Below are 55,584 nucleotides of genomic sequence, written 5' to 3'. Positions count from 1 at the left end.
CCGCGTATCGTAGAGATCCCAATTGCGCGTGGTGATGCGGCCCTGTTCCTCCATTGCCTTGTACAGCCGCGTGCCGGGATAGGGCGTCTGGATGTGGAAGGTGGAGGTGGTGATGCCGTTGCGCACGGCCCAGTCCACCGTCCGGTCGAACACGTCCGTATCATCATCGTCCATGCCGAACACGAAGCTACCGTTGATCATGATGCCGAGGTCGGACAGCCGCCGCGCCACCGCCTCGTAATCGCGCGCCAGGTTCTGTTTCTTGTTGCTGGCACGCAGGTTCGCAGGGCTGAAGGTTTCGAAGCCGACGAACAGGCTGCGCAGCCCGGCCTCGGCCGCCTTCTCGATCAGGTCTCCGCGCAGGACCGAATCCACCGTCGCTGCCCCCTGCCATAAACGGCCCATGCCGCGCATCCCGTCGAACAGCCCTTCCGCAAAGCGGCGGTTGCCCAGGATATGGTCGTCGAGGAAATAGAGGTGCCGTCCGGGCAGGCGCTCGATTTCGGCCAGCGCCTCGTCCACCTGCTGGACGTAAAACCCCTTGCCGCCTTCGAAGAAGGCATCCTTGTAACAGAAGTCGCAATGCTGCGGGCAGCCGCGCGTCACTACGATGGAATTGGGGACAAGGTACCGATTGCGCTTGATCAGGTCGCGGCGGACCGGCGGGATGCCATGGATGGTCCGTCCGCTGGTGGAGGTGTAGACGGATAGCGGCTCGTCGCGCCGGAAATCCGCAAGGAACTGCGGAAAGGTCTGTTCACCCGGCCCAAGGAATATTGTGTCGGCATGCGGCGCCGCCTCGTGGGGCAGGGACGTGACGTGCAGGCCCCCGAGTGCAACGTGGCAGCCTTTTGCGCGGTAGTGATCGGCGAGCCTGTAAGCCCGGTATGCATTCGTAATGTAAACCTGGATGACCACCAGGTCCGGCTCGTCGTTGGTGTTGAAGGTCTCGACATGGTCGTCGACCAACTCAACTTCGTCATCGGGAGAGAGGTAGGATGCGAGCGTCGCCAGTCCCAGCGGCGGGAACAGCGAGTACTTGATCGGGCGCCAGAACGGGCTTTTAGCCTCGGTCAGCGCCGGCAGGATCATCTTCACTTTCATCGCAGTCTCCCCTGATGATGGCCATCATGACCACATCAGGTGAACCTGCGATGAAACGTGCTTTTTCGTCGATGAACTGTTAGGCTTCCGGATCCTCGTCCGCGTTGGAATCGCGGTCCATCGTGGTGTCGGGGGTGGTCACGTCCCCGCCGCCGCGGCGTTCGACCATTTCCTCCACCACGGCTTCCTCCGCCTCGTTCTCCGGTTCCTCGGTCTCGTCGATCAGCGCGGCGCCGACGATCTTCTCGCCCTTGGCCACGTTGAAGATGCCGATGCCGGAGGATGTGCGGCCGGATACCGAGATACCCTTGTGATCCTCGAACCCGCCTTCGATCTCGTGGCGGAAGTGGATGGGCAGGCGGATCAGCTTGGCCTGGTCCGTCACCAGCATCAGCTGCGAGCCATGCGTGACCGGCATGCTGGCAACGACCGGGCCGTTGCGTTCGGGGTTGCTGTCCGGGCTGCCGATATTGGTCAGGCCCTGGCCGCCGCGCCCGATGGTGCGGTATTCATACGCGCTGCTGATCTTGCCGTAGCCGTTCTGCGTCAGCGTGAGGATGAACTCCTCCTCCTCCCGCATCTTGGCGACCGTTTCGGCATCCAGCGTGTGCTCCGCCTCGTTGTTCTTCCAATGCGCCGCGCGCAGGTATGCCTCGCGCTTCTCCATGTCGGCATCGAGCGGGTCCAGCACGGCCATGGAGACGACCTTGGCCCCGTCCTTCAGCGTCATGCCGCGCACGCCAATGCCAGTGCGGCTCTTCGTTTCGCGGGCGTCTGTCGCGTGGAAGCGGATCGCCTTGCCGGCGTCACTCGCCAGGAAGATCTCCTGCGTCTCGTTCAGCAGCTCCACACCGATCAGGCGGTCATCGCTGCCTTCCACGAAGCCCATTGCGTATTTGCCGGCCGTGGGGACATTGGTGAACGCGTCCATAGAGTTGCGGCGCACCATGCCCTGTTCCGTCGCGAAGACGATATTTAGCGCTTCCCACTCGGTCTCGTCCTCCGGCAGGCTGAGCACGTTCGTCACGCGCTCATCCTCGCCCAGCGGCAGCATGTTGACCATCGGGCGGCCCTTCGTCTGCGGGCCGCCTTCGGGCAGCTTCCAGACCTTCAGGCGATAGACGCGGCCGGTGTTAGTGAAAAACATTACCGGGTTGTGCGTGCTGGTGACGAACATCTCGACCACCGCATCCTCGTCCTTCGTGGCCATGCCGCTGCGGCCCTTGCCGCCGCGGGCCTGCGCCCGGAAGGTGGAGAGGGGGGTGCGTTTGATGTAGCCGCCGTGGGTCACGGTCACGACCATGTCCTCGCGCTCGATCAGGTCCTCGTCCTCCAGCCCGTCCCAGGCGGGGGCGATCTCGGACAGGCGGGGGGTGGCGTAATTGTCGCGGATCTCGGTCAGCTCGCCGCGCATCACGCCGTACAGCTTCGCGCGGTCGGCCAGGATCGAGAGGTATTCCTCGATGGCCAGCGCGAGCTCCTTCAGCTCCTCGCCGATTTCGTCACGGCCGAGTGCCGTCAGGCGGTGCAGGCGCAGTTCCAGGATCGCCTTCACCTGCCGTTCGGACAGCTGGTAAGTGCCCTCTTCCTGGTCGGCGGTCGGCTCGATCGCCTCCACCAGCCGGATGTACTGCGCGATGTCGCCGATCGGCCATTCCTTGGCCAGCAGGCGCGCCCGGGCTTCCGCCGGGTTGGGCGCGCTGCGGATCATGGCGACGACTTCGTCCAGATTGGACACTGCGACCACCAGGCCCAGCAAGATATGCGCCCGGTCGCGCGCCTTGTTCAGCTCGAACTTGGTGCGGCGCGTAATCACTTCCTCGCGGAAGGCGATGAAGGTCTGCACGAAATCGCGCAGCGTCAGCACTTCCGGCCGGCCGCCGCGAATGGCGAGCATATTTGCCGGGAAGCTGGCCTGCGCGGGCGTGTAGCGCCAGATCTGGTTCAGCACGACTTCGGGGCTGGCGTCGCGCTTCAGGTCGACGACCACACGCACGCCTTCGCGACTGGATTCGTCGCGGATGTCGGAAATGCCCTCGATGCGTTTTTCCTTGGCGGCATCGGCGATCTTCTCGACCAGCCCGCTCTTGCCGACCTGGTAGGGGATGGAGGTGAGCACGATGGACTTACGGTCCCCGCGCTTCTCCTCGATCTCGTGCCGGGCGCGCATCAGCACGCCGCCGCGGCCTGTGGTGTAAGCGGCCTTCGCGCCGCTCTGGCCCAAAATCAGGGGCGCCGTCGGGAAATCGGGGCCGGGGATGTGCTCCATCAGCTCTTCGGAAGTGATGCCCGGATTGTCCATGAAGGCCAGGCAGCCGTCGATCACTTCGCCAAGGTTATGCGGCGGGATATTGGTGGCCATGCCCACCGCGATGCCGCCTGCGCCATTGACCAGCAGGTTGGGGAAGCGGGCGGGGAGGACGGTCGGCTCCTGCCGTGAGCCGTCATAGTTCTCCGCGAAATCGACCGTGTCCTTGTCCAGATCGTCCAGCAGCGTGGTCGCCACCTTGGCCAGTCGCGCTTCGGTATAGCGCATGCTGGCGGGCGGATCGGGGTCCATGCTGCCGAAATTGCCCTGGCCGTCCACCAGTGGCACGCGCATGGACCAGTCCTGCGTCATGCGGGCGAGTGCGTCGTAGATCGCGCTGTCGCCGTGCGGGTGGTAGTTACCCATCACGTCGCCCACGATCTTGGCGCTCTTGCGATAAGGGCGCCCAGCCACGAAGCCGCCTTCCTGGCTGGCGAAGAGGATGCGGCGATGGACCGGCTTCAGCCCGTCACGCACATCGGGCAGCGCGCGGCTGACGATCACGCTCATCGCGTAATCGAGGTAGCTGGTCTTCATCTCATCGACGATGTCGATGCGTTCGTATTCGTGCGGGGTTGCTGCGGGCTCGAGGGTTTCTGTGTCGTCGCTCATCAGGCGTTCCCGGCTGTTTGTTTCATGGGGATATGCATTGCAGCAGCAGACTACGCGCACGCGGCCTTGCGGACCAGCTTTGCTGCGCCAAAAGCACGGATTTCCGGCGATTTATCCACATTCGGGACCGCTGGAGGGCGTCCGTGCGTTCAATCACTATTCAGGGGGCAAAATGTAGGGTTATTGCAATTCGTCGGAGCCAGCGCCAAGGCGCGCCAACGGCTGAAAGATCGACGGGCTGGCCGGCCTTACAAATCGGCCCTACGATACAATTTACGGTTTCAGGAGAGTATGTTCATGCTTCGCAATCCCCTTCGTGCCCGCAAATCGGGTTTCGTGTCCGGCATCGCAATGGCGATGGCTCTTGCATCGGGCGCAGTGGTCGCAACTGCGGTTACACCCGTCGAGGCGCACGCGCAGGAATATTCCAAGAAGTTCAAGGAAGCCTACGGTGCAGCCGCCGAGATGACGACGGGCGAGACGCCGAACTGGGAAGGCGTGCGCACCGCGCTGCCCGCCCTGCTGGCGCTGATCACCAATGAAGACGAGCGCTTTGCCGTCGGCCAGCTTTCGCTGCAGGCCGGCAATGCGCTGTCCGACCGCGCGCTGCAGCGCCAGGGCCTCGAACTGTCGCTGGAAAGCGGCAAGGTCCCGGCCGAACGTCTTGGCCTGTTCAACTGGTTTGCCGGCAATTTGGCTTACCAGGACAATGAGTTCGCGATGGCTCGCACCTATTTCCAGGCGGCATCTGCTGCCGGTTATACGGAAAACGATCCCACCGGCCTGATCGCGGAAAGCTATTTCAAGGAAAACGACATTTCCGGCGGCCTTAACTTCCTGAAGGGCGCCGCCACCACGCGCATGGCCGAAGGCCTGCCGGTGGACGAGGCATGGCTGCTGCGCGGCCTGAAGCTTTCCTATGAGAACGAGCTGCCCGACCAGGCGCTCGATTTCGCGACCATGCTGATCAGCCAGAACCCGACGGAGCAGAACTGGCTCTACGGTGTGCAGGTCGTGAATGCGACGAACAGCTTCGAACCGCAGGCTCAGCTGGACCTGCTGCGCCTGCAGCGCAAGACCGGCGCGCTGAAGGAGCGTTACGAATACGTCGAGTATGTCGAATCCGCCGATCCCCGCAAGATGGGCGGCGAAGTGATGGCCGTGCTGGATGAAGGCGTCGCAGCCGGCATCATCAGCACCGGCGACACGGTCTATACCGACAATTACAACCTCGCGAAGACCCGCTCCGCCGCCGATGCGCGCGAAGTCGCCGGCCTGGTTGCGGAAGCACGTTCTTCCAGCACCGGCGTGACCGCGCAGGGCGTGGGCGACACGTTCTACAGCCTGGGCTCCTATGCCGAGGCCGAAGACATGTACAATGTCGCACTGGAGAAAGGCGTTCGTGACCGCCAGATGGTGGTGACCCGCCTCGGCATCGCGCAGGCCATGCAGGGCAAGCTTGACCTCGCGCGCTCGACCTTCGCCGAGATCGCCGGTCCGCGCGTTCCGATCGCGCGCCTGTGGATGGCCTGGATCGACTCCCAGAGCTGATCTGCGGTCAGACCTGAATACAAGAGCGGCGCGGCGACCCAGAGGTTGCCGCGCCGCTTTCTTTTGTGCTCCAATCAGGGGGAGGGCAGAGGCCCAGGCCTGAGCGTCAGACGTTGAATTTGAAGAGCATGACGTCGCCGTCCTGCACGTCGTAATCCTTGCCTTCCTGCCTCAGCTTGCCCGCTTCCTTCGCGCCGTTTTCCCCGCCCAGCGATATGTAATCGTCATAGGCGATGGTTTCGGCACGGATGAACCCGCGCTCGAAGTCGGTGTGGATCTCGCCGGCGGCCTGCGGAGCCTTCGCGCCCGCCGGGAAGGTCCATGCCCGCGATTCCTTGGGGCCGGCGGTGAAGAAGGTCTGCAGCCCAAGCAGCTTGTAACCGGCACGGATCACGCGGCTGAGCCCGGACTCTTCCAGGCCCAGCTCGGTGAGGTATTCCGCGCGGTCCTCCAGCGGCATTTCCACCAGCTCGCTCTCGATGGCGGCGGAAACGACCACGGCCTGCGCGCCTTCGGCTTCGGCTTTCTCGAACACCTTGGCCGACAGTGCATTGCCGTCGGCCGCGTCTTCCTCAGCAACATTGCAGACATAAAGGACAGGCTTTGCCGTCAACAGCTGCGCCTGCGCGAACACGCGTTCCTCATCATCGCCGTTCGGCTCGGTCAGGCGCGCGGGCTTGCCGTCGCGAAGCAGGTCCAGCGCCTGGCCCAGCACGCTGGCGAGGACCTTGGCGTCCTTGTCTCCGGCGATGGCCTTCTTCTGCGCAGCGGGTACGCGCTTCTCCAGGCTTTCCAGGTCCGCCAGCATCAGCTCGGTCTCGACCACTTCGGCATCGGCAATGGGATCGACGCGGTTGCTGACATGCTGGATGTCGTCATCCTCGAAGCAGCGCAGGACATGAACGATGGCGTCCACTTCGCGGATATTGCCGAGGAACTGGTTGCCCAGGCCTTCGCCCGCGCTCGCACCCTTCACCAGCCCGGCAATGTCCACGAAGCCCAGCTGCGTGGGGATGACCTTGGCCGACTTGGCGATGGCCGCAATCTTGTCCAGCCGCGCGTCCGGCACGGCGACCTGCCCCACATTGGGCTCGATCGTGCAGAACGGATAATTCGCCGCCTGCGCGGCCTGCGTTTCGGTGAGTGCGTTGAACAGGGTGGACTTGCCGACATTGGGCAGGCCGACGATCCCGCAGCGGAATCCCATGGGTGATGTCCTTCAGATAGGAATAGTGGTTGGCGCGCGCATTAGCGGCGCGGCCGGCGCTTTACCAGATGCGTGTCAGCCCTGCATCCGTAATGCGATGTCGCTCATGAAACGGGCGGCTTCGTCCTTCGCCAGCCAGTCCGCCTCCGCGCCGATTGCGCCGAGCATGTCGACCAGGTCGTCCATCTCCGCCTTCGCGTAATTGCCCAGGACATGGCCATGCACGCGGTCCTTGTGGCCCGGGTGGCCGATGCCGATCCGCACGCGGCGGTATTCGTCGCCGACATGCTGGTGGATGGAGCGCAGGCCATTGTGGCCGGCATGGCCTCCGCCCTGCTTCACCTTCACCTTGAACGGCGCGAGGTCAAGCTCGTCATGGAAGACGGTCAGCGCATCGGGGCCAAGCTTGTAGAAACGCAGCGCCTCGCCCACCGCGCGGCCGCTTTCATTCATGAAGGTGGCTGGCTTCAGCAGCAGCACCTTTTCGCCGCCGATGCGGCCTTCCTGCGCCCAGCCGGAAAACTTCTTCTGCACCGGGCCAAACCCGTGCGCGTCCGCGATCACGTCACACGCCATGAAGCCGACATTGTGCCGGTTCATCGCATATTGCGGACCCGGATTTCCAAGACCTGCCCAAATTTGCATAGTTTCCCTTAGCATGCTTCGCTTGCCCCTCAAGCGCCGGGCGCAGCGCGTCCGCGCTGCTTGGCTTCCGGCCTACCGGCCTACCGGCCGACGCGCGGTCGCGCTTGCGGTCGATTACCATCGACCGAGCTTGAGCTGGCCACCTCGCATGGCTCCACTCCGGTCCGCCCTGAGCGGACCGCAAGGCCGACCGGCTGCCCGCAGGTGCCCCGCAGGCCGCCACCGGCGGGCGGAGGGAGCAGCACCGAGGACGAACCCGCGGATGCGGGTTCATGAAGCAAACGACCGACAAAAAGGGCGCCGACTCCAATGGAGGCGGCGCCCTTTTCTGTTCGGTCGCAGAGCGTAATATTACTCGCTCTTGGCTTCCTGTTCTTCGGCGGCGTCCGCATCGGGACCCTGTTCGGTCGCGGCGGTTTCGCCAGCTTCCATGTCTTCGCCGGTCTGGTCGGCGGCTTCGCCTTCCGAACGCTTCAGCGCAGACGGGGCAACCAGCGTCGCGATGGTGTAATCGCGGTCGGTGATCGCGCTTTCGCTGCCTTCCGGCAGGGTCACGGCGCTGATGTGGATCGAATCGCCCACTTCCGTACCGGTGACGTCGATTTCGATCTCGCTCGGGATCTTGTCCGCTTCGCAGACCAGTTCCAGCTCGTGACGGACAACGTTCAGCACGCCGCCCTTCTTAAGGCCGGGGCTGGCTTCTTCATTCACGAAGACGACGGGGATGTTGACTTCGATCTTCGCGTCCTTGGACAGGCGCAGGAAGTCCACATGCATCGGGCGGTCGGAGACCGGGTGGAACGCCACGTCCTTCGGCAGCGTGCGGACTTTCTTGCCGCCCGCGTCGATGTTGACGATGGAGTTCATGAAGTGGCCCGTGCCAAGCAGCTTTACCAGCGCCTTGGCTTCGACGTGGATCGTCGTGGGTTCTTCTTTGCCGCCGTAGATTACAGCGGGGACGCGGCCTTCATTTCGCAGCGCGCGGGAGGCTCCCTTGCCAGCCCGTTCACGCAGCTCGGCCGACAGGTTCAGAGCGTCGCTCATGATGCATGCCTTTCGAATTGCATTGATGTCAGTGCTTCCCGCCACGCCTCCAGGGATGACCATGGACAGGAAGTGCGCGCCCTTACGCGGGAACGCCGCCCAAGGCAAGCACCCATGGTGCTGCCCGGGGCGGCGTCATGTGGCCCATACGGGAGGGTCGATTACTGCGTGACGCGCGTCACGGTGAAGCCGCGGTCTTCCAGCATTCCCTGCACGCTGTCTTCACCGGCGAGGTGGCCGGCACCAACCGCCACGAATACCGTGCCAGGCTGGTCCATCCGGTCGTCGATCCACACGGCCCAGTTGGCGTTACGGTCCGTCAGCAGGCGCTGATACAGCACCGGATCGTCCAGATTGTCGTTCAGCAGGACGGCCAGGCCATCGGGATCGCCAGCCAGCCATTCCGCAACCATCGCATCGATCGTGGTCACCACGCCGCCAAGGTTCTCGACCGTCTCGTCAAGGAAGGTCAGCTGCGTCTCCATCGGCAGGCCATCGAACATGTCGACCTGGAATTCCGCCGTCTCCAGCGCGCCGCGCTCCTTGTCGGGGCCGGCCTTCAGCAGCGCCATCTCCACGCCGGAGTTCGGGTCATAACCGGCCTTCATCATGGGCAACTGGCTCAGCACGATGGACGCCATCCACGGTTCGAAACGGTCGAACTGCGCCACGGGGATGCCCAGCTCTGTCAGCGCCGCCTCGTACTGCGCGCGGTCCTCATCAGTCATCAGGTCGCGCAGGCTCTGGCCTGGGGGCAGCATCCCGCGGGACATGAACAGCTGACCGATGGCGGCCTGGTTGCTCATGTCGATTTCGGTCACGACCTCGTCGCTGCCTTCGAAGGCGGCGGCGATGCGGCCGTCGTACCATTCCACGCCCTTGGGCAGGATATGGACCGTGCCGAACAGGTAGATCGTCGTATCCTCGTCCTGCAGCATCCACAGGGCCGGGGTCACATAATCGGCTGCGGCCTGCATCGGGGCTGCCGAAGCCGTAGCCGGCGCGGGCGTGTCTGCCTGCGAACAGGCGCCGGAGGACAGGGCGAGGGCGAGGGCGGAGCCTGCCGTGGCGAGGGTCTTGAGAAGCGTTTTCATGTGTCGTTCCTTGCTTTGTGTATCTGTGGGTTTCGAAATTGTCAGAAGAAGCGTTTGGCCAGCCAGCCCAGCATCCAGACCACCAGCGTGGTCCAGAAGATCGCGTAGCCATCGGGGGCGATGACCATGCCGCCGCGCCAGGCCAGCCACCATGCGCCGCTCAGCGTAAAATAGGTGTAGAGGGCTGCAATCCCGCCGAAGTCGTAAGCAGCGCGCTCATGCTCGTCGAGCAGCATGTGCCAGCGGATGGAAAGCACCGTGGCCAGCAGCATCCCGGCGATCAGGATGATGGCGACGGACTGGGGGATGGGCGAACCCGACGTGACGATGAGCTCCGGGGACGCACCGCTCTCTTCCTGCACCGCGACCAGCGCGATACCCAGCAGCACGCCGACGATAATCGATACATAGAGCATCAGGCGGTTCGATCGCATCCGCGGGCTGGCGGGCAGTGCAGCGACCGGGAAGGTGCGCTTCAGCACCCACGCGACACCGGCCAGCAGCACGAAGGCGATACCGAGCGCGATCATGTCCGTCAGGCTGATGGAGGAATCCTGCGTCATCCCCGCCACGAAGCCCGCCGTGAAGGCAATGACGACCAGGCCGAGCAAGCACGCCCCGATAAAGCCAATTACGTGGAGCACTTCGCGCTGCGGACTGTCGCCCGTCTGCTGCTGTGCGGGCGGAATGTCATTCTCAATCTTTGTCATCGTCAGGAAATCCGCGGAAATAGTGCATCGATCGAAGGGGCGTGGGCGGACAGGTCGGGCATGCCGGGCGCGTCCGAAATTCGGGCGCCTGCCTCGCCGACCAGATAGCCACCCTGATAGGCGAGCCATCCGGCTGCGATGGTCAGGAGCGTCCAGCCAAGGGCGCGCAAGAGCTTGCCGACAAGGTTGGAATGTGCGGCAGCGTGCTCAGTCTTGCTGGTCATTGAAAATCTCCTCGATAGGCATTTCGAAAAGGCGGGAAATGCGAAAGGCGAGTGGCAGGGACGGGTCGTGCTTGCCGGTCTCGATCGCGTTGACGGCCTGGCGCGAGACGTCGAGGTGCTGGGCCAGGATGGCCTGGCTCCAGTCACGTTCCGCACGCAGGACCTTGAGGCGGTTATTCATCGTCCTATCCGCCGATCAGGAACCCGAAGGCGAAGAAGGCTATGGCCACCCACATCAGATCATGGTCGGCATCGGTCTGCGGCTTGAAGATCCGCGTCGCGAGCGAGCGCAGCTTTGAGTCGAGATCGATTTTCCGGGTCTGGTTGGTCATGTTGTCGCGTCCTTATGTAAGGTATGCCTGACTATATGTCGTGATTCGCTGACCATGTCAACACAACCTGACAAAAAGGTGGGATTACCTTCCAATCCGGACGGGAATGCCGCGCGGCATTGACGCTCTCCCGCGCCTGCGCCAAGGCACGCTCGCAATGGAAAGACAGCCGGCAAACAGCTTCCAGGACATGATCCTCGCCCTCCACGATTTCTGGAGCGCGCATGGATGCCTGATCCTGCAACCCTATGACATGCGGATGGGGGCGGGCACGTTCCACACCGCCACCACCCTGCGCACGCTCGGCCCGGAGCCGTGGAATGCCGCCTTCGTGCAGCCGAGCCGCCGCCCGACGGACGGTCGCTATGGCGAGAACCCCAACCGGCTGCAGCACTACTACCAGTATCAGGTGGTGATGAAGCCAAGCCCGCCGGACCTGCAGGATTTGTACCTGCAAAGCCTCGGTGCCATCGGCATCGACCCGCTGAAGCACGATATCCGCTTCGTGGAGGACGATTGGGAATCGCCCACGCTGGGCGCTTGGGGCCTGGGCTGGGAAGTCTGGTGCGACGGTATGGAGGTGACCCAGTTCACCTATTTCCAGCAAATGGGCGGCTTCGACTGCAAGCCGGTCGCGGGCGAGCTGACCTACGGCCTCGAACGCCTCGCCATGTACATCCAGGGCGTCGACAATGTGTACGACCTCAACTTCGACGGCCGCGGCGTCTCCTATGGCGACGTCTTCCTCGAAAACGAGAAGCAGATGTCGAAGTGGAACTTCGAGGTCGCGAATACTGATGCGCTGTTCGACCTGTTCGACAAGGCGGAGGCCGAATGCCGCAACGCGCTCGACCATAATGTCCCCATTGCCGCGTACGAGCAGGCGGTGGAGGCGAGCCACATCTTCAACCTGCTGCAGGCACGCGGTGTGATCAGCGTGCAGGAACGTGCCAGCTACATGGGCCGCGTCCGCGACCTCGCACGCGGCAGCTGCGAGGCGCATATGGAAAAAGGGGCCGCAGGCTGGGCCGAGAAATATCCGGAGTGGTCGAAATGACGCCTTTTGCACCACATCCGCTCGTGCTGAGCCTGTCGAAGCACGCTCGCGCCAACATCCTTCGACAAGCTCAGGATGAGCGGGGGTCGGATAATGTCTGACTTCCTCCTCGAACTCCGCTCCGAAGAAATCCCGGCCCGTATGCAGGCCGGCGCGCGCGCAGAGCTGGAAAAGCTGTTCCGCCGCGAATTGGACGCCGCCGGGGTAAAGCCGGGCGAGCTGACCGTCTGGTCCACGCCCCGCCGCCTCGCCCTCATCGCCCGCGACCTGCCGGACGCCACCGATGCGGTGAGCGAAGAAGCCAAGGGCCCGCCGGTTGGCGCGCCCGACCAGGCCGTGGACGGCTTCTGCCGCAAGAACGGCGTCTCGCGCGACCAGCTGGAAGTGCGCGACGTGAAGGGCCGGGAGACCTATTTCGCCGTCATCGACACGCCCGGCCGCGCCATGGCCGATGTTCTGGCGGAAGCGATCCCCGCGATCATCCGCGATTTCAGCTGGCCCAAATCCATGCGCTGGGGCGCGGCCTCAATCAGCACCGAAAGCCTGCGCTGGGTGCGCCCGCTCTCCGGCATCGTCGCCCTGCTGGGCGACGACGTGGTCGAATGCGAAGTGCATGGCATCGAGAGCGGCCGGGAAACTGCGGGCCATCGCTTCCATGGCATCACGAAGTCCGATCCCAAGTCGCGCAATTTCGGGCTGCCGGTCGAGTTTTTCAAAGACAAGAACCCGACTGTTTTGAACAGCAACGGCATGATCGAAATCGGTAATCCCGACGACTATCAGCGCAAGCTCTTTGATGCTCATGTGATTGTCGACCAAAGGCTTCGCGAGGAAGAAATTAGGATTGGCGCAATGGCCGCCGCGAAGGGTGCAGGCCTCAAGCTCGTCGAGGACGAAGGTCTCGTCATCGAGAACGCCGGCCTGACCGAATGGCCGATCCCGCTGCTCGGCCGGTTCGAGGAGGATTTCCTCGAAGTCCCGCCCGAGACAATCCAGCTCACCGCCCGCGTGAACCAGAAGTATTTCGTGTGTGAGGACGCCTCAGGCCAGCTCGCCAACGCCTTCATCTGCACCGCCAATATCGAGGCTGAAGACGGCGGCGCTGCCATCGTCGACGGCAACCGCAAAGTCCTCGCGGCCCGCCTGTCCGATGCGCGCTTCTTCTGGGACGTCGACCGCAAGAAGACGCTGGCCGAACACGCCAAGGGTCTGGAGCGCATCACCTTCCACGAGAAACTGGGCACGGTTGCGGACAAGGTGGACCGTGTAGCGAAGCTGGCTGCATGGCTCGTATCCGATGCCCGCGCGCCCAACGGCGATCACAATCTCGCACGGCAAGCAGCGGAACTCTGCAAGGCCGATCTGGTGACGGAAATGGTTGGGGAATTCCCCGAACTTCAGGGCCTCATGGGTGGCTATTACGCGCGCGCCGAAGGCTTGCCGGCCGAAGTGGCCGATGCAATCCGCGACCACTACAAGCCGGTCGGGCAGAACGACGAAGTTCCAACTGCTCCGCTGACAGTGGCCGTGAGCCTCGCGGACAAGCTGGATAATCTGTTCAGCTTCTTCAACATTGGCATTCTTCCCACTGGCTCGAAAGATCCGTTCGCACTGCGCCGCGCGGCGCTGGGTTACTTGCGACTGGAACAGGCAAACGACTTGAAGCTCGACCTGACGCAAGCAGCGCAGGCGTGGGGTGGATTAAGCTTTGCACCCTTGGGCCAGAAGGTCGCTGAGTTCCTCGCCGAGCGGCTTGCCGTACAATTGCGCGGCGAAGACCTGCGTCACGACTACATTGCTGCCTCGCAGGATTGGAAGGGCGAGCCCGATGCGCGCATGGACCGTGTCGAGGCACGCGCCCGGGCGCTTTCGACCTTTCTCGCTTCGGACGACGGCACCAACCTCCTCGCCGGCTACAAGCGCGCGGCCAATATCCTGAAGAAGGAAGACTGGCAGGCCTCCGACGACCTGGAGCCGCATACGGGTGAGGAAGACCCGCTCGCGCTGGTTGACGATCCGGACATGCAGGGCATTGTCGGCGGGGCTTCGGCGCCGCCCTATACGCCCGAGCCATCCGAAAAGGCGCTGATCGATGCGCTGGACACGGCGCAGCCGCAGGCACGCGATGCCGTGGCGGCGGAGGATTTCGCAGGCGCAATGGCCGCGCTCGCATCGCTGCGCGCGCCGATCGATGCGTTCTTCGAAAATGTTACGGTCAATGCTGATGACGAAAAGAAGCGTTCATACCGCCTCGGTCTGCTTGCGCGTTTTCGTGGTGCAGTGCACAACGTCGCCGACTTCTCCCGCATCGAGGGGTGAGTAGCCGGGTCGCGGGGCAAACCTCCGGCATCCGGCGCCAAATCGTTTCCGAGGGACATGATGACACAGACGGTCTATAAATTCGGCGGCAATGCGGACCATTCGGATCCGCGGCAGAAGGACAAGACCGTCGCCGGCGGCAAGGGCGCGAATCTGGCGGAAATGGCCAGCATCGGCCTGCCGGTGCCCCCGGGCTTTACCATCACGACCGAGGAATGCGTGAGCTACCTGCGCGGCGGGGCGGATTTCTCCGACGTGCTGCGCAGCGCGGTCTCCGATGCCCTCGAGCATGTGGAAGAAACCGTGGGCAAGTCTTTCGGAAATAACGCCGATCCCCTGCTCGTGTCGGTCCGCTCCGGCGCGCGGGTGTCCATGCCCGGCATGATGGATACGGTGCTGAACCTGGGCCTCAATGACGATACGGTGCAGGGCCTTGCGGCAACCTCCGGCGATGAGCGTTTCGCCTGGGACAGCTACCGCCGCTTCATCCAGATGTATTCCGATGTGGTGCTGGGCCTGGACCACGGCCTGTTCGAGGAAGCGCTGGATATTGCCAAGGACGCGAATTTTTACGCCTCCGACACCGATCTCTCGGCCGAGGAGCTGCGCGACCTCGTCACCGAATACAAGGCAATCGTGGAGCAGGAGCGCGGCGCGCCTTTCCCGCAGGATGTGAACGAGCAGCTGTGGGGCGCCATCCGCGCCGTTTTCGACAGCTGGGACAGCGAGCGCGCCAAGGTCTATCGCCGCCTCAACGACATCCCGGCCGACTGGGGCACGGCGGTGAACGTGCAGGCCATGGTCTTCGGCAATATGGGGGACAGCAGCGCCACCGGCGTCGCCTTCACCCGCGATCCCAGCACTGGCGAGCGCGCCTATTACGGCGAATGGCTGGTCAACGCGCAGGGCGAGGACGTGGTCGCCGGCATTCGCACGCCGCAATACCTCACCCGCACCGCACGCGAGGCGGCGGGCGCGGACAAGCCGAGCATGGAAGAAGCCATGCCCGAGGCTTACGGAGAGCTCGCCCGCGTGTTCGACCTGCTGGAGCGGCATTACCGCGACATGCAGGACATCGAGTTCACCGTGCAGCAGGGCAAGCTGTGGATGCTGCAGACCCGTAGCGGCAAGCGCACGGCCAAGGCGGCGCTGAAGATGGCTGTCGACATGGTCGGCGAAGGCCTGATCGACGAGAAGACCGCCATCCTGCGCGTCGATCCCATGGCGCTGGACCAGCTGCTTCACCCCACGCTCGATCCCGATGCCCCGCGCGACGTGCTGGGCGTGGGCCTGCCCGCCAGCCCGGGCGCGGCCAGCGGCGCGATTGTTCTGGACGCCGATACGGCGGAAGCCCGCGCGGAGAAGGGCGATGCCGTCATCCTGGTGCGCGTCGAAACCAGCCCGGAAGACATTCACGGCATGCACGCCGCCAAGGGCATATTAACTGCGCGTGGCGGCATGACGTCACACGCCGCCGTGGTGGCACGCGGCATGGGCCGCCCCTGCGTCTCCGGCGCGGCGGGCGTCTCCATCGACATGGGCGCGCGCACCGTCCGCATCGGCGGGCGCGACCTGGCCGAGGGCGAGGTCATCACGCTCGACGGCTCCACCGGCGAAATCATGCTGGGCGAAGTCGCCCGGATAGAGCCGGAGCTGGCCGGAGATTTCGGCGTGCTGATGGAATGGGCAGACGGCCACCGCCGCATGGGCGTGCGCACGAATGCCGAGACCCCGCAGGATTGTCGCATGGCGCGCCAGTTCGGTGCGGAGGGCATTGGCCTCTGCCGCACGGAGCACATGTTCTTCGATGCCGGCCGCATCAGCGCCGTGCGCCAGATGATCCTGGCGGAGAAGGAAGAGGGCCGCCGCGAGGCGCTGGCCAAGCTGCTTCCCGAACAGCGCAAGGATTTCCGCGAGATTTTCGAGGTTATGGCCGGCCTGCCGTGCACCATCCGCCTGCTCGACCCGCCGCTCCATGAATTCCTGCCGCATGGCGATGCAGAGTTTGCCGAATTGGCCGAGACGACGGGGCTGGATATCGACCGGCTGAAGCGCCGCGCCAACGAATTGCACGAATTCAACCCGATGCTCGGCCATCGTGGCTGCCGCCTCGGCATCACCTATCCCGAAATCTACGAAATGCAGGCCCGCGCGATCTTCGAGGCAGCCTGCGAGGTCGCCGCCGAAAGCGGCGAGCCCGTGGTGCCCGAAGTGATGATCCCGCTGGTCGGCACCCGCAAGGAACTCGCCATCCTGCGCGAACTGGTCGAGCGTGTGGCGGAAGAGGTGTTTTCCGAGCGCGATGCCCGGGTGGATTACCTTGTCGGCACGATGATCGAACTTCCGCGCGCAGCCCTGATGGCCGGCGAAATTGCGCATGAAGCGACGTTCTTCTCCTTTGGAACCAATGACTTGACGCAGACGACTCTGGGCGTTTCGAGGGACGATGCCTCGCGCTTCCTGGGGCCCTATGTGGAGAAGGGCATCTTCGCCCGCGATCCCTTCGTCAGCATCGACGTCGATGGTGTGGGCCAGCTGGTCCGGATGGGTGTGGAGCGCGGGCGCGAGACGCGCGCCGACATAAAGCTGGGCATCTGCGGCGAGCATGGCGGCGACCCCGCCAGCATCCGCTTCTGCGAGGAAACCGGTCTCGATTACGTCAGCGCCAGCCCCTACCGCGTGCCAATCGCCAGGCTGGCCGCAGCGCAGGCGAGCCTTTCGGCGGAATAAGTCAGGCTTTCCAGCCGGTCAGCACCAGTATCTCGAAAGTCTCGGTGACCTTGCCGTCATCGTCGCGGCGCTTGTCGAACTCCGCCTCCGCCTTGGCCCAGCCTGAGCGCCTGAGCGGCGGGGCAGGGGCCGTCAGCGCGCGGGTCAGCCCTTGGTCGCGCAGGTCTTCAACAAGGCGGCTGAGCGAGGAATAGCGCACACGGACCGGGAAGGTGTCCACCACCTGCCGCGCGAAGCCGCCGCGCTCCAGCAGTCCGGTCGCAGCGCGATTGTCCACCAGCGGATGCATGCGCGGGGCGGGGCGCTCGCCATCGGCGATCATGGCCAGGTCCCGCAGCACCGGCAGGCTGCCCGCGCCGGGGAAAGCCGCCATGAACAGGCCGCCGGGTTTTAGCGCGCGGTGGGCATGCAGCAGTGCGCCGGGCAGGTCGTTGACGTGTCCCAGGCCCAGCAGGTGGACGATCAGGTCGAAGGCGTCCTGTGCGCCGGGCTGCTCCTCATCGAACTCGCCCAGTTCGCCAAGCATGCTCTGCTGCACGGCCAGCCCCTCGCGCAGGGTGCCGTCATGGTCCCCAACGACGAGCGCGGTCTCAGGCTCGAACTGCATGAAGTCGAGCCGCTCCAGCACGTCACGCGCCATCGCCTCGAGCAAATAATGCGCGGCATCCTCGCTGGCCAGGCGGCTGCGCGAGCGGGCCCATTTTGCGGCAGCCCGCTGGCGGTCGAAGATCTTCGGAGGCGTCTGGTCCATCGCCGCCCACTGCCGTGCTTGTCCTGCCTGCGCAAGCCATGCAGGGTGGCGCGATGAAATTGGGCGCGCGCATTGCAGAGGCTACGGCCCCGGTCGTGGACCTGGTCTATCCGCCGCGCTGCCCGCTGTGCGGTGACGGGATTGCTGACCAGCGCGGGCTCTGCGTGCCCTGCTGGGGCGGGCTGGTGATCCCTGCGGAACCTAGCTGCAAGGCGTGCCAGCGGCCCTTGCCTAGCGATCTCGAGGATGGCCTGACCTGCGCCGCCTGCCTGCAGTCGCCGCCGCGGCATGACGGGATCGCGGCGGGTACGATTTACAACGACGCCGCGCGGCAGATCGTCCTGTCCTACAAGCATGGCCGCCGCATCGCGCTCGCCCCGATGCTGGCGCGACTGATTGCGGCGCGCCTGCCGCAGCTTGATGGAGAGTGGCTGGCCGTTCCCGTGCCGCTGCATCGCTGGCGCCTGTGGAAGCGCGGCTTCAACCAGTCGGCCCTGATTGCGCGGGAGCTGGCGAAGATTGCCCCTGTCACACCGCTGCTCGATGGCTTGCAGCGCACGCGGCAGACCCCCTCGCTTGGCGGCCTAGGCCGAACCCAGCGCCGCAAGACGCTGGCCGGGGCCATACGGGTAACGCCGCGCCGCCGTGACGCGGTGAAGGGCGCGCAGGTGTTGCTTGTGGACGACGTCATGACGAGCGGCGCGACCAGCGATGCCTGCGTGAAGGCGCTGAAGAAAGCGGGCGCGGCGAAGGTGGTGATCGGGTGCTTCAGCCGGGTGCTGGACGAGGCGCTCTGACAATTCCGGAAGCCCGAAAGCAAAACGCCCGGGCACACGGCCCGGGCGTTAGCGTGACGATTTTATTGGGCCGGCGCGCGGCGCCATCTGCATCGTCCCCCTACAGCCGATGCAAGGGCCCAAACCCTCATGTTCCGTCCGGGTTTTCCCCGGTCCGAGACCCCCTGAACCCTGGCATCGCTGCCCGGGTGGGTGACAGCCCGTCAAAGCCATCGAGGGCTTTCTTCCACCGAGCGGGAGTTGTTGGAAGAGGCGATAACACCACGGGTGGATTTTGGGCGGCGCATGTGGTTATCGTGCAACAAGATGTTGCGCTCCCGGCACAAGGGCAGCCACGCAGGAGAAGTTTCGGGACATGGACGGGCAAGATCGGGAAAGCGGCACAGCCTTCCTTCCCAAATTCGACGCGAACGGGTTGCTGACCGCGGTGGTGCAGCATCACCGGACGGGCGAGATCCTGATGCTCGCGCATATGAATGCCGAGGCGCTGGCGATGACCCGCGAGACCGGCCGCGCGCATTTCTATTCGCGCAGCCGGCAGTCGCAATGGATGAAGGGCGAAAGCTCCGGCAATGTGCTGGAGGTGCGCGAGATCCTCGTCGATTGCGACCAGGATGCGCTGATCCTGAAAGCTGAGCCTGCCGGCCCTGCCTGTCACACCGGCGCGCGCAGCTGCTTCTATCGCCGGCTCACCGATGACGGGCTGGAGCCGGTCACCGGCGGTTGAGCCCGGTCATTCGGTCGGCAGGAAGTCCGGCACGCTGAGATAGCGTTCGCCCGTATCGTAATTGAAGCCCATCACACGGCTGCCAGCGGGCAGGTCCGGCAGTTTCTGCGCGATAGCGGCCAGCGTCGCACCGCTGGAAATCCCGACGAGCAGGCCTTCCTCGCGCGCGCAGCGGCGGGCCATCTCGCGCGCATCTTCCGCATCGACCTTGATTGCACCATCGATGCTTTGCGTGTGGAGGTTGCCGGGAATGAAGCCCGCGCCGATACCCTGGATGGGGTGCGGGCCGGGCTGGCCGCCATTGATGACGGGTGAGGCTTCGGGTTCCACGCCCCAGGCCTGCATGTCCGGCCAATGCCGCTTCAGTTCCTCTGCACAGCCGGTCAGGTGCCCGCCAGTGCCCACGCCCGTGATCATCGCGTCGATGGGCGCGTCGCGGAAGTCCTCCAGGATTTCCTGCGCCGTGGTGCGGACGTGGATCTTGTAATTCGATTCGTTGTCGAACTGGCTCGGCATCCAGGCATTGTCGCCCTGTTCCACCAGCTCCTGCGCCCGCTCGATCGCGCCCTTCATGCCCTTGGCCTTGTCGGTCAGGTCGAAGCTGGCGCCATAGGCCAGCATCAGGCGGCGGCGCTCCAGGCTCATGCTTTCCGGCATGACCAGCACCAGTCTGTAGCCCTTCACCGCCGCAACCATGGCGAGGCCGATGCCGGTATTGCCACTGGTGGGCTCGATAATCGTGCCGCCGGGCTTCAGCGCGCCGGACTTCTCGGCATCCTCCACCATGGCGAGTGCGATGCGATCCTTGATCGACCCGCCGGGATTGGCCCGCTCGCTCTTCACCCATACCTCGTGGTCGGGGAACATCTTGGACAGGCGGATGTGCGGCGTGTTGCCGATGGTGGAAAGGACGTTGTCGGCTCTCATGGGAGCGTCTCCTGCAATTTTCTGTCGGGTGTTTCTTCAACCAATTCATCAGGCGGGTCAAAGGTCCGCGTGGTGCGAAGGACGGGGAAGATGCGGCTCCACAGCGCAACCGTGGCGATGGCGCCGATCCCGCCCGATACGACGGCGATGACCGGGCCGAACAGGAAAGCGAGCGATCCGGAAAAGAAATCGCCAAATTCGTTGGAGGCGCTGATGGTCAGCATGGATACGCTGGTGACGCGGCCGCGCTTCTCGTCCGGGGTGTGCAGCTGGATCAGCGACTGGCGGATATACACGCTGAACATGTCCGCCGCGCCCACGATGACCAGCATGGCCAGGCTGAGCGGCATGGAGCGCGAGAGGCCGAAGATCACCGTCGCCAGCCCGAAAACCGCCACCGCGCCCAGCATCTTGGGCCCGACATTGGTCTTCAGCGGACGGAAGGAGAAAAACAACGCTGTCAGCGCAGCACCCACGGCAGGTGCGGCGGCCAGCTGGCTGAGGCCTGTCGCGCCGACCTCCAGTATGTCACGCGCATAGACCGGGAAAAGGGCGGTTGCTCCGGCCAGGAACACGGCAAACAGGTCCAGCGTGATGGAGCCCAGCACCATCTTGTTGCGCCAGACGTAGCGCAGGCCATCCACCACCTGCGCAATCGGCTTTTCCGTCAGGTTGCGCGGTGGCTGCGGCACCTTCCCGATCAGGCTGACGCCCAGCAGGGATAGCAGGAACAGCCCCGCCGCGGCGACATAGGGCAGGTGCGGCTGCACATCGTACAGGATGCCGCCAATGGCCGGGCCCACGATCATGCCGGTCTGCCACGCGATGGAAGACAGCGCGATGGCGCTGGGCAGTACGGGCTTGGGTACGAGATTGGGCGCGAGAGAGGACAGGGCCGGGCCGTTGAAGGCACGCGCAATACCCAGCACAACCGCTATCGCGAACAGCGCATGCAGCGTGATCAGCCCCTGATAGGTCAGAACCGCCAGTGCGACGGCGCACAGGCCCTGCAGGCCGATGGTCAGGCGTGAGAGGTTGCGCCGGTCGAACCGGTCCGCCGCGAGCCCCGAAAACGGGGTCAGGATGAAAAGCGGGACGAATTGCAACAGGCCGATCAAGGCGAGCTGGCCCGAAGCCTCCGCCATGCCCATCCCGCCGTCACGCGCAAGGTTGTAAGTCTGCCAGCCGATGATCAGCAGCATGGCGTATTGCGCCAGCGTCATGGCCAGGCGCGCGGCCCAGTAGGCGCGGAAATTGTGGATGCGGAAGGGGTGGGGCGCCTCGCTCACGAACGCGCCATGGCAGGCCGGGCGCGCCGCGCCAAGCCAAGCAATTCTTTAGTTATGGATTTCGTGCGGGCTAAGGCCGCTCAGCGCGGTTTGCGCAGCCGCGGGTTCGGCTGCATTTCGCCGATCATGGCCATGAAATCGTCCAGCCGGATAATGCGTTCGAACTGCATTCCGTGGCGGCTGTCGCTGGTCCACATGCAATAGGCCTCGATCCGGCCCACCACCGGCAGGCGCACGATCACGCGGTCGCCGCGGGCAAGGTCCTCGCCGCCATCGACCAGGAAGCCGTGTGCAGAGATGTTGGAAATATGCAGGTCGATGTCACCGCGATCGCGGTGTTCGCCGATAACCGGGTAATCGACAGGGTGACGCGCAGCGCGACGCTTGTCAGTTACGGATAATTGCGCACCGGATGCGACCATAGCTCACGACCCTCCCGTTATTGCGGCGTGGAGGGACGTTATGCGGGCAAAAGATGGCGAAAGCGTAAACCCGCCCGCTTAGGCCTCAGCTGCCGCGCAGGATTGCGTGCTTTTTCTTGCCTAGGCTGAGGCGCGCATCCGTGCCGGCAGGCAGCTCCACCAGATGGCCGGGATCTGTAATGGCCGCATCGTCCAGCCGCACGGCGCCTTCCGCGATCTTGCGCTTCGCTTCCTTGTTGGAAGCGGTGAAGCCCAGTTCCGTCAACGCCGCGCCAATGCGGATGCCCTCCGCCGGAACCGCGAGCGTGGGCAGGTCCCCGCCCATGCCGCCACCGGAGAAAGTCTCCGATGCGGTCTTTTCCGCAGCGGCAGCGGCTTCTGCGCCGCGCACCAGCGTGGTGACCTCGTTCGCCAGCGTGACCTTGGCGTCATTGATGGCGCTGCCTTCCAGCGCCTCCAGCCGGGCAATCTCGTCCAGCGGCAGGTCCGTGAACAGGCGCATGAAGCGGCCCACGTCGCGGTCGTCCACATTGCGCCAATATTGCCAGAAATCGTAATCCGGCAGCTGCTCCTCGTTCAGCCAGACGGCGCCCGCGGCCGTCTTGCCCATCTTCGCGCCATCGGCGGTGGTGAGAAGCTCAGTCGTCAGGCCAAACAGCTCGTGTCCGTCCTTGCGGCGGCCAAGCTCCATGCCGTTGACGATATTGCCCCACTGGTCGCTGCCGCCCATCTGCAGGCGGCAATCCTCACGACGCGCCAGCTCCAGGAAGTCGTAAGCCTGCAGGATCATGTAATTGAATTCGAGGAACGTCAGCGGCTGTTCCCGGTCCAGCCTGCGCTTGACCGATTCGAAGGTCAGCATGCGGTTGACGGTGAAATGCGGGCCCACATCGCGCAGCAACTCGATGTAGCCGAGGCCGGACAGCCATTCGTCATTGTTCACCATGATGGCATCGGTCGGCCCATCACCGAAGGTCAGGATGCGCTCGAACACCTTGCGGATGCCTGCGATATTCGCGTCGATATCGGCATCGGTCAGCATCTTGCGGCTTTCGTCCTTGCCGCTGGGATCGCCGATCTTGGTCGTCCCGCCGCCCATCACCACGATGGGCTTGTGCCCCGTCTGCTGCAGGCGGCGCAGCATCATGATCTGCACCAGGCTGCCGATGTGGAGCGAAGGCGCGGTCGCATCGAAGCCGATATAGCCCGGTACCACCTGTTTCGCGGCCAGCGCGTCCAGCGCGCCGGCATCGGTCACCTGGTGGATGTAGCCACGCTCGTCGAGCAGGCGGAGGAGGTCGGACTTGTAATCGGTCATCGTGCTCTCTTGCATGGAAGCGCGGCGGTTAGCATGGGGGAAGGGCAATGCAAACGCACGAACTCGCCCATCATCCAGCGCACGCGCCCTCGGCCCTTACAGCCGTGTCGGCAAGCATGCGGTGGCACGAGCATTGGCTGACCCTGCGCTTCCGCCTTTCCGATGCCGCTCAGGTGAAGGTTCCGCCCTTCGCGCCCCGCCGCCACGCGGACGGGTTGTGGCAGCGAACCTGCTTCGAGATGTTCGTGCGCCATGGAGAGGGCGAGGAGTATACCGAATTCAACTTCTCGCCGTCGGGACAATGGGCGGTTTACGACTTTTCCGCACCCCGCGAGGGGATGCGGCAGCGCGTACGCTCCCGTGCGCCTGCCTGCACGTGGCGCGCCGGAGGCAAGGCCGCCTTCTTCGATGCGGCGCTGCCAGTTGCCGCGCTGCCGGACGGAGCTTCGGATATTGGCCTGAGCGCCGTCATGGTGGAGGAGGGCAGCATCAAATCCTTCTGGGCGCTGTGCCACCATGGCGACAGCCCCGATTTCCATGATCCGGCTTGCTTCACCGCGCGCCTTCCGGCACGCGAAGCGCCATGAAATTCGGTATCGATCGCCTGCTGGTAGACCCAGCGTTGCGCGCTCCGCTGGAGGGCAAGCGTGTCGCGCTTGTCGCCCATCCTGCCTCCGTCACGGCGGACCTCACCCATTCGCTGGACGCGCTGATCGCGGCGGGCGTCAACATCACCGCCGCCTTCGGTCCGCAGCACGGGCTAAAGGGGGACAAGCAGGACAATATGGAGGAAACGCCGGACGAGTCGGATCCGCGTTACGGCATCCCCGTCTTCAGCCTGTATGGCGAGGTTCGCCGTCCGTCCGGCCAGATGATGTCGAGCGCGGACGTCTTCCTCTTCGACCTGCAGGACCTGGGCTGCCGCATCTACACCTTCGTCACCACGCTGCTCTACATGCTGGAAGCGGCTGCAGCGCACGGGAAGACCGTCTGGGTGCTCGACCGCCCCAACCCCGCGGGGCGCCCGGTCGAAGGCACGTTGCTTGAGCCGGGGCAGGAAAGCTTCGTCGGCGCCGGCCCCATGCCCATGCGGCACGGCTTGACGCTGGGCGAGATGGGCCACTGGTTCATCCGCCACTTCAAGCTGGACGTCGATTACCGCGTCATCGAAATGCATGACTGGCTGCCGGAAGCAGGCCCCGGTTTTGGCTGGCCGACCGATCGCATCTGGATCAATCCCTCACCCAACGCCGCCAGCGTGAACATGGCGCGCGCCTATGCCGGCACGGTGATGCTGGAAGGCGCGACGCTGAGCGAGGGTAGGGGCACGACCCGCCCGCTGGAGGTCCTGTTCGGCGCGCCGGACGTGGATGCGAATGCCGTCCATGCAGAGATGCAGCGCATCGCGCCCGAATGGCTGGCCGGTTGCGCTTTGCGCGAATGCTGGTTCCTGCCCACCTTCCACAAGCATGTGGGCGAACTGTGTCATGGCCTGATGATCCACGCGGAGGGCGCGTTCTACGACCACACAGCCTTCCGTCCGTGGCGCTTGCAGGCGCTCGCTTTCAAGGCGGTGCGCAACCTCTATCCGGATTATCCGCTGTGGCGGGACTTTCCGTACGAGTATGAGTTCGACCGGCTCGCCATCGACGTGATCAACGGCGGCCCTGCGCTGCGCGAATGGGTCGATGATCCCGCCAGCACGCCTGCCGACCTCGATGCCCGCACGGCGCCGGACGAAGCGGCCTGGCGCGAAGAAGTGTCGGACCTGCTGCTTTACTGATCCGCAGGCGCTTCGGCGGGTGCTTCGGCCTCCGGCAACAGCAGGCCCATCGCCCGCCGCGCCAGGATAATTAGCTCGTTATTGTCCAGGCTCTCGTCCGGATTGTTCCAGCTGGTCGATAGCGCATACCAGGCGCCGTCCTTCGTCTGCAGCAGCCACGTCTGGTTGAGGACGCCCGGCTCGGACCCGCCCTTGTACCCGATGTAGGCAAATCCCTCGGCGCTCTCCCCGGTGATGCCTGGATTGATTGCCATCACCTGCATGATCGTCGGGTCGTCCATGTCGCGAAGGTGCGCCATCAGCGCCGCGAGATCGGCGGGGCTGGCCAGCCATTCCAGTTCGATCAGTCGCGGGGCTCCGGCAAAGGTGGTGGCCACCTGCTCCATATCTACCGATTCGAGATCCAGCGCGGCAAGCATGGTGCGCCGCGTCGGAATGTCAGCGGCAAGGTAGGCCTCGCCCATGGAGGCAGGGCTCGCCTTCAGCACGAACATCTCGCGGGTCGTGATGAAGGGAAGGGTCGCTGCCGCATCGGCGTGACCGCTTGCGGCAACCTCCGCCTCGACCGCGTCCCGCCCGGCCAGCATCAGCAGCTGGTCGGTCGCCGTGTTGTCGCTGATGGAGATCATCAGGCTGGCCAGGGTCTGCACCGTCAGCGGAGCGCCTTGCGGCCAGTCCTGCAGCATGCCGCTCGGGAAACTGCGTTCGGTCAGCGGGACGATATCGCTCCATGACAGCTCTCCTTCCCGGACCTGCCGGCCTATCGCGCCCAGGATGTAGAGCTTGAAGGTCGAACCGATCGCGAAGAGCTGGTCGGGCTGGTGGCTGACCAAGACCTCGCCATCGTCAAGCCGGACCAGGAGCATGCCGGTCTCGCCAGGAAGGGTGGCAAGGTCTGCGACGATCTTGTCAGGGCTATCGGAGATCGGCTGGAAATCGCGCAGGTTCAGCCCTTCGACCAGGAAGGGGGCCTTCGGGTTGAGCGCGAACTCACCCATCGCCAGCGCGCCCTCGAACCGCACCGTTATGTTCGCGCTCACCGCGCCTGTCGGTTCGACTGACTGGAGGCCCTGGAAGGGACCGAACTGCGTCTCCAGCTGCGTGATCAGGCCGACAAGGCGTTCTTCGGGTACTGCCTGCAGGAAACGTTCGGAAAAGACTTCCTCGCTGGGCATCTCGCCCTTCAGCACCTCTGCGATATCCTCGCCGCGCTGTTGCAACAGCGCCTCCGCCTGTTCACCCACCTCGTCCTGTTGCGGACCGGCAGCGGCAGGCTGCGCAGTACCAAGCCCGAACACTGCCATGGCGGCAAACAACAAGCGGTTCAGCATTTCGACAGCTCCGGACCCATAAAGATGAACAAGTTAGTCTGAAGGCTAAAGCCTGGGGCCTGGTGATGCAATCCTAACGATGATCGTCACTGGCCTTGCAAGAATTTGGCTGTAAGTTGGATGGCAACGGACGATTGACGGGGGAATACGGACAGCAGGCGGCCCACGACCCGGGCCTCGCAAGTCGGAAACGGCAAGACTGCGTGACCTTCCTGATCATGTAACGCCGATGCCGCGCCTGGAAAGGCGCGATCCGCATCGGGCTGGGATAAGCGGCGGGCAGATTGTCCGCGAACGACGAAAGAAAACGATATGTTCAAGAAGATCACGACTGCCCTGGTTGCAGGCGCCATGTTCGCCGGGACGGCCATGCCTGTGCACGCGCAGCAGGCCGATATGTCCGAAGACGAAATCTACGGCCTGCTGATGGACTGCACGAGTGTGGAATTCCTGCTGATGAAGGCCAATGAAGGCAAGCCGGAAGCCGCCACGCACGAAGCCCGCAGCGGCACCTTCGTTCGCGCAGCCAAGGGCTTTGGTGGCAAGGACAACGACACCATGGTCAGCGATATGGGCAAGAGCACCGAGAAGATCATGGGCTATGCCCGGTCCGACGATGACACGCAGCTGGGTGAGTTGCTCGGCAAATGCGAGCGCATCTATCCGGTCGTCGAAGAGCATTTCGGCACGAAGTAATTTCCCGCAGCAAAGCGAAAGGTACCAAAAATGAAGACATTCAAGAAAGCGTTCGCCGCCATCGGTGCACTGTCGCTCGGCCTGGCCCCCGTGGCCGGTGCTGCGCAGGACACCGAGATGAAGCCGGAAGTGTACCAGCTCCTGCTGGACTGCGGCACGATGAACCTGCTCGCCTCCACCGGCACCGAAGATGCCGCGGAAGTTGAAGAGTATGAGGCCAAGGCTCTCGCATTCTGGCGCGTGGGCAAGGCCTATGGCTCGGCAGATCAGGATAAGCTGAAGACCGACACGGACGCCTCGATCGAGCGCGTTGGCGCGCTGGTCGGCTCGGCAGACGACAAGGCTCTTACCGACCTGATCTCGCGCTGCGTAGGGATGGAAGAGACGGTTACCAAGATCAACGGCGAGATGGGCTCCTGAGCGGGCCCCGGGGAGTAAGACGATGAAGACGATTATTCGTAACTGCGCGCTTGCCCTTGGCGGCATGGCGCTGGCCACCACCGCACTGCCTGTCGCAGCGCAGGATGGCGACAGCGAAATGAAGCCCGAAGTCTACCAGCTGCTGGTGGATTGCGGTGCAGCGCACGCCCTCGCATCTTCCGGAACGAAGGAAGAGGCCGAGGCTGCCGATTACGAAAAGAAGGCCGTGGCCTTCTGGCAGGTCGCCATGGTCTATGGCGATGCCGACAAGGACAAGATGAAGGATGATGGGGCAGCCTCCATCACCAAGATCAATGGCTGGGTCCAGGCCGATGACGACAGCCAGCTGGAAGGTCTGCTGACCAAATGTATCCAGATGGAAGACGTCGTCATGGACATCCACAGCGGCAAGTAATTGCAGGAAGGGCCGGGACGTTTCCCGGCCCTTTTTCCATCCGCCAACAGGGGAATCCCATGATCAAGACGACAGCGAAATTGACCGCAGCAGGTTGCGCCATGCTGCTGGCACTCCAGCCGGTGATTGCCGCCGCCGGTATCGGCGAACGCGATGATACATACCAAGTCCTGATGGACTGCGGATCGGTGGAGATTATCCTTGCGTCCGATGGCAGCGACCCGGCCGCCCAGCAGGAAGCGCATGACAAGGCGGTAATGTGGCTGATGGTAGCCTCGCGCTATGCCAATTTAAAGGACATGGAGGCGGTGAAGGCGGACAGCACGGCATCGGTCGCGAAAGTCACCGACATGATCGATGACGAGAAGGCGATCGTGGGCCTGCTGCAGACTTGTCAGGCGCTGGAGCCAACGGTCAAGGAAACCTACGAAGCCCTACCGAAGAGCTGAGCGTCCTTTAGGCGACAGTAACGGGGCGGCGGGCCGGTTGGCGCGCCGCCCTTTTTTGTTTCCTGCTGCGGATCAGGCGTCGATCAGGTCGCGGTCCAGTTCGCCTGCGCGGTTCTGGATGAAGTTGAAGCGGTGTTCCGGATTGCGGCCCATCAGCTGGTCGACCAGTTCCTTCACCGCGAAACGCTGCTCGTTCTCCGCCGGCAGGGTGATGCGCACCAGGCTGCGGCTTTCTGGGTTCATGGTGGTTTCGCGCAGCTGGCCGGGGTTCATTTCGCCCAGGCCCTTGAAGCGGCTGACTTCCACCTTCTTGCCCTTGAACACCGTCCGCTCCAGTTCCTCGCGGTGCGCCTCGTCCTGCGCGTAGCGGCTCTCCTTGCCTGCGGTGAGGCGGTAAAGCGGTGGCTGCGCGAGATAGAGGTGACCGCCGCGCACGAGCGCGGGCATTTCCTGGAAGAAGAACGTCATCAGAAGCGTGGCGATATGCGCTCCGTCGACATCGGCGTCGGTCATGATGACGATGCGGTCGTAGCGTAGGTTTTCCGGATCGCAGTCCTTGCGCGTTCCGCAGCCCATGGCGAGCGTCAGGTCCGCGATTTCGGAATTGGCGCGGATCTTCTCGGCCGTTGCGCTGGCGACGTTCAGGATCTTGCCGCGGATCGGCAGGATCGCCTGCGTCTTGCGGTTGCGCGCCTGCTTGGCACTGCCACCTGCACTGTCGCCTTCGACGATAAACAGCTCGGTCTCGCCGTCACCTTCTCCGGTGCAATCGGTCAGCTTGCCGGGCAGGCGCAGCTTCTTGGCACTGGTCGCGGTCTTGCGCTTCACCTCGCGCTCGGCCTTGCGCTTCAGGCGCTCATCCATGCGCTCCATCACGCTACCCAGCAGCGCGCGGCCACGCTCCATATTGTCGGTCAGGAAATGATCGAAATGGTCGCGCACGGCATTCTCGACCAGTCGCGCGGCTTCCGGGCTGGTGAGGCGGTCCTTGGTCTGGCTCTGGAACTGCGGATCGCGGATGAAAACGCTCAGCATGATTTCCGATCCGGTCATCACGTCATCCGCCGTCAGGCTGCCGGCTTTCTTCTGGCCGACCAGCTCGCCAAAGGCGCGCAGGCCCTTGGTGAGCGCCGCGCGCAGGCCCTGTTCGTGCGTCCCGCCATCGGGCGTGGGCACGGTGTTACAGTACCAGCTGGTCGAACCGTCGGACCATAGCGGCCAGGCGATCGCCCATTCCACGCGGCCCTGGTCGTCCGCAAAGTCCTGCGTACCAGCGAAGAAATCCGTGGTGACGCATTCGCGCGATCCCACCTGTTCCTTCAGGTGATCGGCCAGTCCGCCGGGGAACTGGAACACCGCTTCCTCCGGCACATCCTCGCTGGCGAGGGAGGGTGCGCATTTCCAGCGGATTTCCACGCCGGCAAACAGGTATGCCTTGGAGCGGGCAAGCTTGAACAACCGCTTGGGCGTGAAGGCGCGGTCCCCGAAAATTTCGGTATCCGGCACGAAGGTGACGGAGGTCCCGCGCCGGTTGGGCGTGGTCCCGATCTTCTCGATCTTGCCCTGCGACAGGCCCTTGGAGAACTCCTGCGCGTAAACTTCCTTGTTGCGCGCCACTTCCACGCGGGTGTGGCTGGACAGCGCGTTCACGACCGACACGCCGACGCCGTGCAGGCCGCCGCTTGTGGCGTATGCCTTGCCGGAGAACTTGCCGCCGGAATGCAGCGTGGTCAGGATCACTTCCAGCGTGGACTTGCCGGGGAACTTGGGATGCTCATCCACCGGGATGCCGCGGCCGTTGTCCGTGATGGTCAGGCGGTTGCCTTCCTCCAGCTCCATCTCGATGCGGTTCGCGTGGCCGGCGACAGCCTCGTCCATCGCATTGTCCAGCACCTCTGCGGCGAGATGGTGCAGGGCGCGGTCGTCCGTGCCGCCGATATACATGCCGGGGCGCCGGCGGACGGGCTCCAGCCCCTCCAGCACCTCGATGGAGGAAGAATCGTATTCGCCGCCCGTCGCGGGCGCGCCGTTGAACAGGTCATCGCTCATGGCAAAGGCTATAGGCCCCGGATTCCGGCGCTCACAAGCGGTATCGCTGCTTTATCGTCAGTCCTCGAAACGCTGGGGTGCGGGCGAGACGACGGAGACGGTTCCATTGCCCACCTGCCGGACCTCGAAAGCACGCTCGCCCACGCCGTCGCGGCGGAAGCGGAAGGCGCCGTCCAGGCCCAGGAAACCGCCATCGTCCGTCATGCGCCGGATGGGGAAGGGGCGTCCGGCCTCCCAGTCGCGGCTGATGCGCAGCACCAGCAGGACCGCATCGTATCCCAGGGTGGAGATGCGGTATGGCGTCTCGCCGAAGCGCTGTTCGTAGGAGGTGGTGAACTGGCGGAAGCGGGCATCGGACACGGCTGAGAAACGCGCGCCGCGCAGGGCGGAAGCGCGGGTGACATCGCCTTCGCCGCTCCACAATTCCGTGCCGAGGATGGCGGGGAGGGGGCCGCCTTCAGGTTTCAGCGATCCCGCAGCCATGGCGGACAGCCGCGCACCATCCGCAATCAGCACCGTATCGAAGCCGCCGCGCTGGCGCAGGCGCTCTGCCGAGCTGATGATGGAGGTATTGCCGCGGTCATAGCGCTCGGTCACCACCAGCGTACCGCCAGCTGCCGCGACGCGGTCGGCCAGCGCAATTTCGACCCTGCGGCCATATTCGCCATCGGGAACGAGCACGGCAAAGCGCCGCGACCCGTCGGCGATGGCATAATCCACCGTACGCGCCACGGACTGTTCCGGGATGTGGCCCATCACGAACACATCCTGCGTCGCGACCGAGCTGTCGTTGCTGAAAGTCACCAGCGGGATGCCGGCAGGGCGGGCCTGCGCCAGCACGGCGGTGACATTGTCCGCCATCAGCGGGCCCAGGATCAGCCGGTTGCCATCCGAAATTGCCTCTGCCGCAGCGGTGCCCGCGCCGGTTGCGGTGTCATAAACCGTCAGGCGGATGTTATCTGCGCCGGTATCCAGCAGCGCCATCGTGGTCGCGTTGGCGATCGACTGGCCCACGGCGCCATTGGGGCCGCTTAGGGGCACCAGCAAGGCGACGCGATTGCGCTCCTGATCCTGGGGAAGGGCGCTTTCACTGGGTTGCGGAGTAGGGCCCTGCGGCCCCGGCTCGGCCTGCTCCGGCACGGTGCGTGGCGTACCGCTGTCCGGGATGACCTGGCAACCGGCCAGCAGCAATGCCGCCCCCGCCATCACACAAACGCGCTTGATCGACCCCAACATCCTTGCCGCTCCCGTCATGATTGGTCACAAGCGGGCGGATGCAGACCGATACCGATCCCACCCCGCTCGAAGCCGGTCTTTATATCGTGGCGACGCCGATTGGCAATCTCGGCGACATTACCGTCAGGGCGATGGACGTTCTGGCCCGCTGCGATGGAATTGCCTGCGAAGACACGCGCGTCACGCACAAGCTGATGCGGCATCTGGGCATATCGAAGCCGCTGTGGCGCTATGACGATCACAGCGCGCCCAATGACCGGGCCAGGCTGGTGGACAGCATGCGGGAGCGGGCTGTGGCGCTGGTATCCGATGCCGGCACGCCGCTGGTGTCCGATCCCGGCTATCGCCTCGCCATAGATGCACGGGCGGCGGGCATACCGGTCACCAGCCTGCCGGGCCCGAACGCGCCGGTGACGGCGCTGACGCTGTCCGGCCTGCCCAATGACCGCTTCCTGTTCGCAGGCTTCCTGCCCAGCAAGGACAAGGCGCGGCGCGATGTGCTGGAGGAGCTGGGCACGGTGCGCACCACGCTGGTGTTCTTCGAGACCGCACCCCGGCTCGGAAAGTCGCTCGCGGCCATCGAGCAGGTGCTGCCGGGCCGCGAGGTGGCCGTCGCGCGGGAGCTGACCAAGCTGCATGAGGAATGCCGCACTGGAACTGCATCGGAACTGGCCGAGTATTACGCCGCGCATCCGCCCAAGGGCGAGATCGTCCTGCTGGTCGGGCCTCCGCCGGAAGAAGCGCCCGATGCCAGCAATGCGGACGCCATGCTGCGCGAGGCGCTGGAGACAATGAAAGCCTCACAGGCCGCAGGACAGGTTGCCAAGGCCACGGGGCTGGACCGCAAGGAGCTTTACGCCCGCGCCATGGAGATACGCGGCGAATGAAGCGTCAGCGGGCCGAAAGTGCGGGCCGTGCGGGCGAGACGCGCGCTGCGCTGTGGCTGCAGGCCAAGGGTTGGCGCATTCTCGACCGCAGGCGCAAGACACCGGCGGGCGAGATCGACCTGGTGGCGAAGCGCGGCAAGCTGGTCGCCTTCATTGAGGTGAAATGGCGCGCCAAGGCCGCGGCACTCGATACGGCCATCGACGAATACCGCCTGTCGCGTGTTGCGGCAGCAGTGGAATGTGTGGCGCATGAATATGCTACGGAGGGTGAGGATATCCGGCTCGATGTAATCCTGCTTGCACCGCGCAGCATGCCCCGCCACATCGAGAACGCCTGGCAACCTTGAGGAAATTTGCATGAGCCTGCGCGTCGCAGTCCAGATGGACCCGATCGAAGACATCAATATCGCCGGGGATTCCAGCTTTGCGCTGATGCTGGCGGCACAGGCGCGCGGGCACCGCGTGTTCCATTACGATGTGAAGACCCTGGCGTGGGAAGATGACAGGCTGACGGCGCTGGCGCGTGAAGTCTCCGTGAAGCGGGAAGAAGGCGCGCATTTTGAATGGCTGGGCGATGCCGCGCCCGTGGACCTCGCCGAAGATATCGACGTGATACTTATGCGGCAGGACCCGCCTTTCGACCTGGGCTACATCACCGCCGCCTTCCTGCTCGACAGGCTGCAGGGCAAGACACTGGTCGTGAACGATCCGCGCGAGGTGGTGAATGCGCCGGAAAAGATGCTGGTGCTGGATTACGCCCGCTTCATGCCGCCCACCATGATTGCCCGCAGGCTGGAGGACGTGCGCGCCTTCCAGCAGAGGCACGGCGCCATCGTGATCAAGCCGCTGCATGGCAACGGCGGCAAGGCAATCTTCCGCGTTGGCGAGGATGGCGAGAACCTGTCAGCGCTGATGGAGATGTTCAACAACACGTGGCCCGAACCGCATATGGTGCAGGCTTTCCTGCCGACGGTGGCCAAGGGGGACAAGCGCATCGTGCTGGTCGATGGCGAAGTGGTTGGCGCCATCAATCGCAAGCCGGGCGAGGGGGAGTTTCGCAGCAACCTCGCGCAGGGCGGCTATGCGGAAGCGGCGGAGCTGACGGAGCGGGAGCAGGAGATCTGCGCGGCCATGGGCCCGGACCTGAAGCGCCGCGGCCTGCTGTTCACTGGTATCGACGTGATCGGCGGCGAATGGCTGACCGAGATCAACGTCACCAGCCCCACCGGCATCGTGGCGATCGACAATTTCAACGGCACCGATATCCCCGCGATGATCTGGGACGCGATCGAAGCGAAATTGTGACGCGCGGACCGGCGCGGCGCTTTGCGCGTTGCATGACACATGGATGAGATCATCGTCAGCATTGTGGAGCAGCTCGGCTATGTCGGGATTGCCGTGCTGATGGCGCTGGAAAACATCTTTCCGCCCATGCCGTCAGAAGCGATCATGGGGTCCGCTGCGCTCGCCATCCACAAGGGCAGCATGCAGTTCTGGCCGGTGATGATTGCCGGCACGATCGGCACGCTGGTGGGCAATTATGCCTGGTTCTGGGTGGGCGACCGGTTCGGCTATCGCCGGCTGAGGCCGCTGGTGGACCGCTTCGGCCGCTGGCTGACGATGGAATGGGAAGATGTGGAGCGCGCAAGCAGCTTCTTCCGCCGTCACGGGCATTGGGTGGTCATGGTGCTGCGCGCGACCCCCATCATGCGGACGATGATCTCTTTGCCGGCGGGCCTCTCGCACATGAACCCGTGGAAATTCGCCATCTTCACCGCCGTGGGCGCGGCTGTCTGGAACGCCATGCTGATCCTGGGCACGCAGTGGCTGGCGCGCACTTTCGACGAGACGGACAATATCGTCAGCGGCGTGATCATCGCCATTGCCGTGCTGTCTGTCGCGGCGTATCTGCTGCGCCTCCTGACTTGGAAACCCCGGGCGGAGCGTTAGTCCTTCGCCTCGCGCGGATGGGCGCTGCGGTATGTCTCCAGCAGCGTATTCGCGTCCACCTTCGTATAAATTTGAGTGCTGCCCAGGCTGGCATGGCCGAGCAGTTCCTGCAGGCTCCGGAGGTCCGCGCCTTCTCCCAGCAGGTGCGTGGCGAAGCTGTGGCGCAGGGCATGCGGCGTGGCAGTGTCGGGCAGGCCCAAGGCCTTGCGCGCGCGCGCCATCGCCTTTTGCACCATGCCGGGGTTGAGCGGGCCGCCCTTCGCGCCCCGGAACAGCGGCTCCGCCTTGTCCAGCGGCCATGGGCTTGCAGCGATGTATTCCGCCACCGCCTCGCGCACTTGCGGCAGGATCGGGACCTGCCGCTGTTTGCGGCCCTTGCCGGTAACTACCAGCACTTCGCCCAGCGGCACGTCCGCACCAGTCAGCGAGAGCGCCTCCGCAATCCGCAGCCCGGCGCCATAGAGCAGGTACAGCACGGCCCGGTCGCGCGCGCCGATCCAGCCTTCCCTTGCCATGGCCGCAACGCCGTCCGCCAAATTCTCCGCATCGTCGGGCGTGACGGGGCGGGGCAGTCCCTTCTTGAGGCGCGGGCCCCTGAGGCGGGGTGGCGGGGCGTCGGGAGACCCCGTTTGCGTGCGGGCGAAGGCGAGCAGGGCCTTCAGCGCCGACAATTCGCACGCTGCCGAGGCGTTAGACAGGCCCTCGCTGCGCCGCGACGCAAGATGGCCGCGCAGGTCCCGTGCACCCAGTGCGGCAAGGGCATTCCAGTCCTGTGCGCCACTGGCATTCACCAGCCGCTTGGCCGCTGCCATATAGGCGCGGACCGTATGGGGCGATCGCCTGAGATTGGTGGCCAGGTGATCGCGCCACTGCAGCAGCAGGCCTTCCGGCGCCGTCATGCCGCGACCAGCGCGTCGCTGACGATCTCGGCGAGGATGGCGTCCAGCACAGGGCGGCCCGCGGGCGTAACACGCAGGACCGCGCCATCGGTCTCAACCAGCCCCATCGCGCCGAGCCGTGTTGCCGCGTCGGTGTCCACGAGCTGATCCGGAGTGCGCTTGAAGCGGGCGGACAGCGCGGCAAGGTCCACACCTTCCGCCAGCCGCAGTCCCATCAGCAATGCCTCGGACGCCGCTTCGGACGCCACGAGAGCTCGCTCTTCATGCAACCCATGACCGTTGCGTGCTACTGCCGAGAGCCAGTTCTCCGGCTTCTTGTGCCGCTGGGTTGCCATGCCGCCGCGCCGTCCATGTGCACCTGGCCCGATCCCGGCATAATCCTGGTATCGCCAGTACGTCAGGTTGTGGCGGCTCTCCTGCCCGGGCCGCGCATGGTTGCTGGTCTCGTAAGCCGGCATCCCGGCGCCCCGCGTCATCGCCTGCGTCAGTTCGAACAGATCCGCCGCCGGATCGTCCTCGAGCGGGGTGAAGGCGCGCTGGCGCACATCGGTCGCAAAACGCGTGCCAGGCTCGATGGTCAGCTGGTAAAGCGAGAGGTGGTCGGTCCCGAAGGCCAGCGCCTCGGCCAGTTCGGCTTCCCATTCCGCTTCGGTCTGCGATGGCCGGGCATAGATCAGATCGAAGGTCACGCGCTCGAACAGTTCCAGCGCCTCGCCAACTGCTGCCTTTGCCCCGTCGACGGAATGTTCGCGGCCCAGGAAGTGCAGCGCCTCCTGCCGCAGGCTCTGCACGCCAACGGAAACGCGGTTTACGCCTGCTGCGCGAAAGCCTGCGAATTTGGCACGCTCGAAACTGGTCGGATTGGCCTCAAGCGTAATCTCGATATCGGGGTCGAAGCCCCACAGCCGCTCCGCCTCAGCCAGCAATGCCGCCACCAGAGGCTCCGGCATCAGCGATGGCGTTCCGCCCCCGAAGAAGATCGACGTCAGGCTCTCGCCGCCCGCTAGCCCTGCCTCGTGGCGCATGTCGGCCAGCAGTGCGTCCTTCCACAGCGCTTCGTCCACATCGCTGCGGACGTGACTGTTGAAGTCGCAATAGGGGCATTTCTTCAGGCAAAACGGCCAGTGGATGTAGAGTGCGCGTGCCATGATCGGCTTCTTTCAGCGACTGTTAAGCGGGCAAAGTCAATATCGCGTCCCATGACGAAGGGGTCGATAATCGCAGCCGTCGCAGCTGCATTCGCAAGCACGCTCGCAATCCAGGTCGCCGCGCCATCGGCGGCCGAGGCTCGCGGTGCGCGCAGTTTCGCCGAAACGCTCTTGGTGAAACATAACGAGGAACGCGCCCGCAAGGGCCTGCAGCGCCTGAGCTGGAGTGCGAAGCTGGCGGGCGAGGCACAGGGCTGGGCCAACCACCTCGCGCGCACCGGCAAGATGGTGCACGCCAACCGCGAACAGCGCGGCGGCGCGGGCGAGAACCTGTGGATGGGCAGCGCCGGATATTATTCGGCGGAAGAAATGATCGACCTGTTCCTGGACGAGCGGCGCATGTTCAAGCCCGGCACATTCCCCAATGTCTCGACCACCGGCAAATGGGCCGATGTCGGCCATTACACGCAGATTATCTGGCCCACGACCGAAGAGGTGGGCTGCGCAGTCTCGAAGGGCCGTGTGAACGATTTCCTGGTGTGCCGATACTGGCCCGCAGGCAATGTGATGGGGCGGGAAATCCGCTGACTCAAACGCCGAACTGGTCGGCCTTCAGCTTCGCAAAGGCATCGGCCCGGTGGCTGATGGCGTGCTTTTCTGCCGGGTCGAGCTCGGCAAAGGTCACGTCGCGGCCCTGCGGCACGAATATGGGATCGTAACCGAAGCCCATAGTGCCGCGCGGCGGCCATGTCAGAGCGCCATCGCAGCGCCCCTCGTACACCGCATGCTCGCCATCCGGCCAGGCGATGGCGAGGACGCAGCTGAACCACGCATCGCGCGGGGCGTCTGCGCCCTTGGCCTGCAACAGCCCTTCGACCTTGCCCATGGCCATGAACCAGTCGCGGCCCGGATCGCCTTCGAACCACTGCCGCTCCGCCCAGTCCGCCGTGTAGACTCCGGGTCGCCCGTCCAGCGCGGCAACCGACAGTCCGCTATCGTCGGCAAGGGCGGGGAGGCCGGAAGCCTCCGCCGCCGCGCGCGCCTTCAGCAGCGCGTTTTCGACGAAGGTCTTCCCGGTCTCCGCCGGCTCCGGCAGGCCCAGCGACCCGGCGGAAATACAGTCCGGCCCGAAATCCTCGAGCAGGGCCGCGATTTCCTTCAGCTTGCCCGCATTATGCGTGGCAATCACCAGTTTGCCGGGGCCGATCTTGCGCGTCATTTCGTGGCTTCGTCCTGTGCCTTGAAAATGCCGTCGCAGCCGATCTGGGCAAGGCGGAGCAGGCGCAGCAGGCCTTCCTCGTCGTAGGTAGCGCCTTCCGCCGTGGCCTGCGCCTCGGCAATCTGGCCGCCTTCGATCAGCACGAAATTGGCGTCCGCATCGGCATTGCTATCCTCGTCATAGTCGAGGTCCAGAACCGGGGTGCCTTTATAGATGCCGCAGGAAATCGCGGCGACCTTCGCGGTGATGGGGTCTTCCTTCAGCGCGCCGGATTCCAGCAGGCCGTTCACCGCCAGTCGCAGCGCAACCCATGCACCGGAAATGCTGGCCGTGCGCGTGCCGCCATCGGCCTGCAGCACGTCGCAATCGAGCGTGATCTGGCGCTCGCCCAGTTTCTTCAAATCCACCACGGCGCGCAAGCTGCGGCCGATCAGGCGCTGGATTTCCTGTGTCCGGCCGCTCTGCTTGCCCCTGGCCGCCTCGCGCATGCCGCGCGTGTGAGTGGCGCGGGGCAGCATGGAATACTCGCCCGTGACCCAGCCTTCGCCCTTGCCGCGCAGCCACGGCGGGATGCGTTCTTCAATGCTGGCGGTGCACAGCACGCGAGTGCCCCCGAAACTGATCAGGCAGCTGCCCTCGGCATGCTTGGTGAAGCCGGTCTCGATGGTAATCGCACGCATTTCGTCGGGGGCACGGCCTGAAGGGCGCATAAATGATAACTCCGTAGGTATGGTTTGCAGCCGCCGCCCTAGCGACTAGATGAGGCACTGTCATGCCCGCACCGCCGCTAACCGAAATGACCGACCGCGCCCGCGCGATCTTCCAGATCGTGGTGGAAGGTTACCTGGCGAGCGGCACGCCCGTGGGATCGAAAACCATCGCCTCCAGCGACGCGATCGACCTGTCGCCCGCATCCATCCGCAGCGTGCTTTCCGAACTGGAGCAGCTTGGCCTGCTGGCCGCGCCGCACACCAGCGCTGGCCGCATGCCCACCGACACCGGCCTGCGCCTGTTCGTGGACGGGATGATGCAGGTGGCAGAGCCCACCGCGCAGGAACGCGATGCCATCCTGCAGCGCCTGGGCGATCCCGGACCTGTCGAGCAGGCGCTGGAACAGGCCAGCAGCGTCCTCTCGGACCTCTCGGCTGCCGCAGGCGTCGTCATGGTCCCGCGCCGCGAGCCGAACGTTACGCAGATGAACCTCGTGCCGCTCGATGCCCGCCGCGCGCTTGCCGTGCTGGTGGGGGATGATGGCCAGGTCGAAAACCGCCTGCTGGACTTGCCCGATGGCCTCTCGCCCTCGGCCCTGCAGGAAGCGACCAATTACATCACGGCCCGCCTTGCCGGGCGCTCTCTGGCCGAGGCTTCGGCTGCCATCGGCCAGGAAATCGCCAGCGGCCGCAGCGAACTGGATACCGCGAGCCGCGACCTGGTGTCGCGCGGGCTGGCCGTGTGGAGCGAGGATGGCGCGGCGCGGCCGGTGCTGATCGTGCGCGGCGCATCCAACCTGCTGGACGAGGCGGCAATGGGCGATATCGAGCGCGTACGAAGCCTGCTGGACGATCTTGAAAGCAAGCAGTCCGTGGCTGAATTGCTGGACAGCGCGCGCGAGGCCGAGGCGACCCGCATTTTCATCGGCAGCGAGAACCGCCTGTTCGCGCTTTCCGGCTCCTCGGTCATCGCCAGCCCCTATCGCGACCGCGAGGGCAGGGTGGTCGGCGTTCTGGGTGTGATCGGCCCCACGCGGTTGAATTACGCGCGTGTCGTTCCCATGGTGGATTTCACGGCCCGGTCACTGGGCAAACTCATCGGATAATTCGGAAGCCACATGAACCAGAACGATAAAGACAATACGCGCGACGAAGCCGTCGAAAAGGAACTGGCCGGTGTGCCGGAAGAGATGCTGGCGGACGATGACGGGGACGAGGGCGAGGAAAGCCCATCGCTGGAGGATGCGCTGGCAGAACTGCGCGGCGACCTTGAAGCGGCGAAGCAGGATGTCCTTTACGCCAAGGCCGAAGCACAGAACGTGCGCCGCCGGGCGGAGAAGGATGTGGCTGACGCGCGGACCTATGCCGCGACCGGCTTTGCGCGCGATATCCTGAGCGTTGCGGACAACCTCTCCCGCGCGCTGGACCATGTCCCGGAAGAACTGCGGGAAGGTGAAAAGGCCCAGCGTTTCATCACCGGGATCGAGGCCACGCAGCGCGAGCTGGACAAGGTCTTCGCCCAGCACGGCATCAGCCGCATCGCCGCCATGGGCCTGCCACTGGACCCGAACCAGCACCAGGCCATGATGGAAGTACCCAGCGACGACGCCGAACCCGGCACGATCGTGCAGGAAATGCAGGCCGGTTACATGCTGCGCGACCGCCTGCTGCGCCCCGCCATGGTGGGCGTGGCCAAGAAGCCGGAATAGCGGAACCTATCGGCAGCGCCGCCCGTTCAAGCCTCCAACAGGGACAGCCCCGATGGAGGATTGATCCAATGAATACCAAACTGCTTCTCGCCCCCGCACTTGCCGCATCCGCGCTCGGCCTTTCCGCCTGCGCGGAGAATTACGCTGTCGAAGGCGCCGCCGTCGGCGCGGCTGCCGGGGCAGGGATTGCTGCCGTGACCGGCGGCGATATCACGACCTATGCCCTGGCCGGTGCGGCCGCTGGCGGACTTGCCGGATATTTCGTCGACAAGGACAACGAATGCGACGGTTACGATCGCAATGGCTATCTCGACGACGATTGCTTCGACACGCGGGGCTATCCCGCCGATCCGCGTTGATCAGGCAAACAGAATGAAAAGAAGGGCCGCCGGTGCAATCCGGCGGCCCTTTTCATATCAGCTGACGGTCTGTTCGCGGTTCTCGTCGCGGTGCTTCTTCAGATATTTCATGAAGGGCGTGCCGCCGGTGCCGACATCGGGATCGTTGCCCGCGATGCTGCCCGCCTGCTTGTTGATATAGCTTGCCGCATATTCGAGATGCCGCGTACGGAAGCGCGCCGACTGTTCGAGGCAGGCGTTGAAGGCATCTTTCAGCTCCGCATTATCGCTGGCCGAAACGAAGTCCCGCAGTGTCGATTGTGCGGCGAGATCCTCGATGAAGCGGCGATGCTCGACCGGGCGGTACTGATGCAGCTCGTCGAGGAACTGGCGCAGCGGATCGGCGCTGTGATTGACCTGGAACAGCGCATCCATCGCCGGTACGATGGAAGACTGGCTGCCGGTCTGCCCGCGCAGGGCCTGCGGCCTCCCCTCGAACCGCTCGATGCCATCATACACAAGCCCGCCGTCCTTCAGCGCCGGATTGTTGGCCCAGCCATGGATGTAGGGCCGCACGCGGTGGAAATAGATATAGGGGTCGCAGCGCTCCGGCATGCGGGCGAAGTGGCCGTAGATACGCTCCCACGCCTCGTCCATTTCCCTCAGCAGGCGGATAGCCTCTGCCTCGTCGCCTTCCTTTGCGATGGTCACCAGCCTTGCTGCATTGTCGAGCAGCACGCCGGCTTCCGCCTCGATGGCGACATGGACCAGCACGAACCAGTTCTCGTCGTCCCCGCCGAGGAAGTTCTGGTGCATCACCACATTGCTGAGGTCGATCGGGCCCGACTTGTCGAGCCGGTACCAATTGTCGAGCACATAGCCCGAATAGGGCAGCAGCGGTGCCTGGCCGAGTCGGTCGGAAATGGCGACCATCGGACGGGCAAGGTTTGCCGGAAGCGATGCGGGCGGATCGGGCTCGCCCCAGACATAGGCCTGCACGAGGAAGGAATAATGCACCATCGCGGTGCGCACCTCTTCTTCGGGGGCAGTTCTGGCCCACTGTTCGACCTGCGGGTCGGGCAGGGCATCCAGCCAGTGCCTTACGCGGCCGGTGGTCAGCAGGCCGGAGAGTTTCCCGGCGGCCTCCACGACAGCGTCGAAACGCTCCGGCAGGCGGATTTCGTCGATTTCATAATGTGAGAGATAGCCGCGCTCGCGCGACATTCCGTAGTCTTTCAGCTCCATGTTGATGCTCGTTGGCCGGGCGCGGGTTTGGCCGCCCGGACGGGATAACAAGTATCAAGTGAAACTGGTTAGCGCAATTCGCTTAGCGGTCTGCGCCGGGAAATTTAACCAGCAAATCATAGGCTGCGGGATCGGATGCGCCCGCCATCTTGGCGCCATTACGCAGCAGGAATGCGTGGCGCACGATCTCCGCCTGCTGCTCGATGCCATAATTCTCAAGCCGCTGTCCCGGCTTCAGGCTGTAATCGTAGCGGCACCAGGGGTGGCGATGCAGTACGAGGTACCACTCACCCTTTTCCTGCGTCTGCCAGACATGCGTCAACTCGTGGACGAGCAGGCCCTGCTTCAGCAGCGGTTCCTGGCTGAAGTCTTCGCAATAGGCGTCGCCGCCGGGGTGGAAATGGATATGGCCGCGCGGCGCCATCGTGACGCGGCGTGGTTGGAAGAACGCCCATTTCCGGCGCTTGATCGTGACTTTCGCGTAATCGATCGCATTGCCGAACACACCCTTTGCCAGGGCGATCTCGCCCGGGGTGAGCGCCCGCTCCCCGCCCACGGGGCAGGGAGGGGGATATTCGTTTTCGGCGTCGATGACCTATCCGCCCTTACAGATCGTCCATCACGGTGGAATCGGCACCAGCCTCGCGGTCTTCACCGGCGGCCAGCACCTTTGCCGGGACAACCATCTGCGCGCCGCCGACGAAGCTGAGGTTCACATTGACCGTGCTGCCGGCTTCCACCGTTTCGGGCGTGGCATCGGTCATCATGTGCATTTCGCCCGGATCGAAAGATACCGTCTCGCCCGAACGGATAGGCAGCTGCATCACTTCGTCCATGCTCATCTGCCGATCCCAGGTGCCCATCTTGTGGATCACGTAATTGCCAACGCCTTCCACGGTGCCAGCCCGCAGCATGACGTCACGGTCGGAGCTGTTTTCAATCTCCATGTAGACGGCAGACGGGTTGCCGGACACGGCGGGCAGGACCACGCGGGCATTGCTGACTTCGAGGCCTGCGGGGCCGTTCGCGGCCTCCTCCGCCGGGGCATCCGCGCCGCCGCATGCGGCCAGGCCAAGCGTAGAGAAAGCCAGCATCGCGCCAGCAAGAACCGTCGATTTCATGAATTCACTCCCGTTTCAGAACAGGCGGATTTCTAACGGGGGCCATCCCTTGTGCCAAGCAAAACCGCACCTATATCGCCGCCGTAAACCGAGCCGCCAAACAGCTTCGCCAAAGGACGGGAAGCGAAAGTGCGGCGTTGCAACAACGTGAAGATATGGGGAAACCATGGCCAAAGTAATCGGTATCGACCTGGGTACGACCAACAGCTGCGTGGCAGTGATGGATGGGGGCAAGCCCAAGGTCATCGAAAATTCCGAAGGCGCGCGCACCACGCCTTCCATCGTCGCTTTCACCAAGGATGGGGAGCGCCTGATCGGCCAGCCTGCAAAGCGGCAGGCCGTGACCAATCCGGACAACACGCTGTTCGCCATCAAGCGCCTGATCGGCCGCCGGTTCGACGATCCGACCACCAAGAAGGACATGGACCTCGTCCCCTATGACATCGTCAAGGGCAAGAACGGCGATGCCTGGGTCGAAGCGGGCGGCGAGGAATATTCTCCCAGCCAGATTTCCGCCTTCATCCTGCAGAAGATGAAGGAAACGGCCGAGAGCTATCTGGGCGAGAAGGTGGAGCAGGCCGTCATCACGGTGCCTGCCTATTTCAACGACGCCCAGCGCCAGGCCACCAAGGACGCTGGCCAGATCGCCGGCCTGGAAGTGCTGCGCATCATCAACGAGCCGACTGCGGCCGCGCTCGCCTATGGCATGGACAAGGACGAGAACAAGACGATCGCCGTCTATGACCTTGGCGGCGGCACGTTCGACATCTCCATCCTGGAAGTGGGCGACGGCGTGTTCGAGGTGAAGTCCACCAATGGCGACACCTTCCTGGGCGGTGAAGATTTCGACGCAGCGATCGTCGAATGGCTGGCCGACCAGTTCAAGAAGAAGGAAAACATGGACCTGAAGACCGACAAGCTCGCTCTTCAGCGCCTGAAGGAAGCAGCCGAAAAGGCCAAGATCGAGCTGAGCTCTGCCCAGACGACCGAGGTCAACCTGCCCTTCATCACCGCACGCATGGAAGGTGGTTCCTCCACCCCGCTGCACCTGGTGGAAACGATCAGCCGCTCCGACCTCGAAAAGATGGTCGGCGACCTGATCAAGCGCACACTGGAGCCGTGCAAGAAGGCGCTGAGCGATGCCGGCGTTTCCAAGGACGAGATCGACGAAGTGATCATGGTCGGCGGCATGACCCGCATGCCCAAGGTCCGGGAGACGGTTGAGCAGTTCTTCGGCTCCAAGCCGCACACCGGCGTGAACCCGGATGAAGTCGTGGCCATGGGTGCTGCCATCCAGGCCGGCGTCCTGCAGGGCGACGTGAAGGACGTGCTGCTGCTCGATGTGACCCCGCTTTCGCTGGGTATCGAAACGCTGGGCGGTGTCTTCACCCGCATGATCGACCGCAATACGACGATCCCGACCAAGAAGACGCAGACTTACTCGACTGCCGAAGACAACCAGCAGGCCGTGACGATCCGCGTGTTCCAGGGCGAGCGTGAAATGGCGGCTGACAACAAGATGCTCGGCCAGTTCGACCTCGTCGGCATTCCCGCCGCGCCGCGCGGTGTCCCGCAGATCGAGGTGACCTTCGATATCGACGCCAACGGCATCGTGAACGTGTCCGCCAAGGACAAGGGCACGGGCAAGGAACAGCAGATCAAGATCCAGGCCTCTGGTGGCCTTTCGGACAATGACATCGACCAGATGGTCCAGGACGCCGAGAAGTTTGCGGAAGAGGACAAGAAGCGCCGCGCTTCTGCCGAAGCCCGCAACAATGCCGACAGCCTGGTCCACGCGACCGAGAAACAGCTGGAAGAGCATGGCGACAAGATCAGCGCCGACCTGAAGTCCGAAGTGGAAACGGCCCTGGCCGAGACCAAGACGGCGCTGGAAGGCGACGATGTCGACGCTATCACGGCCAAGAGCCAGGCTCTGACGGACGTGGCCATGAAGATGGGTCAGGAAATCTACCAGCAGGAGCAGGCCAATGCGTCTGCCGATGCCGGCGGGGACAGTGCTGGCGAAGCCGGCGGCGACGCTGCCGAAGAGGAAGTGGTCGACGCCGAATTTTCCGAAGTCGACGAAGACAACAAGGGCTGATTGGTCCGATGGAAAGCAAGGCCGCCACCGGTGCGAAACGCGCCGGTGGCGGTCGGCTTTCAGGGACGGGATAGACCATGGCAGCCACCCAAATCGATTTTTACGAAATCCTCGGCGTATCGCGCGATGCAGACGGGGCGACCATCAAGTCCGCCTATCGCAAGCTGGCGATGAAGCACCACCCGGACCGCAATCCCGGCGATGCCGAGGCGGAAAACCAGTTCAAGATCTGCAATGCCGCTTACGAGGTCTTGAAGGACCCGCAAAAGCGTGCAGCCTATGATCGCTATGGCCACGAGGCTTTCACGCAGAACGCGCAGGGCGGCGGCGGCCATCCGGGCGCCGATTTCTCCGACCTTGGCGATATTTTCGAGACGATTTTCGGCGGCGGTTTCGGCGGCGGCGGTGGCCGCAGCAGGCCGCGCCGCGGGGCGGACCTGCGATACGACCTGCAGGTAAACCTCGAAGACGCTTTCCATGGCAAGGACACCGCGATCGAGGTCGAAGTGTCGGTTGCCTGCGATACTTGCAGCGGATCAGGCGCAGAGCCCGGCACCGGCACGCGCACCTGCAATCTGTGTCATGGCCACGGCAAGGTCCGCGCTCAGCAGGGCTTCTTCGTGGTCGAGCGCCCATGCCACAATTGCCACGGCCGAGGCGAAGTCCTGGAAGAGCCGTGCCACGATTGCCGCGGCGAAGGCCGGGTCGACAAGGAGCAACGGCTCGAAGTCACCATCCCGCCGGGCGTCGACAATGGTACGCGTATCCGCTTGTCCGGAAAGGGTGAAGCTGGCCCTGCGGGTGCGCCTCCGGGTGACCTGTATATCTTCGTGCATGTGAAGCCGCACACGGTGTTCCAGCGCGACGGGACCAACCTGTTCACGCGCGTTCCGGTCAGCTTCACGACGGCAGCCTTGGGCGGCTGCGTGGAGATCCCCGGCCTCGATGGCGAGACTGCCAAGATAGACATTCCCGCCGGCATCCAGTCCGGCAAGCAGCTGGCCAAGCGCGGTGCGGGCATGCCCGTGCTGCAAGGGCGCGGACGCGGCGATTTGATCGTGGAAATCGGCGTGGAAACACCGACTCGCCTGTCCGGCAAGCAAAAGGAATTGCTGCGCGAATTCCAAGAAACCGAGACCGGCGACGAGTGCCCCGAAAGCCGCGGCTTCTTCGAACGGCTGAAGGAAGCCTTCAACTAGGCTGGGTCAGAGCGCGTCAACCTCGTCCCGGATGCCGGGGACGAGCGAGGCATCTTCGGTCAGGCGCTCCGTCTCCTCGTCGAGGATGGCGTGGAACAGCCGTTTCCTGAAACCCGCGATCACGCTGTCTGGCAGTGGCTCCGTCGCTGTTGATGCAATCAGGTCGATCATCCGCTCTGCCCCGTGCAGGCGGCCCCACAGGTAATCGTTCTCGCGGTAAGCACGGCTGAAGAACGCGCCGAAATTGTAGAACTCCGTCCCCCGCAAGGTCGCCTCGGTCCCGCCGGAGCGGATGGCATTGGCGTCTTCCGGACTGATGCGGTCGACCTTGATCGGCTCGAATTCCGTCAGGCCTTCGTTCCGCAGCAGCGGCAGGGTCGCGATGTCGTAGAATGGGAAGCCAAGGTAAGCGAGCAGCATGCGGCGGCGCAGCTTCTGCGGCATTTCCGCGAGCAATTTTGCCAGCATCTCGTCCACCTGGTCATCCAGGTCGGGGAGGGCGGCAAGCTGCGCGACATGGTCGAGCGCGGCGGAGGGTTCTTCCATCGCGTGATTTGCCGCCACGCGCATGTCTGCGTCCGACGCAAGCTGGCCTTCCTGCCGAAAATAAAGCGCCAAGGCTTCGAACACGGCGGTGCGCGCCTTTTCCAGGTCGGCGTTCTCGATCTCCGGATCGTATTCCCAGTCCCGCGCCAGCCTGCGCGCCAGCAGCCGCAATCGCCGGATGCGGAAGCCGGTATCGTGGTGCTTGAAGAAGGCGATGGCTTCTTTCGTCGCGCCGCCCTCACCATGTGCCAGCGTGTGCAGGCCGTCGCCGCGAATGGCGGTGTAGAGGCGGTTGGCCAGTGCGCTCTCGTCATGGCCGGTGTCGTTCTCGGCAATATGATGCAGCGTCCGCGCAAGGCGGTCGACGATGGCCGCGAACTTCGACTGGGCGTAGGAATGATAGGCGTAACCCGCCTGTTCCGCTGCCGCCTGCTGCGCCTTGGCGCGCCACTTGCGCAGCCGCGCCGTAGTCGGCCGGTCGAGGAACAGCGTGCGGCCGAACAGGCGCTCCACGCTCGCCTCCACCTCCGGTCGAAGCGCTGCCACCATGTTTGCCAGCCTGCGCGCTTCGCGAGACTGCTCGGCGATATCCTCCAGATTGTCGCGGATCGGCTGCTGGCGCGGAATGCTTGAAATGGAGCCGATGATCGCCTGGAAGAACCCCACTTTCCGCTCGCTCCGGTCCTTCGACAGGTGCCGGTGCGGGGTGGGGTCGATGTAGACAAAACGCCGGTCCACCTCGCGCTGCGCCGGCCGCGAATCCAGCACACCCATCGCCTGCGAGAACGGCGCGTTCACCAGTACCGAGCCGTCCACCAAGGCAACGTGCGGCGTCGTCCCCTCTGCCGCGTGGACGGGCATGATGCGCTGGATAAAGGCATCGCGGCCCGTCCAGGCGATATTGCGCTGCGTGGCGAGCCGGTCGATCTCCGCAATATAGAGCGGCGGGAAGGCGCCGGGGAAACTGGCGGTTGCGCGCGCAGCCATCACCAGCTCCGGCAGAACGGCAAGCTGCCCGCCGGCCTCGCGCGGCGTGCGCGCGGAAAAGCCGATGGTCATGCGATGCTCCGTCTCCTCCACCAGCGGCGGGCTGTTGAGGCGCAGCATGGCGCGGTAGCCATGGAAATCGGTCGTGGTGGTGAACAGATCCAGCGGGTGGCCGGGCGGCAGCAGCGGCTTGCCCGCAGGCGCGGCACGCATGGCCTCAAGCGCCGTGGCCATAAGGTCGGAGAAACGGTCGCCAGAGAAGGGCGGGGCAAACCACCTGCTGCGGATCACCCGAGACAGCTTCCCGCGCACTTCGGCCCGCGTTTCGGGCGCCACGCTCTCCGCCACGCCGCTGCCGGGGCGCGAGAAAACCCATGACACGAGCGGCTGCGCCCAGAACTTGGCCGCCCGGCTCATCGGCGCGGCTTCGGGGTCCAGCAGGTCCTCCACGTCGGCACGTTCCAGCCAGACATCGGTCAGCGGCTCCAGCGACTGGCCGGAGTAGATAGCCTGCGCCAGGAACACCGCGTTGATCCCGCCGGCACTGGCTCCGGACAACACATCGGGCAGGACGCGCAGCCGCGTGCCGCGCGTCTCCATTTCCTGCAACAGGTCCGCGTAAACCGCCTCTACGGCGGCGGGCGCATCCTTGTCCCCGCGGTGCGAGCGGCTGGCGCGTGCCAGCTTCCACAGCTCCTTCGTCACGCCATGCATGTATACGGCCAGGCTGATGCCGCCGTAGCAGACCAGGGCTATGCGAAGTTCCTTGTGGCGCATTGCGGCGACTGTGGCGGGTAACATCGCCTTTGGCAATTGCGTTCCCGATGTGTTCCGGTTATCTCTACCCCATGGCGAAACCCAAGAAGAGATTTGTCTGCCAGGCTTGCGGCAGCGTGTCGCACCGTTGGCAGGGCCAGTGCCCGGACTGCGCGGAATGGAACACGCTGAGCGAGGATGTGCCGGCCACGGTCTTCTCCCAGAAGCATGACCTTTCCAGCGGCGGGCGGCCCATCGAATTCGTGAAGCTGGATGCGCCGTCCGTCCCGCTGGAGCGGCGCAGCACCGGCCTTGCCGAATTCGACCGTGCGCTGGGCGGCGGTCTGGTGCCGGGCAGTGCCATCCTGATGGGCGGTGATCCGGGCATCGGTAAGTCCACGCTGCTGCTGCAGGCGGCGGCAAACCTGGCGCGGGCCGGGCAGGATATCGTCTATGTCAGCGGGGAGGAGGCACCGGGACAGGTGCGGATGCGGGCCAAGCGGCTGGGCCATGCGGACGCGCCCATTCGCCTCGCCAGCGCCACCGGTGTGCGCGACATCCTGACCACGCTGGGCAAGGACGCGCGGCCAGCGCTGCTGATCATCGATTCGATCCAGACCATGCATTCCGACACCATCGAGGGGGCGCCCGGCACGGTCAGTCAGGTGCGCGGCTGCGCGTTCGAGCTGATCCGCTATGCAAAGGAGAACGGCTGCGCACTGGTGCTGGTCGGCCACGTCACCAAGGACGGCAATATCGCCGGGCCGCGCGTGCTGGAGCATATGGTGGACGTAGTGATGAGCTTCGAGGGGGAACGCAGCCACCAGTTCCGCATCCTGCGCAGCCTGAAAAACCGCTTTGGAGCGGTGGACGAGATTGGCGTATTTGCCATGGCGGCAAAGGGGCTGGAAGAAGTCGCCAACCCCTCCAGCCTGTTCCTGACGGGGCGGGACGAGCCGGTCGCCGGCAGCGCGGTCTTCCCTGCGCTGGAGGGCACACGGCCCGTTCTGGTGGAGGTGCAGGCGCTGATCGTAAGGCTGCAATCTGGCGCCACGCCGCGGCGATCGGTCGTGGGCTGGGAAAACAGCCGCCTCGCCATGCTGCTCGCCGTGCTGGAATCGCGCTGCGGGCTGAATTTCTCCACGGCGGAGGTGTATCTCAATGTTTCCGGCGGTTACCGGCTTTCCGACCCCGGCGCGGATCTGGCGGTGGCAGCTGCTCTGGTCTCGGCGCTGGCGGACAAGCCGCTTCCGATGCGCTCGGCATGGTTCGGGGAAGTTTCGCTGGCGGGCGAGGTGCGCCCCGTTTCCCATGGCGGTCTGCGGCTGCGCGAGGCTGCGAAACTGGGCTTCACGCAGGCTTTCGGGCCGGAAGAGGCGGATGACAGGGTCAGCGGGATTGCCTACCAGTCGCTATCCATCCTGCCAAAGCTCGTTGACCGCGTCATGGCAGGGTAATATTCGCGTGCCTACGGGAAGCGAGTTATGACGGGTTTCGATATCATTGTTCTCTTGATCGTCGGCGTGGCGGCGATCGGCGGTTTCATGCGCGGTTTCGTGCAGGAAGTGTTGTCGCTTGCCAGCTGGGTGCTGGCGATCTTCGCGATCCGCTTCCTCCACACGGACCTGACCGCTTTCCTGAACCAGTATGTGGGAACACCGTCGGGCGCGTCCGTGCTCGCCTTCGCATTTCTGCTGCTTATCCCCTATGTCGCGATGAAGCTGATTGCCGGCAAGTTCGGCGAAAGCGCGCGCAATTCCCTGCTTGGCCCGGTCGACCGGGTGCTGGGCTTCGGCTTCGGCGCGCTCAAGGGCTCAATCATCGTGGTGATGGGCTTTTCCGTCCTCGTGCTCGGGTACGATTCGATCTGGGGTTCGGCGGGCCGCCCGACGTGGATGACCACCGCGCGCACCTATCCGGTGGTGAATGCCAGCGCCGATGCCATGGTGCAGCTGATCGCCGAGCGCCGCGCCCGCCTGAGGGACGAAGACGCCGAAACGCCGCAATGAGCGGTGACAGCGCGGCCAGATTGTATTCGACGGAAATCCTGGCGCTTGCCGTCTCGCTGGCGGGTCATCCCTATCGCGAAGATGCTGCGCTTCACGGCAAGGCCCGCTCCCGCACCTGCGGTGGTACACTGGATCTCTCTTTCGATTTGGAAGACGGGCGGATTGCCAAACCCGGCTTGCGGATGTCGGCTTGCGCCATCGGGCAGGCGAGCGCGGCCATATTCCTAAACGCCGCAATCGGCCTCGATACAGCCGGGCTCGAAGCGGGCCGACGGGCTATGACCGACTGGCTAGCGGGCGAGGGGGTGCGGCCCGACTGGCCGGGAATGGCAGCGCTGGAGCCGGCGCGCGATTATCCCTCCCGCCACGGGGCGATCCTGCTTCCGTGGAATGCCGCGCATGATGCCCTTCCATCGCCAGCACCGGCCCGCTAAATCCCCGCACAGGAGCGGGAGGGAATACGAAAATGGATAATGCGGTCACCGGCGAACATCAGCCGAGCCCCAAGGAAATCCGCCTCGTCATCGCGGCGTCGAGCGCAGGCACCATCTTCGAATGGTACGATTTCTTCATCTACGGCACGCTCGCCGGCCTGATCGGCGCGGCTTTCTTCCCCAGCGGCAACGAGACGCTACAATTGCTGCTGGTCTGGGCCGGTTTCGCCATCGGCTTCGGCTTCCGGCCGCTGGGCGCCATCCTGTTCGGATATCTGGGCGACCGGCTGGGCCGCAAATATACCTTCCTCGTCACAGTCACGCTGATGGGCGTCGCGACGGCGGGCGTGGGCATGATCCCCAGCGCAGCCACGATCGGCATCGCGGCTCCCATCATCGTCATCCTGTTCCGCATCCTGCAGGGGCTGGCGCTGGGCGGTGAGTATGGCGGCGCGGCAATCTATGTGGCCGAGCATGCCCCGCCGGAAAAGCGCGGCTTCTACACCAGCTTCATCCAGGCGAGCGTTGCGGGCGGCTTCGTGCTGTCCATTGCGGTCGTGCTGGTATGCCGCGCCCTGATCCCGGCGGACGACTTTGCCGCATGGGGCTGGCGCGTGCCGTTCCTGCTGTCCATCATCCTGCTGGGCATTTCCTTGTGGATGCGCTTGAAGCTGTCGGAAAGCCCTGTCTTCCGCGCCATGAAGGAAGCGGGCGAGACGGCGAAAAATCCGTTCGTGGAAAGCTTCACTTACCCCGGCAACAAGAAGCGCATCTTCATCGCCCTGTTCGGCGTGACCGGCATCCTGACGACGATCTGGTACACCGCCTTCTTCTCGGGCCTCAGCTTCCTGCGCGGGCCGATGCATCTCGATGAATCGCTGGTGGAATACATCATGTTCGGCGCCGGGCTTATCTCTATGGGCTTCTACCTCATCGTCGGCAAATGGTCCGACCGGGTGGGGCGCAAGAAGCCGATCGTGCTGGGCGCGCTTGCCACGCTCGCGCTGCTATTCCCGGTCTTCTGGGCCATGGGCAGCCTGGCCAATCCGGGCCTGGCCGAAGCGGCAAAGGCCAATCCGGTCGTCGTCTCCGGCGCGGATTGCCGCACCGATCCCTTCGCCGACCTGTTCGACCGTGAGCAGACGCCCTGCGGCAAGGTCCTCGAGACCCTGACCGCCAGCGGCGTCGCCTATGACGTTGCGCAGGCAGAGACGCTTTCCGTCAGCGTCGGGGGCACGGACATCGCACTGGACGAGGCGTGGATGGACGATGGCGCGGCCCGCCGCGACGGCCTGCGGGCACAGCTGACAAACTTCGGCTTCGACTTCGAGAAGCAGATTCCGCCAGTTGCCAACATCCTCGGCATCGTGGCGCTGCTGCTGGTGATGGCGGCGCTGTCGGCGCTCACTTACGGCTCTGTCGCTGCCCTGCTGAGCGAGATGTTCCCGCCGCGCATCCGCTATTCCTCCATGTCGATCCCGTACCACATCGGCGCGGGTTACCTCGGTGGTTTTCTGCCGCTGATCTCCGGCATCATCGTTGCGCGTACCGGAGATATCTATTCGGGCCTCTGGTACACGATGGCCGTCGTGGCCTTTGGCGTGATCGTGGCTTGGTGGGGGCTGCCATCCGGCCCCCCGCGCGATTTCGCGGACGAAGTTGGCAGGGATAGTGCCTGACGCACCGCCCTCCAACCTGCGCCTGAAGCTGGATGGCGATGCGCTGGCGCACAACTGGCGGACGCTCGATGCCATGTCGGGCCAAGCGCAGACCGGCGCTGCCGTAAAGGCGGACGCTTATGGCACGGGCGTCAATTTCGCTGTTCCAGTGCTGCACGGGGAAGGGTGCCGGCATTTCTTCGTGGCGCATTGGGGAGAGGCGGCCGGCGTCATGGCGCATGTGCCGGCGGAGCAGGTCTATGTGCTGCACGGTCCGACCAGCGCCGCAGAAGCAGACTATGCGCGGCAGGCAGGCACCATGCCGGTCATCAACAGCGTTCCGCAGGCGAAGCTGTGGGCCGGGGCAGGGGGCGGTCCGTGCGCCCTGATGCTGGACAGCGGCATGAACCGGCTGGGTATTGCCGCAGCAGACGTGTCAGACCCGGTTATTGCCTCGCTGGATGTCCGCGTTTTCATGTCGCACCTGGCATCCGCGGATGAAAATGGCACGCAGAGCGCCGACCAGCGCGAGATTTACGAGCGGACGCTGGGCCATTTTCCCGGTGCCGTGCACAGCCTGGCCAACAGTGCGGGGATCGCGCTGGGCCCGGACTATAACTACGGACTGACGCGTCCCGGCCTGTCGCTCTACGGCGGCATCGCGCGGCCGGAGCACGCGGGCAAGATCCGGCAGGTCGTGCATCCGCAGGCGCAGGTCCTGCAGGTGCGGCACATCGCGGCGGGAGAGCGCGTCGGCTATAATGGCGAGTTCACCGCCTCAACCGCGATGACGGTGGCGACCGTCTGCATCGGTTATGCAGACGGGTTCCTGCGCAGCTGGGCAGGCGCGGGCTATCTGCATCACGCCGGCAAGCGCCTGCAACTTCTCGGCAAGGTGTCGATGGACATGGTGGTGGTCGATATTTCATCCGCGCCGGGCATCACTGCCGGCGACTGGCTGGACGTGCCCTATCACCTGCCGACCGCATCGCGCGTCACCGGCCTGTCGCAGTACGAACTGCTGACACTGCTGGGCAACAGGTTCGATCGCCACAGCGCCTGAGCCTCAATTCAACCTGCCATGTTGCGGTGCACATGCTGCACCTGCTATCGATTCGGCAACGGCAGCGATCGGTTGCCTCAGGAGCGCGCAATGGCCGACAGCAAAACGGACGGCGACACGCCGATCATCATCAAGAAATACGCCAATCGTCGGCTCTACAACACCGACACGTCCAGCTACATCACGCTTGACGACCTGGGGCACATGGTCCGTGAGAACGTGGACTTCCAGGTGGTCGACGCAAAGACGGGCGCGGACATTACCCACGCGATCCTGACCCAGATCATCATGGAAGAAGAAACCAATGGCGAGCAGATGCTGCCCATCGGTTTCCTCCGCCAGCTGATCAGCATGTATGGCAACCAGATGCAGGCCATGATGCCCGGCTACCTCGAAGCCAGCATGGACCATTTCCGCCAGAACCAGATGAAGCTGCAGGAAGCCTTCACCGCCAGCATGGGCGGCGATGCCTTCAAGCAGGTCGCGCAGACGAACATGGCCATGATCAAGGCGGCGACCGGCGCGTTCATGCCGCAGGTCGATGGGGCATCCTCCGAGACAAGCAGCAAGGACGACGACCTGGAAGCGTTGCGCGCGCAGATGGCGGCCATGCAGGAACGCCTGGACAAGATGGGCAAGTAATTAGCCCGCGCCGCACCAGCCCCCGATACTCAAAGACCCGGACCCCTAAGACACATGTCCAACATCCGCCACGCTTTGAACACGAAGCGCTCAGACGACTTTGCCGCCTGGTACCAGGAAGTGATTTCCGCCGCCGACATGGCCGAGGAATCGGGCGTGCGCGGCTGCATGGTCATCAAGCCGTGGGGCTTTGGCATCTGGGAGCGGATCCAGCGTCTGATGGACAACCGCATCAAGGCGGCCGGCGTGGACAATTGCTATTTCCCGATCTTCATCCCGCTCTCAAATTTCGAGCGTGAGGCGGAGCATGTCGAAGGCTTTGCCAAGGAAATGGCCGTGGTCACGCATCACCGCCTGATCGCCGATGGCTACGGCGGCTTGAAGCCCGATCCCGAAGCGAAGCTGGAAGAGCCGCTGGTGGTGCGGCCCACGTCCGAGACGATCATTGGCGATGCCATGGCGCGCTGGGTGCAGAGCTGGCGCGACCTGCCGCTGCTGACCAACCAGTGGGCCAATGTGGTGCGCTGGGAAATGCGCACGCGCATGTTCCTGCGCACCAGCGAATTCCTTTGGCAGGAAGGCCACACGGCGCATGAAAATGCGCAGGACGCGCGCGAGGAAACGCTGCGCGCCATCGAGATGTACCGCGCCTGCGCCGAGGACGAGCTGGCCCTGCCTGTCTTCGTTGGCGAAAAGCCGGAGAACGAGCGTTTCCCCGGTGCCGTCGAGACCTGGTCCATCGAGGCCATGATGCAGGACGGTAAGGCGCTGCAGGCAGGCACCAGCCATTACCTCGGCACCACTTTCAGCGAGGCTGCGGGCATCCGCTTCCAGGACCGTGAAGGTACGCAGCAACTGGCGCACACCGCCAGCTGGGGCGTGTCCACCCGGCTGGTGGGCGGCGTCATCATGACGCATGGCGACGATGACGGCCTGCGCGTCCCGCCAGCCATCGCGCCGTGGCAGGTGGTCATCCTGCCGATGCTGCGCGACAAGCCGGAAGACGAGGCGCTGCTGGACTATTGCGAGACACTGCGCGCCGGGATCGCCGCCCAGTCTGCGCTGGGCGAGCCTGTTCGCGTGCTCCTCGACAAGAAGCCGGGCAAGGCGGCAGCCAAGCGCTGGGACTGGGTGCGCAAGGGCGCGCCAGTCATCATCGAGGTCGGCGGGCGCGACATGGAAAACAGCGTCGTTTCCATGCTGCGGCGCGATGCGCTATGGGGCGAGAACGGCAAGCCGGCCTTCGGCAATCCTCCTGTTGGCGAGGTTCCGGGCAACATCTCCGCCCTGCTGGAAGAGATCCAGTCCGGCATGTTCGAAACAGCCCGCGAACGCCGCGATGCCAATATCCGCCGCGACGTCTCCAGCTTCAACGAGCTTGCCGCCTTCTATGCCTCCGGCGAGAAGTATCCCGGC

General features: G+C 64.5%; 55 protein-coding genes (2 of these 55 running past the window's edge). 29 read left to right on the top strand and 26 right to left on the bottom strand.

Annotation, left to right across the window (positions count from 1 at the left end; all coding sequences use genetic code 11):
* Together A6F65_RS08555 and gyrA are read right to left on the bottom strand one after the other, a co-directional pair.
* Positions 1-1,104, bottom strand: partial view of a B12-binding domain-containing radical SAM protein gene (locus A6F65_RS08555; protein WP_067787801.1) — the 5' portion only. It extends 315 nt beyond the left edge of the window; 1,104 of the gene's 1,419 nt are visible here — the first part of the coding sequence; its start codon is at positions 1,102-1,104; the stop codon falls past the left edge of the window.
* A gap of 79 nt (positions 1,105-1,183) precedes the next feature.
* Complete coding sequence (gene gyrA / locus A6F65_RS08550; RefSeq protein ID WP_067787799.1) at positions 1,184-4,024, bottom strand: DNA gyrase subunit A; 2,841 nt, start codon at positions 4,022-4,024, stop codon at positions 1,184-1,186.
* Between the two features lie 297 nt (positions 4,025-4,321).
* Here gyrA and A6F65_RS08545 point away from each other — a divergent pair, with 297 nt between their 5' ends.
* Positions 4,322-5,575 carry a hypothetical protein gene (locus A6F65_RS08545; protein WP_157093100.1) on the top strand — a complete coding sequence of 418 codons (1,254 nt, stop codon included), beginning with the start codon at positions 4,322-4,324 and terminating at the stop codon, positions 5,573-5,575.
* 106 nt (positions 5,576-5,681) lie between these two features.
* Here the strand turns inward: A6F65_RS08545 and ychF are convergent, their stop codons facing one another.
* The 8 genes from ychF to A6F65_RS12905 all read right to left on the bottom strand — a co-directional run bounded on the left by ychF (position 5,682) and on the right by A6F65_RS12905 (position 10,831).
* The gene (ychF, locus tag A6F65_RS08540; RefSeq protein ID WP_067787795.1) at positions 5,682-6,782 is read right to left on the bottom strand and encodes a redox-regulated ATPase YchF; all 1,101 of its coding nucleotides are present in this window, start codon (positions 6,780-6,782) and stop codon (positions 5,682-5,684) included.
* Between the two features lie 75 nt (positions 6,783-6,857).
* Complete coding sequence (gene pth, locus A6F65_RS08535) at positions 6,858-7,427, bottom strand: aminoacyl-tRNA hydrolase (RefSeq protein WP_067787793.1); 570 nt, start codon at positions 7,425-7,427, stop codon at positions 6,858-6,860.
* 351 nt (positions 7,428-7,778) lie between these two features.
* Positions 7,779-8,471, bottom strand: a complete 693-nt coding sequence (locus A6F65_RS08530; protein WP_067787791.1) for a 50S ribosomal protein L25/general stress protein Ctc — start codon at positions 8,469-8,471, stop codon at positions 7,779-7,781.
* A gap of 161 nt (positions 8,472-8,632) precedes the next feature.
* Positions 8,633-9,565, bottom strand: a complete 933-nt coding sequence (locus tag A6F65_RS08525) for a TraB/GumN family protein (protein ID WP_067787788.1) — start codon at positions 9,563-9,565, stop codon at positions 8,633-8,635.
* A gap of 41 nt (positions 9,566-9,606) precedes the next feature.
* Positions 9,607-10,275, bottom strand: a complete 669-nt coding sequence (locus A6F65_RS08520) for a hypothetical protein (RefSeq protein ID WP_067787785.1) — start codon at positions 10,273-10,275, stop codon at positions 9,607-9,609.
* 2 nt (positions 10,276-10,277) lie between these two features.
* Entirely contained in the window at positions 10,278-10,499 is a 222-nt protein-coding gene (locus A6F65_RS08515) for a hypothetical protein (RefSeq protein WP_067787783.1), read from the bottom strand.
* Positions 10,483-10,680 (bottom strand): helix-turn-helix transcriptional regulator, encoded by a 198-nt coding sequence (locus tag A6F65_RS08510; protein WP_067787781.1) that lies wholly within the window; start codon positions 10,678-10,680, stop codon positions 10,483-10,485. Before A6F65_RS08510 ends, A6F65_RS08515 begins: the two co-directional genes overlap by 17 nt.
* Positions 10,681-10,684: 4 nt before the next feature.
* A complete protein-coding gene (locus A6F65_RS12905) occupies positions 10,685-10,831 on the bottom strand; it encodes a hypothetical protein (RefSeq protein ID WP_157093099.1) in 147 nt (48 codons plus the stop codon).
* 157 nt (positions 10,832-10,988) lie between these two features.
* On the opposite strand from A6F65_RS12905, the gene A6F65_RS08505 reads away from it, so the two are divergent.
* From A6F65_RS08505 to ppdK, 3 genes are all read left to right on the top strand, one after another.
* On the top strand, positions 10,989-11,888 hold the full coding sequence (locus A6F65_RS08505) for a glycine--tRNA ligase subunit alpha (protein WP_067790350.1): 900 nt from the start codon (positions 10,989-10,991) through the stop codon (positions 11,886-11,888).
* Positions 11,889-11,981: 93 nt separating this feature from the next.
* The gene (glyS, locus tag A6F65_RS08500) at positions 11,982-14,207 is read left to right on the top strand and encodes a glycine--tRNA ligase subunit beta (RefSeq protein ID WP_067787779.1); all 2,226 of its coding nucleotides are present in this window, start codon (positions 11,982-11,984) and stop codon (positions 14,205-14,207) included.
* 60 nt (positions 14,208-14,267) lie between these two features.
* Positions 14,268-16,937, top strand: a complete 2,670-nt coding sequence (ppdK, locus tag A6F65_RS08495) for a pyruvate, phosphate dikinase (RefSeq protein WP_067790347.1) — start codon at positions 14,268-14,270, stop codon at positions 16,935-16,937.
* Between the two features lies 1 nt (position 16,938).
* Here ppdK and A6F65_RS08490 read toward each other — a convergent pair whose 3' ends face one another.
* The gene (locus A6F65_RS08490; protein WP_067787777.1) at positions 16,939-17,688 is read right to left on the bottom strand and encodes a methyltransferase domain-containing protein; all 750 of its coding nucleotides are present in this window, start codon (positions 17,686-17,688) and stop codon (positions 16,939-16,941) included.
* A gap of 53 nt (positions 17,689-17,741) precedes the next feature.
* Here A6F65_RS08490 and A6F65_RS08485 point away from each other — a divergent pair, with 53 nt between their 5' ends.
* Both A6F65_RS08485 and hisI read left to right on the top strand, forming a co-directional pair.
* Positions 17,742-18,485, top strand: a complete 744-nt coding sequence (locus A6F65_RS08485) for a ComF family protein (RefSeq protein ID WP_067790344.1) — start codon at positions 17,742-17,744, stop codon at positions 18,483-18,485.
* A 355-nt stretch (positions 18,486-18,840) separates the two neighbouring features.
* A complete protein-coding gene (gene hisI, locus A6F65_RS08480; RefSeq protein ID WP_067787775.1) occupies positions 18,841-19,212 on the top strand; it encodes a phosphoribosyl-AMP cyclohydrolase in 372 nt (123 codons plus the stop codon).
* A gap of 6 nt (positions 19,213-19,218) precedes the next feature.
* Here hisI and cysK read toward each other — a convergent pair whose 3' ends face one another.
* From cysK to tyrS, 4 genes are all read right to left on the bottom strand, one after another.
* Positions 19,219-20,139 (bottom strand): cysteine synthase A, encoded by a 921-nt coding sequence (gene cysK / locus A6F65_RS08475; protein ID WP_067787773.1) that lies wholly within the window; start codon positions 20,137-20,139, stop codon positions 19,219-19,221.
* The gene (locus tag A6F65_RS08470) at positions 20,136-21,428 is read right to left on the bottom strand and encodes an MFS transporter (RefSeq protein WP_067787771.1); all 1,293 of its coding nucleotides are present in this window, start codon (positions 21,426-21,428) and stop codon (positions 20,136-20,138) included. Before A6F65_RS08470 ends, cysK begins: the two co-directional genes overlap by 4 nt.
* 80 nt (positions 21,429-21,508) lie before the next feature.
* On the bottom strand, positions 21,509-21,850 hold the full coding sequence (locus A6F65_RS08465; RefSeq protein ID WP_067787769.1) for a PilZ domain-containing protein: 342 nt from the start codon (positions 21,848-21,850) through the stop codon (positions 21,509-21,511).
* Between the two features lie 85 nt (positions 21,851-21,935).
* Positions 21,936-23,168, bottom strand: coding sequence for a tyrosine--tRNA ligase (gene tyrS, locus A6F65_RS08460; RefSeq protein ID WP_067790340.1), 1,233 nt, complete (start codon positions 23,166-23,168; stop codon positions 21,936-21,938).
* Between the two features lie 47 nt (positions 23,169-23,215).
* Here tyrS and A6F65_RS08455 point away from each other — a divergent pair, with 47 nt between their 5' ends.
* Positions 23,216-23,755 (top strand): DOMON-like domain-containing protein, encoded by a 540-nt coding sequence (locus A6F65_RS08455; RefSeq protein WP_067787765.1) that lies wholly within the window; start codon positions 23,216-23,218, stop codon positions 23,753-23,755.
* Positions 23,752-24,951, top strand: coding sequence for an exo-beta-N-acetylmuramidase NamZ family protein (locus A6F65_RS08450; protein WP_067787763.1), 1,200 nt, complete (start codon positions 23,752-23,754; stop codon positions 24,949-24,951). Before A6F65_RS08455 ends, A6F65_RS08450 begins: the two co-directional genes overlap by 4 nt.
* Here A6F65_RS08450 and A6F65_RS08445 read toward each other — a convergent pair.
* Positions 24,945-26,282: a serine hydrolase gene (locus A6F65_RS08445; RefSeq protein WP_067787756.1), complete on the bottom strand. Its 1,338-nt coding sequence runs from the start codon at positions 26,280-26,282 to the stop codon at positions 24,945-24,947. The two genes, A6F65_RS08450 and A6F65_RS08445, sit on opposite strands and share 7 nt — an antisense overlap.
* A gap of 312 nt (positions 26,283-26,594) precedes the next feature.
* On the opposite strand from A6F65_RS08445, the gene A6F65_RS08440 reads away from it, so the two are divergent.
* From A6F65_RS08440 to A6F65_RS08425, 4 genes are read left to right on the top strand one after another with little or no spacing between them, the layout of a single operon-like run.
* On the top strand, positions 26,595-26,978 hold the full coding sequence (locus tag A6F65_RS08440) for a hypothetical protein (RefSeq protein ID WP_067787754.1): 384 nt from the start codon (positions 26,595-26,597) through the stop codon (positions 26,976-26,978).
* Between the two features lie 30 nt (positions 26,979-27,008).
* Complete coding sequence (locus A6F65_RS08435; RefSeq protein ID WP_067787752.1) at positions 27,009-27,398, top strand: hypothetical protein; 390 nt, start codon at positions 27,009-27,011, stop codon at positions 27,396-27,398.
* Positions 27,399-27,420: 22 nt separating this feature from the next.
* On the top strand, positions 27,421-27,813 hold the full coding sequence (locus A6F65_RS08430; protein WP_157093098.1) for a hypothetical protein: 393 nt from the start codon (positions 27,421-27,423) through the stop codon (positions 27,811-27,813).
* A 59-nt stretch (positions 27,814-27,872) separates the two neighbouring features.
* A complete protein-coding gene (locus A6F65_RS08425) occupies positions 27,873-28,262 on the top strand; it encodes a hypothetical protein (RefSeq protein ID WP_067787744.1) in 390 nt (129 codons plus the stop codon).
* Positions 28,263-28,334: 72 nt separating this feature from the next.
* Here the strand turns inward: A6F65_RS08425 and parE are convergent, their stop codons facing one another.
* Together parE and A6F65_RS08415 are read right to left on the bottom strand one after the other, a co-directional pair.
* Positions 28,335-30,311, bottom strand: coding sequence for a DNA topoisomerase IV subunit B (parE, locus tag A6F65_RS08420; RefSeq protein ID WP_067787742.1), 1,977 nt, complete (start codon positions 30,309-30,311; stop codon positions 28,335-28,337).
* Positions 30,312-30,368: 57 nt separating this feature from the next.
* A complete protein-coding gene (locus tag A6F65_RS08415) occupies positions 30,369-31,547 on the bottom strand; it encodes a penicillin-binding protein activator (protein ID WP_067787740.1) in 1,179 nt (392 codons plus the stop codon).
* Between the two features lie 38 nt (positions 31,548-31,585).
* Here A6F65_RS08415 and rsmI point away from each other — a divergent pair, with 38 nt between their 5' ends.
* Genes rsmI through A6F65_RS08395 form a run of 4 tightly spaced genes read left to right on the top strand, consistent with a single transcriptional unit; the run spans position 31,586 to position 34,384 of the window.
* Positions 31,586-32,434, top strand: coding sequence for a 16S rRNA (cytidine(1402)-2'-O)-methyltransferase (rsmI, locus tag A6F65_RS08410; protein ID WP_067787738.1), 849 nt, complete (start codon positions 31,586-31,588; stop codon positions 32,432-32,434).
* The gene (locus tag A6F65_RS08405; RefSeq protein WP_067787736.1) at positions 32,431-32,781 is read left to right on the top strand and encodes a YraN family protein; all 351 of its coding nucleotides are present in this window, start codon (positions 32,431-32,433) and stop codon (positions 32,779-32,781) included. The genes rsmI and A6F65_RS08405 overlap by 4 nt, the downstream gene beginning before the upstream one ends.
* A gap of 10 nt (positions 32,782-32,791) precedes the next feature.
* Positions 32,792-33,739: a glutathione synthase gene (gene gshB, locus A6F65_RS08400; protein WP_067787729.1), complete on the top strand. Its 948-nt coding sequence runs from the start codon at positions 32,792-32,794 to the stop codon at positions 33,737-33,739.
* A gap of 39 nt (positions 33,740-33,778) precedes the next feature.
* Positions 33,779-34,384 (top strand): DedA family protein, encoded by a 606-nt coding sequence (locus A6F65_RS08395; RefSeq protein ID WP_067787727.1) that lies wholly within the window; start codon positions 33,779-33,781, stop codon positions 34,382-34,384.
* On the opposite strand, the gene A6F65_RS08390 is transcribed toward A6F65_RS08395, so the two are convergent.
* Positions 34,381-35,283, bottom strand: a complete 903-nt coding sequence (locus A6F65_RS08390) for a tyrosine recombinase XerC (RefSeq protein WP_067787724.1) — start codon at positions 35,281-35,283, stop codon at positions 34,381-34,383. The genes A6F65_RS08395 and A6F65_RS08390 overlap by 4 nt on opposite strands.
* The gene (gene hemW, locus A6F65_RS08385) at positions 35,280-36,431 is read right to left on the bottom strand and encodes a radical SAM family heme chaperone HemW (RefSeq protein ID WP_067787722.1); all 1,152 of its coding nucleotides are present in this window, start codon (positions 36,429-36,431) and stop codon (positions 35,280-35,282) included. Before hemW ends, A6F65_RS08390 begins: the two co-directional genes overlap by 4 nt.
* A 51-nt stretch (positions 36,432-36,482) precedes the next feature.
* On the opposite strand from hemW, the gene A6F65_RS08380 reads away from it, so the two are divergent.
* Positions 36,483-37,019 carry a CAP domain-containing protein gene (locus tag A6F65_RS08380; RefSeq protein ID WP_067787720.1) on the top strand — a complete coding sequence of 179 codons (537 nt, stop codon included), beginning with the start codon at positions 36,483-36,485 and terminating at the stop codon, positions 37,017-37,019.
* A 1-nt stretch (position 37,020) separates the two neighbouring features.
* Here A6F65_RS08380 and rdgB read toward each other — a convergent pair whose 3' ends face one another.
* Both rdgB and rph read right to left on the bottom strand, forming a co-directional pair.
* The gene (gene rdgB, locus A6F65_RS08375) at positions 37,021-37,650 is read right to left on the bottom strand and encodes an RdgB/HAM1 family non-canonical purine NTP pyrophosphatase (protein WP_067787717.1); all 630 of its coding nucleotides are present in this window, start codon (positions 37,648-37,650) and stop codon (positions 37,021-37,023) included.
* Complete coding sequence (rph, locus tag A6F65_RS08370; RefSeq protein ID WP_067787715.1) at positions 37,647-38,360, bottom strand: ribonuclease PH; 714 nt, start codon at positions 38,358-38,360, stop codon at positions 37,647-37,649. Before rph ends, rdgB begins: the two co-directional genes overlap by 4 nt.
* A 62-nt stretch (positions 38,361-38,422) precedes the next feature.
* On the opposite strand from rph, the gene hrcA reads away from it, so the two are divergent.
* The 3 genes from hrcA (at position 38,423) to A6F65_RS08355 (ending at position 40,428) form a co-directional block, all read left to right on the top strand.
* A complete protein-coding gene (gene hrcA, locus A6F65_RS08365) occupies positions 38,423-39,466 on the top strand; it encodes a heat-inducible transcriptional repressor HrcA (protein WP_067787712.1) in 1,044 nt (347 codons plus the stop codon).
* 12 nt (positions 39,467-39,478) lie between these two features.
* Positions 39,479-40,069, top strand: coding sequence for a nucleotide exchange factor GrpE (grpE, locus tag A6F65_RS08360; RefSeq protein ID WP_067787710.1), 591 nt, complete (start codon positions 39,479-39,481; stop codon positions 40,067-40,069).
* 68 nt (positions 40,070-40,137) lie between these two features.
* The gene (locus tag A6F65_RS08355) at positions 40,138-40,428 is read left to right on the top strand and encodes a glycine zipper domain-containing protein (RefSeq protein ID WP_067787704.1); all 291 of its coding nucleotides are present in this window, start codon (positions 40,138-40,140) and stop codon (positions 40,426-40,428) included.
* Positions 40,429-40,485: 57 nt separating this feature from the next.
* Here the strand turns inward: A6F65_RS08355 and A6F65_RS08350 are convergent, their stop codons facing one another.
* The 3 genes from A6F65_RS08350 to A6F65_RS08340 form a co-directional block, all read right to left on the bottom strand.
* The gene (locus A6F65_RS08350; RefSeq protein ID WP_067787703.1) at positions 40,486-41,652 is read right to left on the bottom strand and encodes a PrnB family protein; all 1,167 of its coding nucleotides are present in this window, start codon (positions 41,650-41,652) and stop codon (positions 40,486-40,488) included.
* A gap of 82 nt (positions 41,653-41,734) precedes the next feature.
* A complete protein-coding gene (locus tag A6F65_RS08345; protein WP_067787701.1) occupies positions 41,735-42,208 on the bottom strand; it encodes a vgr related protein in 474 nt (157 codons plus the stop codon).
* A 49-nt stretch (positions 42,209-42,257) separates the two neighbouring features.
* On the bottom strand, positions 42,258-42,773 hold the full coding sequence (locus tag A6F65_RS08340) for a copper chaperone PCu(A)C (RefSeq protein WP_083989363.1): 516 nt from the start codon (positions 42,771-42,773) through the stop codon (positions 42,258-42,260).
* A 166-nt stretch (positions 42,774-42,939) separates the two neighbouring features.
* Between A6F65_RS08340 and dnaK the strand changes: the two genes are divergently transcribed.
* Together dnaK and dnaJ are read left to right on the top strand one after the other, a co-directional pair.
* Positions 42,940-44,874, top strand: a complete 1,935-nt coding sequence (gene dnaK / locus A6F65_RS08335; protein ID WP_067787696.1) for a molecular chaperone DnaK — start codon at positions 42,940-42,942, stop codon at positions 44,872-44,874.
* A 77-nt stretch (positions 44,875-44,951) separates the two neighbouring features.
* The gene (dnaJ, locus tag A6F65_RS08330) at positions 44,952-46,073 is read left to right on the top strand and encodes a molecular chaperone DnaJ (RefSeq protein WP_067787695.1); all 1,122 of its coding nucleotides are present in this window, start codon (positions 44,952-44,954) and stop codon (positions 46,071-46,073) included.
* Between the two features lie 6 nt (positions 46,074-46,079).
* Here dnaJ and A6F65_RS08325 read toward each other — a convergent pair whose 3' ends face one another.
* Positions 46,080-48,383, bottom strand: a complete 2,304-nt coding sequence (locus tag A6F65_RS08325; RefSeq protein ID WP_067787693.1) for a patatin-like protein — start codon at positions 48,381-48,383, stop codon at positions 46,080-46,082.
* Positions 48,384-48,454: 71 nt separating this feature from the next.
* Between A6F65_RS08325 and radA the strand changes: the two genes are divergently transcribed.
* The 7 genes from radA to A6F65_RS08290 form a co-directional block, all read left to right on the top strand.
* Complete coding sequence (gene radA / locus A6F65_RS08320; RefSeq protein ID WP_067787691.1) at positions 48,455-49,819, top strand: DNA repair protein RadA; 1,365 nt, start codon at positions 48,455-48,457, stop codon at positions 49,817-49,819.
* A gap of 27 nt (positions 49,820-49,846) precedes the next feature.
* On the top strand, positions 49,847-50,371 hold the full coding sequence (locus tag A6F65_RS08315) for a CvpA family protein (RefSeq protein ID WP_067787688.1): 525 nt from the start codon (positions 49,847-49,849) through the stop codon (positions 50,369-50,371).
* Positions 50,368-50,805 (top strand): iron-sulfur cluster assembly scaffold protein, encoded by a 438-nt coding sequence (locus tag A6F65_RS08310; RefSeq protein ID WP_067787687.1) that lies wholly within the window; start codon positions 50,368-50,370, stop codon positions 50,803-50,805. Before A6F65_RS08315 ends, A6F65_RS08310 begins: the two co-directional genes overlap by 4 nt.
* A gap of 32 nt (positions 50,806-50,837) precedes the next feature.
* Entirely contained in the window at positions 50,838-52,484 is a 1,647-nt protein-coding gene (locus A6F65_RS08305) for an MFS transporter (RefSeq protein WP_067787686.1), read from the top strand.
* On the top strand, positions 52,477-53,526 hold the full coding sequence (locus tag A6F65_RS08300; protein ID WP_335645317.1) for an alanine racemase: 1,050 nt from the start codon (positions 52,477-52,479) through the stop codon (positions 53,524-53,526). Before A6F65_RS08305 ends, A6F65_RS08300 begins: the two co-directional genes overlap by 8 nt.
* A gap of 90 nt (positions 53,527-53,616) precedes the next feature.
* On the top strand, positions 53,617-54,168 hold the full coding sequence (gene phaR, locus A6F65_RS08295) for a polyhydroxyalkanoate synthesis repressor PhaR (protein WP_067787685.1): 552 nt from the start codon (positions 53,617-53,619) through the stop codon (positions 54,166-54,168).
* Between the two features lie 54 nt (positions 54,169-54,222).
* On the top strand, positions 54,223-55,584 hold the 5' portion of the coding sequence (locus A6F65_RS08290; protein WP_067787684.1) for an aminoacyl--tRNA ligase-related protein. Its footprint extends 180 nt past the window's final position; only the first 1,362 of its 1,542 coding nucleotides appear in the window; its start codon is at positions 54,223-54,225; its stop codon lies beyond the right edge, outside the window.

Origin of the sequence: Paraurantiacibacter namhicola, assembly GCF_001687545.1 — a bacterium.
GTDB classification, from domain to species: Bacteria; Pseudomonadota; Alphaproteobacteria; order Sphingomonadales; family Sphingomonadaceae; genus Paraurantiacibacter; species Paraurantiacibacter namhicola.
This window is presented reverse-complemented; position numbering and strand designations above follow the sequence as displayed.

Excerpts from the sequence above, each read along its gene's own strand:
- gyrA (WP_067787799.1), bottom strand. The coding sequence starts at position 4,024 with ATGAGCGACGACACAGAAACCCTCGAGCCCGCAGCAACCCCGCACGAA.
- A6F65_RS08545 (WP_157093100.1), top strand. The coding sequence starts at position 4,322 with ATGCTTCGCAATCCCCTTCGTGCCCGCAAATCGGGTTTCGTGTCCGGC.
- ychF (WP_067787795.1), bottom strand. The coding sequence starts at position 6,782 with ATGGGATTCCGCTGCGGGATCGTCGGCCTGCCCAATGTCGGCAAGTCC.
- pth (WP_067787793.1), bottom strand. The coding sequence starts at position 7,427 with ATGCAAATTTGGGCAGGTCTTGGAAATCCGGGTCCGCAATATGCGATG.
- A6F65_RS08530 (WP_067787791.1), bottom strand. The coding sequence starts at position 8,471 with ATGAGCGACGCTCTGAACCTGTCGGCCGAGCTGCGTGAACGGGCTGGC.
- A6F65_RS08525 (WP_067787788.1), bottom strand. The coding sequence starts at position 9,565 with ATGAAAACGCTTCTCAAGACCCTCGCCACGGCAGGCTCCGCCCTCGCC.
- A6F65_RS08520 (WP_067787785.1), bottom strand. The coding sequence starts at position 10,275 with ATGACAAAGATTGAGAATGACATTCCGCCCGCACAGCAGCAGACGGGC.
- A6F65_RS08515 (WP_067787783.1), bottom strand. The coding sequence starts at position 10,499 with ATGACCAGCAAGACTGAGCACGCTGCCGCACATTCCAACCTTGTCGGC.
- A6F65_RS08510 (WP_067787781.1), bottom strand. The coding sequence starts at position 10,680 with ATGAATAACCGCCTCAAGGTCCTGCGTGCGGAACGTGACTGGAGCCAG.
- A6F65_RS12905 (WP_157093099.1), bottom strand. The coding sequence starts at position 10,831 with ATGACCAACCAGACCCGGAAAATCGATCTCGACTCAAAGCTGCGCTCG.
- A6F65_RS08505 (WP_067790350.1), top strand. The coding sequence starts at position 10,989 with ATGGAAAGACAGCCGGCAAACAGCTTCCAGGACATGATCCTCGCCCTC.
- glyS (WP_067787779.1), top strand. The coding sequence starts at position 11,982 with ATGTCTGACTTCCTCCTCGAACTCCGCTCCGAAGAAATCCCGGCCCGT.
- ppdK (WP_067790347.1), top strand. The coding sequence starts at position 14,268 with ATGACACAGACGGTCTATAAATTCGGCGGCAATGCGGACCATTCGGAT.
- A6F65_RS08490 (WP_067787777.1), bottom strand. The coding sequence starts at position 17,688 with ATGGACCAGACGCCTCCGAAGATCTTCGACCGCCAGCGGGCTGCCGCA.
- A6F65_RS08485 (WP_067790344.1), top strand. The coding sequence starts at position 17,742 with ATGAAATTGGGCGCGCGCATTGCAGAGGCTACGGCCCCGGTCGTGGAC.
- hisI (WP_067787775.1), top strand. The coding sequence starts at position 18,841 with ATGGACGGGCAAGATCGGGAAAGCGGCACAGCCTTCCTTCCCAAATTC.
- cysK (WP_067787773.1), bottom strand. The coding sequence starts at position 20,139 with ATGAGAGCCGACAACGTCCTTTCCACCATCGGCAACACGCCGCACATC.
- A6F65_RS08465 (WP_067787769.1), bottom strand. The coding sequence starts at position 21,850 with ATGGTCGCATCCGGTGCGCAATTATCCGTAACTGACAAGCGTCGCGCT.
- tyrS (WP_067790340.1), bottom strand. The coding sequence starts at position 23,168 with ATGACCGATTACAAGTCCGACCTCCTCCGCCTGCTCGACGAGCGTGGC.
- A6F65_RS08455 (WP_067787765.1), top strand. The coding sequence starts at position 23,216 with ATGCAAACGCACGAACTCGCCCATCATCCAGCGCACGCGCCCTCGGCC.
- A6F65_RS08450 (WP_067787763.1), top strand. The coding sequence starts at position 23,752 with ATGAAATTCGGTATCGATCGCCTGCTGGTAGACCCAGCGTTGCGCGCT.
- A6F65_RS08445 (WP_067787756.1), bottom strand. The coding sequence starts at position 26,282 with ATGCTGAACCGCTTGTTGTTTGCCGCCATGGCAGTGTTCGGGCTTGGT.
- A6F65_RS08440 (WP_067787754.1), top strand. The coding sequence starts at position 26,595 with ATGTTCAAGAAGATCACGACTGCCCTGGTTGCAGGCGCCATGTTCGCC.
- A6F65_RS08435 (WP_067787752.1), top strand. The coding sequence starts at position 27,009 with ATGAAGACATTCAAGAAAGCGTTCGCCGCCATCGGTGCACTGTCGCTC.
- A6F65_RS08430 (WP_157093098.1), top strand. The coding sequence starts at position 27,421 with ATGAAGACGATTATTCGTAACTGCGCGCTTGCCCTTGGCGGCATGGCG.
- A6F65_RS08425 (WP_067787744.1), top strand. The coding sequence starts at position 27,873 with ATGATCAAGACGACAGCGAAATTGACCGCAGCAGGTTGCGCCATGCTG.
- parE (WP_067787742.1), bottom strand. The coding sequence starts at position 30,311 with ATGAGCGATGACCTGTTCAACGGCGCGCCCGCGACGGGCGGCGAATAC.
- A6F65_RS08415 (WP_067787740.1), bottom strand. The coding sequence starts at position 31,547 with ATGTTGGGGTCGATCAAGCGCGTTTGTGTGATGGCGGGGGCGGCATTG.
- rsmI (WP_067787738.1), top strand. The coding sequence starts at position 31,586 with ATGCAGACCGATACCGATCCCACCCCGCTCGAAGCCGGTCTTTATATC.
- A6F65_RS08405 (WP_067787736.1), top strand. The coding sequence starts at position 32,431 with ATGAAGCGTCAGCGGGCCGAAAGTGCGGGCCGTGCGGGCGAGACGCGC.
- gshB (WP_067787729.1), top strand. The coding sequence starts at position 32,792 with ATGAGCCTGCGCGTCGCAGTCCAGATGGACCCGATCGAAGACATCAAT.
- A6F65_RS08395 (WP_067787727.1), top strand. The coding sequence starts at position 33,779 with ATGGATGAGATCATCGTCAGCATTGTGGAGCAGCTCGGCTATGTCGGG.
- A6F65_RS08390 (WP_067787724.1), bottom strand. The coding sequence starts at position 35,283 with ATGACGGCGCCGGAAGGCCTGCTGCTGCAGTGGCGCGATCACCTGGCC.
- hemW (WP_067787722.1), bottom strand. The coding sequence starts at position 36,431 with ATGGCACGCGCACTCTACATCCACTGGCCGTTTTGCCTGAAGAAATGC.
- A6F65_RS08380 (WP_067787720.1), top strand. The coding sequence starts at position 36,483 with ATGACGAAGGGGTCGATAATCGCAGCCGTCGCAGCTGCATTCGCAAGC.
- rdgB (WP_067787717.1), bottom strand. The coding sequence starts at position 37,650 with ATGACGCGCAAGATCGGCCCCGGCAAACTGGTGATTGCCACGCATAAT.
- rph (WP_067787715.1), bottom strand. The coding sequence starts at position 38,360 with ATGCGCCCTTCAGGCCGTGCCCCCGACGAAATGCGTGCGATTACCATC.
- hrcA (WP_067787712.1), top strand. The coding sequence starts at position 38,423 with ATGCCCGCACCGCCGCTAACCGAAATGACCGACCGCGCCCGCGCGATC.
- grpE (WP_067787710.1), top strand. The coding sequence starts at position 39,479 with ATGAACCAGAACGATAAAGACAATACGCGCGACGAAGCCGTCGAAAAG.
- A6F65_RS08355 (WP_067787704.1), top strand. The coding sequence starts at position 40,138 with ATGAATACCAAACTGCTTCTCGCCCCCGCACTTGCCGCATCCGCGCTC.
- A6F65_RS08350 (WP_067787703.1), bottom strand. The coding sequence starts at position 41,652 with ATGGAGCTGAAAGACTACGGAATGTCGCGCGAGCGCGGCTATCTCTCA.
- A6F65_RS08340 (WP_083989363.1), bottom strand. The coding sequence starts at position 42,773 with ATGAAATCGACGGTTCTTGCTGGCGCGATGCTGGCTTTCTCTACGCTT.
- dnaK (WP_067787696.1), top strand. The coding sequence starts at position 42,940 with ATGGCCAAAGTAATCGGTATCGACCTGGGTACGACCAACAGCTGCGTG.
- dnaJ (WP_067787695.1), top strand. The coding sequence starts at position 44,952 with ATGGCAGCCACCCAAATCGATTTTTACGAAATCCTCGGCGTATCGCGC.
- A6F65_RS08325 (WP_067787693.1), bottom strand. The coding sequence starts at position 48,383 with ATGCGCCACAAGGAACTTCGCATAGCCCTGGTCTGCTACGGCGGCATC.
- radA (WP_067787691.1), top strand. The coding sequence starts at position 48,455 with ATGGCGAAACCCAAGAAGAGATTTGTCTGCCAGGCTTGCGGCAGCGTG.
- A6F65_RS08315 (WP_067787688.1), top strand. The coding sequence starts at position 49,847 with ATGACGGGTTTCGATATCATTGTTCTCTTGATCGTCGGCGTGGCGGCG.
- A6F65_RS08310 (WP_067787687.1), top strand. The coding sequence starts at position 50,368 with ATGAGCGGTGACAGCGCGGCCAGATTGTATTCGACGGAAATCCTGGCG.
- A6F65_RS08305 (WP_067787686.1), top strand. The coding sequence starts at position 50,838 with ATGGATAATGCGGTCACCGGCGAACATCAGCCGAGCCCCAAGGAAATC.
- phaR (WP_067787685.1), top strand. The coding sequence starts at position 53,617 with ATGGCCGACAGCAAAACGGACGGCGACACGCCGATCATCATCAAGAAA.